A 56,733-nucleotide genomic window follows, 5' to 3' on the forward strand; every position below is an offset into this window, starting at 1 on the left:
GTGCCTCGATGAAGGGCTGGAAATATGCAGCTGAAAATCAGGAAGAGGCCGCTGAAATCGTGCTGGAATTCGATGAGACCGGCGCGCAGGAGCTGGACCATCAGGTTTACATGATGGGTGAGGTCGCAAAACTGATTGAAGGATCAGACGGTGCGCTGGATCCGGCTGACTACGAGCAGACAGTGAAAACACTGCTCTCGGCCGTTTCTGCAGAGAACCCGGCAATTACCAAGCAGCCCGAAGGTGCCTGGACGCACCAGATCACGGATGCAGCCTTGAACTGATCCAAGTTGTCAATCCGAACAATTTCAACGCGGTCCCGATTGGGGCCGCGTTTCATATTTCCTATGCCGGATTTGTGTCTGTACTCATTCGAAAAACAGAGTAGTATTTACCTGTAAATAAACGCATTTCGTACGAAATACAGGCATCACGGTAGAAAATGCAAGGATTTGCACCAGAATTCAACTCTGCAATTTCTCTGATCCTGCATGGGGACTCAGAGCTTTGGGCGATTGTGCTGTTGTCTCTGAAGGTTTCACTGTTTGCCGTGCTGATTTCCGCGCTGATTGGGATGCCTGTGGGGGCTGCTTTGGCCGTTGCCGGGTTTCCTGGAAGACGCATTTTGATCGTGCTGATGAATGCACTGATGGGGTTCCCGCCCGTGGTCGTGGGCCTGCTGGTCTATCTGATGCTGTCCCGTTCAGGCCCTTTGGGTGTACTGCAACTTTTGTACACGCCAACTGCGATGATTATCGCGCAAGTGGTGCTGGTCACGCCAATCGTCGCGGCATTGACGCGGCAGGTGATCGAGATGCTGGCCGAGGAGTATTCGGAACAGTTGCGATCCCTCGGCGTGTCCAGGCTGGCTTCGGTTCCGGTTTTGTTGTGGGACGCAAGGCTGGCCTTGGTTACGGCCTTGCTGGCAGGCTTCGGACGCGCCATCGCCGAGGTTGGCGCGGTGATCATTGTCGGGGGCAACATCAACCACGTGACGCGCGTGATGACCACAACCATCGCGTTGGAAACTTCAAAGGGAAACCTCGCATTGGCGTTGGCATTGGGGGCGATCCTGATCGGGATTGCTGTGGCGGTGAACGCAATGGTCAGCGCCGTAAGCTTGAAGGCCGAGCAAGAGGGGTTGCGCCATGCGTGATGGCATCTGCAACTTGGTGAGCCGCCTTGAGGTCAAAGATCTTCGGATTCGCAGCAAAGGCCGTTCGTTGCTGGATGTGCCGTCGCTGGTTCTGGATGGTCCCGGACCAACCCTCATCCTTGGTCCGAACGGCGCAGGCAAAAGCCTGCTGTTGCGTTGTTTGCATGGTCTGATCGCACCGGATCGTGGGCGCGTCGTCCAGGACGGACTTCCGCTGAGCACGGCACAAAAGGCGCGCCAGGCTATGGTGTTCCAGCAACCGGTTTTGTTGCGTCGTTCGGTCTCTGCAAATCTGGACTTTGTTCTAAAGCGTCAGAGTATGGGGCGCACAGACAGAAAAAAACGCATCGCCGAATTGCTGGTCGAAGGGGGGCTGGACGGCAAGGCGCGACAGCCGGCTCGCTCACTTTCCGGGGGTGAGGCGCAGCGGCTGGCAATCCTGCGCGCCCTGGCGACTGAGCCCGAAACTCTGTTTCTGGATGAACCGACCAGTGCCCTGGACCCGAGCGCCACACAAATGATCGAGCGGATGATCCGGCGCGCCTCGGCACGTGGGGTGCGGATCGTTATGGTGACACATGACATCGGACAGGCGCGACGTTTGGCTGCGGATATTGTCATGATGCAGGGCGGTCAAGTGGTAGAACATGGGCCCGCGAAACAGGTATTGGATGCCCCCGAAAGCGAAGCATCGCGTCGCTATCTGGCGGGTGGGTTGGTTACTTAATAAGAAAAGACGGAGAACATGATGTTCCGGGCATTTATTCGGGCAGCAGCAGTTGCACTTGGCCTATCGGCAGGGGGGGTTTCAGCAGAAACGCCGTTCATTGTTGTTCAATCCACGACATCGACGCAGAATTCTGGACTGTTGGAACACATATTGCCGTGGTTCGAGGCTGAGTCTGGCATAGATGTGCGCGTTGTCGCGGTTGGAACAGGTCAGGCCATTCGCAATGCAGTCAACGGGGACGGGGACGTTCTGCTGGTCCACGCCAAACCAGCCGAAGAGAAATTTGTCGCGGACGGCTGGGGCGTTGAGCGAAAAGACCTGATGTATAACGATTTTGTTCTGGTCGGCCCAAAATCTGACCCGGCCGGTATTCGTGGAGGCACCGATATACTGGTTGCTCTGACGGCCATTGCAGAGGCCGAAGCCCCTTTTGCATCGCGTGGCGATGACAGTGGGACGCATAAGGCCGAGCTGGGCCATTGGTCGTCTGCCGGGCTTGATCCAAAGGGTGCTTCCGGCACGTGGTATCGTGAAACCGGATCGGGTATGGGCGCGACCCTGAACGTGGCCGGGGGCATGGACGCCTATACACTTACAGACCGGGCCACGTGGCTGTCTTTTGGCAACAGAGGCAATCTAGAGGTGTTGGTCGAAGGCGATCCGCGCCTGTTTAATCAATACGGTGTGATCCTTGTGAACCCGGAAAAGCACCAACTTGTGCGGGCGGCATCCGGTCAACGCTTTATCGACTGGTTGACGGGGCCGGACGGGCAGGAGGCGATCGCGTCCTTCAGGCTGGAGGGACAGCAGGTGTTTTTCCCCAATGCCCAATAAGTTGGCCTGCAGCCAACATCTGCGGGGCGAGTATTTCTGAAAAGATGAAGCGGTCGGCGGAGGATCAGCCGCTGGCACCATTGTGATGGATCGTACCGAGGCCCGAAAGGTCATAACCGCCGAATTCGCGGGCCCGTTGTGTGAAATGATCCGAGCGTAGCAGCGACATCAGTTTTTGCATCGGCGGATCGAAAAACGATCTGCGCCAGATCGCCAGGTCAAGCCTTTCGGAATGGGTGGGGACAAAGCCGAGGTTGTACAGCCCGGCCAAGGCACCCAGTCCAAAGCCTGCTTCGGCCTTTTGATCGTGCAGGGCAATGGCTAGCTCTTCCTCGGTGCGTGCGCGGCCGGGAAAAATGTTAAAATCGTCGTAAGTTAGGTCATGTGCTTCAAGTTGCGCATTGAACAAGTGCTGGCTGGCTGCACTGTCTTGCCGCAGGATGATGCGTCGCGATTTGAGGTCCTGGAACGATCTGATGTCCAATGCGCCCGGTGCCAGTAACAAACCGCGTTCTCGACGGGCGACTTCATAGAGGATCACCGGGGCTTCGCCCAATGAGTCGCGCAGGGATTTGGTATTGAACCCTCCGTCCTCGTGGATGTGCAGCACAGCGGCCTGCGCGCTGCGCTCGCTCAATCGTGTCAATCCGTCGAAAGAGCCATCATAATACGTTGCCAGCCCCGATCCGCTTTCGCGCAATGCCCAGTCCAGAAGGGGATCATGGCTGCCAGCAACGATCGGGGGCAGGGGCGGTTCCGCCACTTGAGGCCCAGACCGTGACGCGTTGAGCCAGGCGATGATCTCGGCCCGTGGGAACAAAAGCTTGCCCATGGCGCGCACACAAGGCACCTCGCCGGATGAGGCAAGGTCATAGGCTTTACGCTCGCCAATGCGCAAAAGATCGGCCAGTTCGCGGGTGGTCAGGTATTGAGACATTCAGTCCAGGCGCACCGCAGAACCAGATGTGCTGTCCGCGGCGCTGAACCCGATCTGGTCCAACGTCGTCGGGGCTGCAACTGTAATCACGACCATCGCGACAACCGCGGCTAAAAAGGCTTTCATAGTCTCCTCCGGTTCAGTTCTGGTCGTCCGTCGCACGGCGCAGAAAAGCGATCAGGTCGTCCCGGTCCTGCTGTTCTGTAATCCGTTGCATCGGCATCTTCGATCCCGGAATGTAATGATCCGGCCCCTTATCGAAAAGGGCATTTATTGTTTGTTCATTCCAAACAATATCAGAGTCTTGCAGCGTATCCGAGTACAAATATCCCGGCAGCGATCCGGCGGGTCGCCCAAAGATACCGTGCAGTGTTGGACCCGCCCGACGTTCGCTTTCGGGTGTCAGGCTGTGGCAGATCGAGCATTTGCGGGCGAATTGACGTTCGCCATTCTCCATTTCGTCGGGATCTTTCAGAAAACTGGGCTCGGTCGAAGCCATTTGCTGTTGATCCGACAGCGCACCCACGGGCCAGCTGTACATCGCCGCGTCTATGCCCCCTGCATGGATGTTCTGGCCATCATCAGAGAATGACAGCGCCCAGACCGGTCCGCGCAGCGTTGCGCGGAAATCCTGCGTGATGCGCCATTCGGTCGTGTCGATCATCATGATATAGCCTTCGCCGTCACCGACCGCCAAAAGGCTTCGGTCCGGGCTGAGCGCAAGGGCCAGGATCGGGCGGCGGTCCAGAGTGAAGTCGCGTTCTTCACCGGTTGTCAGATCGAGGATGCGCGTCACCCCGTCCACCGCGCCATAGGCGATCCAGTTTTCCTGCGCGTTGAAAATCAATTCGTTGATGCCAAATCCGTGCTCAACCAGCCGGTCCGTTTCTTCGCCGGTTGCGACATCCCACACGCGTAAGGACCCATCGACGCCAGCGGAAAAAAGCTTTGATCCATCCGGTGAAAAAGTGACCGCATTCACGCCACTGCCCGTGGGGCCGAACAGGGCGGGGGCAGTGCCATCGACGGGCCATAATCCGATTGTTCCGTCCCAACTGGCCGTTGCGACATGCGTTTTTGAGGCAGCTACAGAAACGATCTTGCCTTTGTGTTGGCCGACGATCTCTCCGCCCGGCCAGCGGCGGAGGGTAAAATCGTCTCCGGCGGAATAAATTGCTGTACCGTTGAAGACGACCGCGTTGACGGCTGCTTCGTGACCTTCCAGCCATTCGGGTGTCTGGTCCGACCATAGCCCGACAGAATTGTCGAAACTGGCTGTTGCGATCCGTCCATCAGGGGCCGTTGCGATACCCATGATCGGCCCGCCATGACCTTTGAGCGTGAAGAACTCCGCCCATGCGGGCAGGGGGATCAACGCACAGGCAAGGATCAGCCAGCGCATCTATTCGGCGGGTGAGGCCGCTGCCTTGCCAGCCTCTTTTTCCTGCACCTCTTCCAGCCACAACGAGTGGTGTTCCCGCGCCCATTGCTCTTCGACTTCACCAGTACCCATTGCATCAAACGCGCCCTCCATCCCGACCGAGCCGAGGTAGATATGCGCGATGATGATGGCGATGAAGACATAAGCGACCATCACGTGCCAGACTTGGGCGTATTGCATCTCTTCCTGAGGCGACATTTGCACGGGCAGGTTCAGACCAAGCGCCTGTGGAATGCCGGTGGCATTGGCAACCGAGAAGGTCTTGGCGAACATCGGCAATTCAAACGGAAACAGCAGCGACAGGCCGGACAGGCTGATCGAGACTCCCAGCAGTATGCAGGCCCAGAAGATGATTTTTTGACCTGCGTTGAATTTCTTGGCGGGTGGGTGGCTGTTTTTGCTGAATAAACCCCCACCGGCAGCCAGCCATTTCAGGTCTGTGCGGTTGGGGATGTTATGGGCAATCCAATTCACCGTGATGATGATCAGCCCCAGCATGAAGGCCCATGCCAGATTGTTGTGAAGCCATTTGCAGCCTTGCGCGATGGTTGCGAAACCTTCCTTGCCGAAGATCGGAATCAGGAAGTCGCGGCCATAGAGTGTCAGCAGGCCGGTGATCGCAAGCACGATGAATGATCCTGCAAACAGCCAATGCCCGAAACGTTCAAAACTGGTGAAGCGCAGAACGGTACGGCCGGTCTTTTCTCCGTCGATGCGAATCTTGCCTCGGATCAGGAAAAACAGAACGATGATGGCCAGCATTCCAGCGATGATGTAACCGCCATATTCGCGTAACGGCCCTGTGCGGAATTCCCACCACCACATGCCGCCGTCTTGGATCAGCACACTGTCGGCAGGTCCGCGCGAGGACACGGTGACGTCCGCCGAGCCAAAGCGCAGCGCGCGGTATACATCACTGTCGGACGATACGCCGCTGGGTCCAAACTGGCCCAGAAGGCCTTCGACATTGCCTTGGCCAGTGTTTTCCGAGCGATAGGTGTTATCTACTTTTTCGCCGCGTTGACGCGCGAGAATATCCTCAAGCGTGGTCGCACCACCGGTCGAGGCGCGCTCATTCGTGGTGGCTGGTTCCCCAGCTTCGTTTGTTTGCGCAACGGTGGCCTGTGCCAGCCCAATGGTGAACAGCAATGCGATGAGTAAGCGGAACATCTGAACCTCGGTCAAAATCCCTGATCAGGCGACCCACGGATGCGGGTCGCCTGTTTGGTTCATCAAAGACGGTCCTAGCCGTCTTTCTGGTCGTAGGCGGTGCCCCAACCCCATGCGCCGGACCCGAAGCCACGGGCGACAACACGCTCGCGGTAGATGGCCGACACAACGTCGCCGTCACCAGCGAGCAGGGCCTTGGTGGAACACATTTCGGCGCAGATGGGCAGTTTGCCCTCGGCGATCCGGTTGCGACCATATTTGGCGAACTCTGCGGTCGAGTGCGTTTCCTCGGGACCACCAGCGCAGAAGGTACATTTGTCCATCTTTCCACGCGATCCGAAGTTGCCCGCCTGCGGGTATTGCGGCGCGCCGAACGGGCACGCGTAGAAGCAATAACCACAACCAATGCACAGGTCCTTGGAGTGTAGGACGACCCCTTCTTCATTCTGATAGAAGCAGTCGACCGGGCACACCGCCATGCAGGGCGCATCCGAGCAATGCATACAGGCCACCGAAATCGAGCGTTCGCCCGGGTCACCGTCATTGATCGTTACCACCCTGCGGCGGTTCACGCCCCACGGCACCTCGTGTTCGTTCTTACACGCGGTGACGCAGGCATTGCACTCGATGCAGCGTTCGGCGTCGCAGAGAAACTTTGCTCTTGCTGCCATGTTCTCTTCTCCTCCCTTACGCTGACCAGATTTTGCAAAGAGTCGCTTTGGTCTCTTGCATCTGGGTCACGGAATCATAGCCATAGGTCTGGGCGGTGTTGGTACTTTCACCCAGCACATAGGGATCGGCACCTTTCGGGTATTTCTCCCTCAGGTCCTCGCCCTGGAAATGGCCGCCAAAGTGGAACGGCATGAAGGCCACGCCGGCACCGACCCTGTTGGTCAGCATCGCCATCACCTTGACCTTGCCGCCTTCAGGACCTTCGACCCAGACCTGTGATCCGTCGCGAATACCAAGGTTGTTGGCATCGCGTGGATTGATCTCGACGAACATGTCCTGCTGAAGCTCGGCCAGCCACGGGTTCGACCGTGTTTCATCCCCGCCGCCTTCATATTCGACCAGACGACCTGACGTTAGGATTATCGGGTAATCCTTTGAAAAGTCGTTCTTCTGAATCGAAGCATAAAGGGTGGGCAGGCGATATGCGTGCCGGTCCTCGTAGGTCGGATAGTCCTCCACCAGGTCGCGCCGGTTCGTATAAAGCGGCTCGCGATGCAGTGGGATCGGATCCGGGAAGGTCCAGACAACCGCGCGGGCTTTGGCGTTCCCGAAGGGCGCACAGCCATGCTCGATCGCGACCCTCTGGATACCGCCGGACAGGTCGGTTTTCCAGTTGGTCTCTGGTCCCGCAACGGCGTCGATGGCTGCGCGTTCCTCGGCCGTCAGATCGCCATCCCAACCAAGGTCCATCAGCATCTGCATCGTGAACTCGGGATATCCATCCTGAATTTCCGATCCAACGCTATAGACCCCTTCGGCCAACAGGTTGTCGCCATCCCGCTCCACGCCAAAGCGCGCACGGAAGGTCAGGCCACCTTCGGCCACCGGTTTGGACATGTCATAGAGGTTTGGTGTCCCCGTATGACCCATCTCCGGTGTTCCCCAGCAGGGCCAGGGCAGACCGTAATATTCGCCGTCGTTGGGCCCACCAATGGCTTGCAGCGTGGTTCTGTCGAACGTGTGCTGGTTGGCCATATGGCTTTTCAAACGTTCTGGCGATTGACCGGTATATCCGATGGTCCAGAGGCCCGCGTTGAACTCACGCGTGATGCTTTCAACATTGGGGGTTTCCGGATCGTCCATCTCGATATTGCGGAACAACCGATCCGCCCAGCCAAACTTGTTGGCGAACTTGGCCATAATGACCTCGTCCGGCAGGCTTTCGAACAGCGGTTCAACCACCTTGTCGCGCCATTGTAGCGACCGGTTCGATGCCGTGACCGAGCCACGGGTTTCGAACTGCGTACAGGCGGGCAACAGGTAGACGCCATCGGTGCGGTCATGCAGCACGGCCGAGACGGTGGGATACGGGTCGATCACGACCAGCATGTCCAGCTTCTCCATCGCCGTCTTCATTTCCGTCATGCGGGTCTGCGAGTTGGGCGCGTGGCCCCACAGAACCATGGCGCGGACATTGTTGTCCTGATCCATGTTGGCCGGGTCTTCCAGAACACCGTCGATCCAGCGGGAGACCGGGATGCCGCGCTCGTTCTGAAGCGGTTTATCCTTGCCTTCCTTGTCCTTGATCGTGGCGAACTGGCCCGCCAGCCATTCGGGATCTTCACCCCAGACACGAGCCCAATGACCCCATGCACCCTTGGACAGGCCGTAATAGCCAGGCAGGGTGTGGGACAGAACACCAAGGTCCGTTGCGCCCTGCACGTTGTCATGACCACGGAAGATGTTGGTGCCACCCCCCGAAGTGCCCATGTTGCCCAAAGCAAGCTGGAGCACGCAGTAAGCGCGGGTGTTGTTGTTGCCGTTGGTGTGCTGCGTACCACCCATACACCAGATGACTGTGCCGGGGCGGTTGTTGACCATGGTCCGGGCAACGCGCTTGAGCTGCGAGCCGGGCACGCCGGTTACACGCTCGGTCTCTTCCGGGTTCCAGTTGGCGACCTCGGTGCGGATCTGGTCCATTCCCCAGACACGGGTGCGGATGAACTCTTTGTCCTCCCAGCCGTTGTCGAAGATGTGCCACAGAATGCCCCAGATCAGAGCAACGTCTGTGCCGGGACGGAACCGCACATATTCATCCGCATGCGCCGCGGTGCGCGTAAAGCGCGGGTCGCAGACGATCAGCGGTGCGTTATTCTGCTCTTTCGCGCGCAGAACATGAAGCAGCGAGACGGGATGCGCCTCGGCCGGGTTGCCGCCGATGATGAAGATGGCCCGTGAGTTGTGGATGTCATTGTACGAATTGGTCATGGCGCCGTAGCCCCATGTATTCGCAACACCCGCAACAGTGGTCGAGTGGCAGATACGGGCCTGATGGTCCACGTTGTTCGTGCCCCAGTAGGCGGCGAACTTGCGGAACAGATAGGCCTGTTCGTTATTGTGCTTGGCCGAGCCCAACCAGTACACGCTGTCCGGCCCGGATTCCTGGCGGATGTTCATCATGCCGTCGCCGATCTCGTTGATCGCCTCTTCCCAGCTGATGCGCTTCCACTCGCCGCCTTCCTTTTTCATCGGATACTTGAGGCGGCGTTCGCCATGGGCGTGCTCGCGGACCGAGGCCCCTTTGGCGCAATGCGCACCCAGGTTGAACGGGCTGTCCCAGCCGGGTTCTTGCCCGACCCAGACACCGTTCTGAACTTCGGCGACGACCGTACAGCCGACCGAGCAGTGGGTGCATACGGATTTGATGTTTTCAACGGCGGTGTTTGCCGCTGTTTGGGCGCTGGCAGGCGTCACGGTTCCACCCGTGGCGCTGATCGCGGCAAGGCCGCCGATCGTCAGGCCCGAGCCACGCAGGAATGCGCGGCGATCGACGGTTTTCTCGCCGACCTGGGACAGGATACTTGTCCGCTGGGGGCGTCTCGCAACCCCGTTGGTCTTTTTCCTAAGCATTTCTTTCCTCCCTTGCTGGCCATGAGGATCACGGCTGGCTTGGTAACTGCGAAACCGACGTCAGGGCCAATCGCAACCGTCAGTCGGGTAAGTGACATCGTCCGGCTGGTGCGCCGGGCGCAGTCGAGGCGGCTTAGAAGCGCGCGCTTTCCAGATAGGCGCGGGTATGCGCTGTATCTTGCATGCGGGTCTCGTCCGTCGGCAGCTCGGCTGCTTCGGCTTGACCGCTCAGGCTGACGGCGGCAACGGCAGCAGGCGCTGCGGTTCCGGCCAGTTTGAGGAAGTCGCGGCGCGTTGCGCCTTCTTCCTTGGTCTTGCTCATGGGCTTCTCCTCTCCCATTTGCGATTTAGCGCCAATTCAGACGCTGGCGAGTGGCGGGTTATGCCGCCGTCATTCGGAAGGCCTCGCGTTCGATTTCCATGAACACCCGACCGGCGGTGCCGACCGAGGCATAGAGAACCGACGCTTCGGCGGCTTCCAAATCCGAATAGAAATGCGCGGCCCAAGGGCCGATATGTTTGTTCCAGAACGCTTTTTGATCTTCCAGTGTGGCCGGTGATCCGAAGCGACCCACGATCATCCCGGCCATCATTTCCATAAGCGAGGCGATATTGTCTTCTGGTTCAAACACATTTTGCGCACGGGTGATCCCGCGTACAGCCATGTCATTGCGCAATTGCGCCAGAGGTTTTTCGTTCAGGAACCCGGTCAGATAAAAACTGGCGTAAGGCAGCAGCTCACCACGTCCCAAACCGATGAACAGAGCGTTGAACTCACGCTCGGCAGCGGCGGGCTTGGTGACCTTGGCAACACGCGCCATAGCCTGAATGGCTTGGCCCAGATCAGTGTCGTCTCCGCTCAGCCCCGACATCTGGTCCAGAAGCAACTGATCAGGCGGGCCGGCCAAAAGCAAACCCAGAAAATTGTAAAAATCCGCGCGCAGCCGGTCTTCGGCTGAAATGTCTAAAGTCTGCGCGTTATTTGCGGTCATGGGTTATCCTTCGAATTCAAATCTCATGCGGCGCGGGGACGGGGGCAGTTCGGCCTCTTCCTGCGTGTAAGCTTCGGCCAGATCCACTTCAGGTGTTGGTGCGGCGGCTTCTGGTTCTTCCATGGCGACCGCGGGTTCGGACATTGGTTCATCCTCCGAGGGAGTTTCCTCTTCGGTGTCGTCTTCACTTGCCGCCAAGGCCTCGACATGGGCCAGCATCCCTTTGCCCACCTGGTAGGCGGTCTGAAGGTTTTCGATCACACAAGCTGCGTCGGTATAGTCTTCGCCGTAGTCAACCAGACCGTCCACGTTGGCCAGAACCGGATTCAGTCGCCACAACCGGCGCAAGGCCCGGCGACGCAACCGATCAGGCACCGCCTTGGCCATGAACCCCGTGACATCGTCGCCCGCCTGTAATTGATCCGGGTCAGGCAGGTTTAACTCGGCCAGTATGTCGGCGTCAGTCTTTTCTTCCAGTTCGGCGTGTTGTGCGGCTATGACCTGTTCTTCTGCCGCTATGACCTCAGCCTCGGCTTCTGCCTGTACGGCGGCCTTGCGACGGGACCAGAAATCGCGCGCCTGGGTCATTGCACAAGCCTCCGAGGTGCGCGGTAGACATCCGAGGCCTGTCTGATCCGTGGGTCGCCCTTGCCGTCCTCGACCAAATCCGTGCGTTTCTTGTCGCGGCGGCGCTTGATGAAAACTTCGTCTTTATGGTGTTTGAGCGCGAAATCCCGCACCCAGGCAATCAGCCCTTCGGTCATGGGGATCTTCTCGACGATCTCTTCACCTGTGTCGGCATAGTCCTGCCCCTCAAAAGGCGAGGCCGTGATAAGCACCGCGTTCAAAGGGACGTCCCCCTTCAATTCATCCCGCAACACCAGATAAAGCGAGGGTTGTCCGTCTGACAGGTTGACCATGTAGGCTTCTGTCTCATCCGCCCAAAGGGTCAGGGGCAGGGTGGCTGCATGGTATTCAACCGCATCGCCTTCGCGACGCAATTCCTGCCAATCGGCAGGACCAGCACCCGGCAAAACGGCTATGGCACGCCAACTCCATCGGGCCCAACGTGTGATCCCGGGTGTCTTGCGCACGATGACGCCAACTGGCATTTCGATCTGGCTTGCGGCCTTGGCCACTGGCTCCTCCCCGAAAGGCTCTCCCCTGCCTTTGCATGAACACTATGGTACACATTGTGTCTTTGTGCCAAGCCTGTGTCCTTAGACTTTGGTCGTATGTTTTGGTCGCAACTGCGTGAACGGAGCCGAAAACGCGTTTGTTTCCTTCGATTTTCTGCGCGAATGAGGGGTAAATAACTGCGCACGGCAGGGGGTTGAAGTTGCCGGGATGTGCGTACAGCCTAAGGTTCATGGGATGGGGAGAGCATCCCGCGGGAGGGAAAATGGGCACCAAACTACTGCTATGCGACTGCGCAGGAACTCAGGAATTGGATCCCGACAGGATCGAAAGCGCCTGTGGTGTCAGTTGCTCTAAGGTGCATACAGCGCTTTGCACGACCCAACTGCAATCTGCTGCCGAACTGATGCAAGACGGAGATACCGTGATCGCCTGCCTGCAAGAGCAGGACGTGTTCCAGTCCCTTGCCGAAGATTTGGATATCGACGTGCCTGGCTTCTTCGACCTACGCGACCGTGCGGGTTGGTCTGAACAGGGTACGGATGCAACGCCTAAGATGGCTGCACTGGCGGCTGAGGCGCTGTTGCCGCAGCCCGTCACACCCAGCGTCGATGTTATCAGCGAAGGAACCTGTTTCATCGTTGGCCCCGGCGCGGTGGGTTTTGATCTGGCTGAGAAGTTGGCGGGAACTTTGGCCGTGACTGTTCTGGCTACGGATCAGGCAGAGCCGACCTCGCGCGCTTTCGATGTGATACGCGGACGGGTGAAGTCCGTGTCCGGGGCGCTGGGTGGGTTTTCACTGCGTCTGGACGCCGTGCAGCAGGTCGTGCCGGGCGGGCGTGGTGCCTTTGCCTGGACCGAGCCCAGGAACGGAGCACAATCTGCCTGCGACATTATTCTGGACCTGACAGGCGGCGCGCCGTTCGTCCAGGCCCCCAACAAGCGCGAAGGGTATCTGAGGGCTGATCCAAAAGACGTGGTGGCCGTTGAACGCCTGGCTTTTGACGCCATGCAGCTTATTGGTACCTTTGAAAAGCCTTTGTACGTGAGATTGGAAGAATCCTTGTGTGCGCATTCACGGGCGGAACAGGTGGGTTGTACAAACTGTCTGGATATCTGCCCGACCGGGGCGATAACACCAGCGGGTGAGCATGTGAGCATCGACCCGATGGTATGTGCCGGATGCGGTGCGTGTGCCGCACTGTGTCCGTCGACGGCGATCACTTACGAGGATCCGACCGTTTCGGCGCTGTTGTCCCGGATGCACGTCCTGGCGCGCACCTATCGACGAGCAGGAGGGGCCGCGCCCCGGCTTTTGATTCATAATACGCATGGGGCAGAGATGATCCGGTTGGCTGCGCGCTTTGGTCGTGGTTTGCCTTCGGATGTTATCCCGCTGGAACTAAATGTTATATCCGGTTTTGGCCACGCCGAGATGCTTGCCGCTTTGGCGCATGGTTTTGCCCGTGTGGATGTATTGCTGGCACCCACAACCGAACGGGATTCGCTGGACCACGAGATTGCTCTGGCGCGCGCGATCGCGGGCGCTGATGGGATTGGACTGATTGATGAAGCTGATCCGGACGCCATGTCTGATCTGCTCTATGGTCAAGACGTGCCGCAACCTTTGGCCGAACCGGTTCTTCCATTGGGGAACCGTCGACAGATCACACGCTTGGCCGCGCAGGCGCTAAATCCGCAGGCAGACGCTCCATTGCCACTGCCCGATAACGCGCCTTATGGTGCGGTTGCGGTGAACACGGACAGTTGCACCCTGTGCCTCAGCTGTGTGTCGCTGTGTCCGTCAGGGGCTTTGATCGACAATCCGGACAAGCCGCAGCTGAACTTTCAGCAGGATGCCTGCCTGCAATGCGGAATGTGCAAGACGATCTGCCCCGAAGAGGCGATCACTTTGGTTCCACAGCTTGATCTGAGCGATGCGGCCCTTTCCCAGCAGGTACTCAACGAAGAAGAACCTTTCGCTTGTGTTGAATGCGGTGCGTTGTTTGGGGTGAAATCCACTGTGGAGCGGATCATGGAAAAGCTATCGGGCACACACCCCATGTTTGCCAGTTCGGATCAGGCGCGGATGATCCAGATGTGCGACAATTGCCGGGTTAAGGTGCAGTTTCAGCAGCAGGACAATCCCTTCCAGTCAAAGCCTAAACCACGGGTCGTTACGACTGACGATTATTATTCAGATAGAAAAGATCATTGAAGCTGCAGCGGAGCCCCCAAATCTGCGGCTTTCATCCGCGAGACAAACGCGAGGATTGCATCGAGATCGTCCAGAGTCATCTCAACAGGATGAATCGGAGAAGGGCGTTCGGGGTCAAATGGCGGCGTCAGCCCGTCGATCTGTGTAAACGCAGGATGGGGGTTGAGAGCAAAGAAAGCCTCGAACCGTTCGGACCAGTCCGGCATCGCGCGCAGGACGGCAAACGATGGGGTCGAGCCCAGCCCGTTCATTCGGTTTTTGGGTCCGATCACATGGCATCGTCCGCAATGGGTCATCGACAGTTCTTCGCCAAGCACGGTATTACCGTCAACGGTTTCCTCCGACTCAGTGACCGTCAGATCGAAGCTGGCGGTAAAGGGCGCGCCTTGTGCTGGCGCAAAACTTTCAACGGTGCGCTTTCCAATATCCGAACGCAGCCAATCGCGAAAGCGGGCCTGCCGCTTATTGTCTTCGATGGTCAGATGGTAGATCACATCATCGCGGGCAAAGACCGGATCGCCGGGCGGAGCGGGATTCAGGACCATAACACCTGTGTCATCCGCAATAACGCGAATCCCGGTCTTGAGAGAGAAGCGAGGAAGAATATGTTGCAACAGACCCGAGTCTTTCACCTCGGCCGGGGCCGCAAGGCCAATCGCCTCCTGAGACAAGGAGGGGGTGGCAGAGAACGTCAGGCTCAGGCACAAGAGGACAAAGCGCATGGCTCAGCCTAACGGGGCAGGGCGCGGTGCGTCAAATAAACTGAAAGAGACGGAGACACATGCAATGAGCGGCGACCAGAATTTGGTGACACGCACGCCCCTGTCACACGGGCATATCGAAGGGGGCAAGGCATGAGTGTTCGTGACGCGGTTCTGGCGAACCTGAAAAAGATCACTGACCCGGTGTCTGGTCAAGATATTGTCAGCGCAGGTATCGTGCGTGCGCTGAATGTCGAAGGTGATACCGTACGATTTGTGCTTGAGATTGATCCAAAGCACGCGGAAAAGATGGAGCCCGTGCGAGCGACGGCCGAGAAAGCCGCGCAGATGGTCGCCGGTGTGGCCAATGTATCGGCGATGATGACCGCGCATTCCGACAAGGCTCCGCCGGATCTGAAACCGAAACCCAAACCGTCGCAAACCGGGCCGCAGGCCGTTCCGGGTGTTGATCGGATCATTGCTGTTGCTTCGGGTAAGGGCGGTGTCGGTAAGTCCACTGTCTCTGCAAACCTTGCCTGTGCGCTGGCCGCTGAAGGACGGCGCGTCGGTCTGCTGGATGCGGATGTTTACGGTCCGTCGCAGCCCCGGATGCTGGGTGTGTCCGGTCGCCCGGCCAGCCCCGATGGCAAAACCATTCTGCCTTTGCGCAATCACGGCGTGACCATGATGTCCATGGGGTTGATGACCAACGAAGGTCAGGCTGTTGTCTGGCGTGGACCCATGTTGATGGGCGCATTGCAACAGATGATGGGGCAGGTGCAGTGGGGCGCGTTGGACGTTCTGATCGTCGACCTTCCACCGGGAACGGGCGATGTGCAGCTGACGCTGAGCCAGAAGTTCCAGGTGGACGGTGCCATCGTGGTCTCAACCCCGCAGGACGTGGCTTTGATCGACGCCCGCAAGGGGATCGATATGTTCAATCAGCTCAAAACCCCGATCGTGGGCATGATCGAAAACATGTCGACCCATATCTGCTCCAACTGCGGGCACGAAGAACATGTGTTTGGTCATGGCGGTGTTGCGTCCGAGGCGGAATCTCTGGGTGTACCGCTGCTGGGTGAAATCCCACTGCATCTGGACATCCGCGTGGCCGCTGACGGAGGCGCGCCCATCGTGGTCAGCAAGCCCGATAGTCCACAGGCCGAGTCGTTCCGCAAGATCGCACGCGACCTGATCTCAAACGGTTTCGCATGAGCCAGCCGGTCTTTCCCCCTTTGTTGACGGGTCACCCGGTTCAGGGTGGGGAAGACCCGTTTGACAGGGCGCAGGCAATGGCCGCGCTGGGATGCGACGCGGGAACGGTCGTTTACAACATTCAGGCCGACCGTCTGCGCGTTGCCATCGTCTTTGCGCCTGAGGTGCCGTTGCAGGATGCGATGGCAATGCTGCCACTGTGTGCCGTAGGGTTTCAGAACGCGCTGGGCGCTCTGGCCCCGCCAGAGGTTGCTGTGCATTTGGGCTGGGACGGATTGATCTGCGTGAATGGCGCAAAATGCGGGAAGTTTCGGGTGACCTCTTCGGATGTGTCCGCTGATCAGGAGCCGGACTGGTTGATCGTAGGTTGGGAACTGGCGCTGCTGCAAACCAGCGAGGCCCCGGGTGAAACACCAGATGTCACCGCGCTTTACGACGAGGGATGTGCAGACGTATCCGCCACACAATTGGTAGAAAGCTGGTCGCGTCATACTTTGACCTGGCTGAACCGCTGGCAGGAAGATGGTAACGCGCCGCTGCACGCTGAATGGATGGGTTTGCTGCGCGGTGTAGGAGATCCGCTGGATCATGGCGGTGTTTTTTTGGGTACGGATGAACGGTTTGGAATGTTGATCCGGGACGGATCCGAAACGCACCTGCGTCCCCTGACCGAAGTGTTGGAGAACGGAAGATGAAACTGGCCCGAGCAATTCACTTCGACGAAAGCGACATGAACGTGTTTCATTCTCCGGCGCGCACCGGGGAATGGTGTGTGTCTGGCGGGTTCGAGTTCTCGAATTGGAGCGATGCAGATCTTGAAGGCAAGGCGCGTCAGGCCTTTGCGAATGGCTGGCTGGGTCTTGAAACCTTTGGCCGCGTGACATTTGTGGCCGTGACGCAGATCGAACCGGCAGAGAAAGATCAGATCGCCCGCAATCTGGCCGACCATTTTGTGCAGTTCTATGGTGCGCCTTCAGTTGAGGCTGCGCTTGGCGTGGCGCAGGCGGAAGTCGATCATATGTCAGAGCTGTGCGAAGATCATGCGCCCAACACGCTGTTGACCGTGGCCAGAGAACTGTCTGAAACTGGCGTGCACGAAGCCTATCGTGTGATCACGCCGCAGGATGCGCAGCTTGAGGCTTTGGCAGTTCATGGATCCTTGGAAGACTAGATCAGATCGACAAATCCGCCGAACTGGCCGCGTTTGAAAATCAGGCCCTTTCCTGTGCGGTACATTACCTGCTCCACTTGTCCCACAATGATCAGATGATCACCGGCATCATAACGGGCGTGCAGACGGCAATCGAACCGCGCCAAACATTGGGTCAATTGCGGGCGACCGGTTTCATCCTCAGTCCAATCTGCATGTGAGAAGTCTGTGCCGTCACGCGCAAAGAGCAGCGCCTGCTCTTGCTGATCCTGTGCCATCACATGAATCGAATAATGTCCACAGCTGCTGAAAGCACCGAAACGGTACGATTCCTTGGCCAGACACCACAACACCAGCGGTGGGTCCAATGAGACCGAGGCAAAGGAATTCACGGTGATCGCGCGCGGTCCACCTTCGGTTTGCGTGGTAATCACAGTGACACCGGTGCCAAAACACCCCAGGGCCTCGCGAAAGGCCGGGCTTTGTTCCGGGGTGGGTATGAAAGTCTTTTCGGTCATTGCGCGCGTATTCCTTGGCCGCGCATCAGGTGCCACGCGAGGCTCGGATTGTCCATGCAAAGCTGACTGCTGCTTGCAATTTAAGCTGTCAGTTCAGGTCTTCCAGCAAGCGCCCGTGTTTTCGTGTTTCGATTATGACTTCACCGAAGGTCGTCATGCCGCGTGCCTGCAGAATCGGCAGCATCTTGACCAGCGCTTCGGCCGTGGCGACCGCATCGCCCAGCGCAGTGTGGCGCAGGGCCTCGGGGATCGTGATTTCCAGCCGTTCACACAGCGCGTCCAGCGTGTGTGTGTCGCTGGCTCCGAACAGCACGGCAGACAGCAGAACGGTGTCGAGGATCGGGTGATCCCATTCGACCTCCATCCGGTTGGCGTGACGGCGCAGGAACGCCATATCGAAAGGTGCGTTATGCGCGACGATCACGGCATCGCGCGCAAACTGGTGAAACACACGCCCTGCCTCGGCAATGTCGGGCGCGCCCTGAACCATGCGATCACTGACCTTGTGCACTTTGGTCGAAGCAGGTGGTATCGGAATGCCGGGATCCACCAGCATGTCCAAATGTTCACCCTGAACGATCTTGCCGTTGAGCACGCGCACCGCGCCGATCTGAACGATTTCATCTTTATGAGGAAGCAGTCCGGTGGTCTCGGTGTCGAAGACGACGAAACACAGATCCGACAAGGTGCGATTTTCAAACGCGTCATCCCCTGGCGTGTCGAGCAGCTCAAAATCGTAAACCAGAGGCCGCGCCTCATCAGGGGACATTTGGGCGGCACTGTCTTCGAAGACCAGCATGTAGCCGGGCGCGTCGCCCAAGGGCTTCATCCGCGCAGAATAGGTTTGCCGGCCATCTACGCTGTTCAGCGTGCAATACACGTCTTTGCCGGTTTTTCCCATTTTGGCATAGGCATCCGTCAGGCCTGTGGCCTCGATGTACTCGAAAAGCGACGCGTTCAGTCGAGGATGTGCAATCTGGGCCAGAACCTCGGCGGCCTGACCATCATACAGCACAATCTGATGCTTTGGGCTGGCCAGCAACATAGCGACCGGTATCTCGGTCAGCAGGGCGGTGAGACGTTGTTTCTCTGCTGCTAAGTACGCAGTTTCCGATGCTACGGCTTCGGCGGTTCGCATGGCGTTTGACGCGAGTTGTTCCGCCAGACCTGCCGCTGCGGGGGCCAGATCCCCCAGATAGCGCGCAGCCTGCATGTCCAGATCCGTACTGACCCCGGCATGCGCTCGGGCCCGTAATTGGGCCGACAGGCGTTCAATTGGCTTGGCAATATTGTCGTCAAACAGCAGCCAGACACCTGCGATCAAAGCCAGCAGCCCAAACGCGATTAGGATTTCTGCAAAAATGAAGTCACCCAAAAGGTCGGGATTTCCTGCGCGGGCATAGGAAATCCACAGCGCAACTGCGCTGATCGCAATCCCGCCGAATGCCAGCAAGCAGAAGAACAAAAAAATCCTGAGCCTAAGGCTCAAATTGGTGAGCATGATCAGACCCCGCAGGTGGTCTCGATGATTGGATCGTTGGCCTCGGCTGAAATCCAGTCCGCGTTAATCAACCGACCGTCATCAGCGAATTCAGCACCGTCTGCTAGATTGGCGCGGCTATTTTCAACACAGTTGACAGCTACCGGCACTTTTGAAACTGGAGCCCAGCGGCCAAAAAAGTATAGGTCGACAAGTCTTTGATCTGGAACATTTTCATTGCTGCGAACCGATATCGTGTCAATGGCGGCAAAACGATCGACGAAGGGCACCGCGTATGTCCAGGGGCGATAGAAAGCACGGCTTTCGACCTCTTGCACGATGGCCATTTCATCCGGCAGTTGATCGCGTGTGCGGTCATACCAGGAATACTCGCTGGCAATGGTCATGCCGATCATGCCCAGACCCGCCGCAACCGGAGTGGTCCATTTCGGCAAGCGCCCACCGGTCAGCTTGTTCAGCACAAGCACGACGCCCGCAAACGCGAAGCCCGCAAAGATAGTGCCGATCAATTCCAGAAACATGTGGTCTCTCCGTTCTAGGGGGTCTTAGCCCAGCATACCCTTGCCGTGGCCAACCGCCGATTGCATTGTTTTTACCACAACAAATGCATCGCGTAGATGACTTCGCTCAAAGTCCGAAAGATCGGACGGCGGCAGATAATTGTCGGGTTTTTCACCTGATTTAACCAGCCGAACCTGATGCTCCAGGCGGGTTTCAGCGATCAGGTCGTAAGCGTCCAGAAGATCCCGAGCCCCAGACGGGCTGAGGACACCGCTGGCCTCGGCCGCTTTCAGGCGGGCACGGGTGTTGGCTTCGGTCAGCTCGCCCTGCAACGTGTATATCCGGGCCAGATCTACGACGGGCACAACACCATTGTGCTTGAGGTCCAGCGTATTGCGGTGTTCGCCCGAGCGAATGGTGGCGAACCCGCGCAGCAGGCCAAGCGGGGGCGTGTGTTTCAGCGAGTTCGAAATCATATGCGCCACAAAGATCGAGTTCGCTCTGGCCGCTGCCAGTGTGTCGGCCTGAAGGTCGGCAAACAGCTCAAACGCGCCGCCGATAGGGCGCAGATCGAACATAACCGAGGCCAGCATCTGCGCCTCTGGGTTTGGCTTGGCGATCCATCCTTTGAAATAATCGCGCCAGACGCGCACCGGCTGACACCAGCGCGGATTGGTCGCCATCATGTCGCCGGGGCAGTAGAAGTACCCGCAAATGTCCAACCCGTCCGAGACGAATTTCGCCAGCTTGGTAAAATAGGCCATGTCTGCATCGGTCACATTGTCATCCAGCATCAGGCAATTGTCCTGATCCGATACACCGGTTTGTTCCTGCCGACCTTGCGATCCGCAAGCCAGCCACAGATACGGAACCGGGGGCGGGCCCAGTTCAATTTCGGCGAGCGCTAATAGGCGCCGCGTGGCTGTATCCGCGATATCGGTGATCAGTCGGGTGACAATTTCGTGCCGGTTCCCGCCGGCAACAAGCTGCACAAGAAGCTGCGGGATCTCTTCGGTCACGCGTGCCATTTCTTCGGCCGTGTCAGCCTGCGCAATGCGGCGCACCAGCTCGGCCGAGTTCACGGCCTGATAATGGGTCAGATCGGTCTGCGTCACGATCCCGACCAGCCGACCGCCTTCGGAAATCGGGATATGGCCAATGCCGCGCTCCATCATGATGTGCAGCACATCCGACCCGATATCGCTGGGCGACAGGGTCACAGGATTTGGTGTCATGATTTCAGAAATGTGCGTGGAGGCGGGCAGGCCGTCTGCAACGTATTTGCCCGAGATGTCCCGCAGGGTCGCAATGCCCTGCAAGCTTTCAGCGTCCGTGATGCAGAGCGACGAAATATGTTTGTCGCGCATGATCCGCGCGGCGTCCTGAACCGACGTGTCAGCGGGGCAGGTGGCCGGATTATGTGCCATCAGCACGTCGATCGAACTGGTGGCCAGGCTCTGCGGACCACTGCGGTCGCCTCGTGTGCGGTCAAAGAACTTCGCCACAACATCGTGGTTATCGATCAAACTCCGGACCAGATCAGGTGGCAGAACCATTAGAACTGACGGCGTATGCGTGCGGGCTTTGGTGGCGGCTTTGCCGTCTTTCAGCAGGCCCCTTTCGCCAAAGGAATTGCGCAGACCCAGATGAGAGACGATGGCACCGTTCTCATCGGTAATTTCGACCTGTCCTTCATAGATCACGAACACCCCGGGCAACTTGTGGCCCAGCTCATAGACCGAGGCGTCTTCCTCAACTTCCCAGACCTCGATCTGTTTGACGATCTGATCCAGGGCGTCGGAAGGCAACGCGTCATAGGGATGAACGGATTTCAGAAACCGGGCAATTTCGTCATGGGACAGGGGCATGTGTTGTCTCCGGTGTTCTGGTTAAAAAATCCCGCCCAGTGATGTGCTGGGCGGGAACAGTGGATCGAAAGACGCGGTCGAAGGCAAGAACCAACGACCGCATCAAGCTCATTTGTTCTGAGCTGCGCCCGCACCACGGGGAATGCGTACGCTTTCGACCAGATCCTTGATCTCCTGCGGAGTCTCTTTGGTCGCGCCTGCAACAACGTAGGCAACCGCAAAGTTGATCATCGCACCGATTGCGCCGAACGAGGTCGACTTGATCGGACCCAGCAGCGGGTCAGCATCGGTGAACGAGTTGGTACCCGGAATGAACAACCAGCCCTTGTGCAGGAAGATGTAGACCAGGGTCACAACCAGACCAGCCAGCATACCCGCAACCGCGCCGGTGTTGTTGATGCGGGTCGAGAAGATCCCCATCATCAGCGCCGGGAAGATCGAGGCTGCCGCCAGACCAAAGGCCAGGGCCACTGTTTGCGCCGCAAATCCGGGTGGGTTCAGACCCAGGTAGGTTGCGACAACGATGGCAACGGCCATTGCGATACGAGCAGCCAGCAATTCACCCTTTTCAGAGATTTGCGGGTTGATCGCACCTTTGACAAGGTCGTGGGACACCGCTGACGAGATCGCCAGCAACAGGCCCGCAGCGGTTGACAGAGCAGCCGCAAGACCACCGGCAGCGACCAGACCGATCACCCAACCCGGCAGGTTGGCGATTTCGGGGTTGGCCAGAACCAGGATGTCACGGTTGAACTTGGTCAGCTCGTTACCGACCCAGCCGTTTTCTTCCGCAATGGAAGCCATGGCTTCGGACTTGTCATTGTAGTACTGGATTTTGCCGTCACCGTTCTTGTCTTCCCAATCCAGAAGACCGGTTTTCTGCCAGGTTTTCATCCAGTCATAGCGCGGATCGGTGTCGATTTCCTCGACCGAGACAGCGCCACCTTCGATGCCACCATTGGGCCACATCATGTCGGTGATGTTCAGACGTGCCATTGCGCCAACCGCAGGGGCGGTCAGGTACAGCAGCGCGATGAAGACAAGAGTCCAGCCAGCCGACCAACGTGCGTCAGATACTTTCGGCACGGTGAAGAAGCGCATGATCACGTGCGGCAGACCGGCGGTACCGATCATCAGCGACAGCGTGAACAGAACCATGTTCAGCGTGTTCGAATGGTGGGCGGTGTACTCGTTGAAGCCCAGCTCGGTCACGATTGCATCCAGCTTGGTCAGCAGGGGCTCACCGCTTGCGGTGTCACCAAACAGACCCAGAGCAGGGATCGGCGTGCCGGTCAGCTGCAGCGAGATGAAGATCGCCGGGATGGTGTAGGCTGTGATCAGCACGCAGTACTGAGCAACCTGGGTGTATGTCACACCTTTCATCCCGCCAAACACCGCGTAGGCAAAGACCACACAAGCACCGATCAGCAGACCGGACGTGTTCGACACCTCAAGGAAGCGGCCAAAGGCCACGCCCACACCGGTCATCTGACCGATCACGTAGGTCACCGAGGCAACGATCAGACAGATCACCGCAACAACGCGTGCGGTCTGGCTGTAGAAACGGTCGCCGATGAATTCCGAGACGGTGTATTTGCCGAACTTACGCAGGTAAGGCGCAAGCAGCAGAGCCAGCAGCACGTAGCCACCGGTCCAACCCATCAGGAAGGTCGAGTTGTCATAGCCGGTAAAGGCAATCAGGCCTGCCATCGAGATGAACGAGGCCGCAGACATCCAGTCTGCCGCTGTCGCCATACCGTTGGTGACCGGGTGAACGCCGCGACCGGCGGCGTAGAACTCCGATGTGGAACCCGCGCGGGCCCAGATCGCGATGCCGATGTATAGCGCGAATGATGCGCCAACAAACAGCAGGTTGATGGTAAACTGATCCATAATCCCCGCTCTCCCTTATTCTTCGTCTACGCCGAATTCGGCGTCCAGCTTGTTCATGCGCCAGGCGTAGTTGAAGATCAGCACCAGAAAGACCAGGATCGATCCCTGCTGTGCGAACCAAAAGCCCAGATCGGTTCCGCCAACGGCGATCCCCGACAGCAATGGACGCAGCAGAATGCCGAATCCAAACGACACCAGCGCCCAGATTGCGAGGCTGATGTAAATGAGGCGCAGGTTGGCTTGCCAATAGCCCTTATCGGCTTCGGACGCCTGCGCGGAGTTTGTTGAATGATCCGCCATCGCGGGTTCCTCCTTCGCTTCCTCGTTGGGCGGCCCGTGCCCAATTCCTCCAGTGACGCGGACCGCTTCTCGATTGTACCAAACGCCCCGTGACGTCCGGCAAAACTTCTCTGTTCCGCCAAGGCGGTTCATTGAAGTATTCTTTTAAGGATCAAGGCCTTGCGGCCGATCTCCTCCCCTTACTTCATCGCGCCGCTGACGATTTCCTCCAGGTCGCGGGCGATGTCTTCAATCTTGCCCATGGCGTTGGTGCGTTGCAGCACGCCATGGCCTTTGTAATAGGTGATCAATGGCGCGGTCTGTGCGTGATAAGCTGCCAACCGCGACGCCACGGTTTCGGCATTATCATCCGCACGGCGCTTGAATTCAGTGTGACCACACTTGTCGCATGTGCCGTCTTCGACAGGCTTTTTGAACGTGTCGTGATAGCCTTCGCCACAGCCGGCGCAGGTGTAGCGACCCGAGATGCGGATCACCATTTCGGCGTCTTCGACCTCAAGGCTGATCGCAGCGTTGATCTTCTGATTGTTCGACGCAAGCAGTCCGTCCAGCGCTTCGGCCTGAACCGTAGTGCGGGGGAAGCCGTCCAGAATGACGCCCTTGGCGCAATCTGGCTGGGCCATACGGTCGCGTAGGATGGCGATGACGATGTCGTCACTGACCAGGTCGCCCGCTTCCATGACGGCTTTGGCGGCAAGACCTGCTTCTGTACCAGCCGCGACAGCCTCGCGCAGCAAGTCGCCTGTGCTGAGTTGAACCAGCCCGAATTTCTCTTCCAACATACGGGCCTGTGTGCCCTTCCCGGCGCCCGGAGGGCCGAGAAGGATCAGAACGGCGGGAGTGGTGATCGTGGCAGCGTCCATCACGTCCTCACTTATTCGCACGGTTTTCGATCAGATCTTCGACAACCGACGGGTCGGCCAGTGTCGACGTGTCACCCAGGCTGCCAAAGTCGTTCTCGGCAATCTTGCGCAGGATACGGCGCATGATTTTGCCCGAACGTGTTTTGGGCAGGCCAGGGGCCCACTGGATCACATCCGGCGAGGCAATCGGGCCGATTTCCGTGCGGACCCAGGTGCGCAGCTCTTTCAACAGCTCATCCGAAGGCTCGCGGTCATTCATCAAGGTGACGTAGCAATAGATGCCTTGCCCTTTGATTTCATGGGGATAGCCGACCACGGCAGCCTCAGCGACTGCGGCATGAGCGACCAGCGCGCTTTCGACCTCGGCCGTGCCCATGCGGTGACCGGACACGTTGATCACGTCATCGACGCGGCCGGTGATCCAATAGTCACCATCTTCGTCACGGCGGCAGCCGTCACCGGTGAAGTAGTAGCCTTTATAGTCCGAGAAATAGGTCTTCTCGAACCGCTCATGATCGCCCCAGACGGTGCGCATCTGACCGGGCCAGCTGTCTTTGATACACAGAACACCCTCGACGCCGTTGCCCTCGATCTCGACACCCGACTGAGGGTCCAGAACGACAGGCTGGATGCCAAAGAACGGCTTCATCGCGGAACCGGGCTTCATCGCATGTGCACCGGGCAGGGGGGTCATCAGGTGACCGCCGGTTTCCGTCTGCCACCAAGTGTCCACGATGGGGCATTTGCCCTTGCCAACGACGTCGTTGTACCAGTTCCAGGCTTCGGGGTTGATCGGCTCACCCACTGTGCCCAGCGTGCGCAGATCGCTCAGGTCGCATTTCTCGACAAACTCGTTGCCCTGTCCCATCAGCGCACGGATCGCGGTTGGCGCGGTGTAGAACTGATTGACTTTGTGCTTTTCACAGACCTGCCAAAAGCGCGAAGCATCTGGGAAGGTCGGAACGCCTTCGAACATCAACGTGGTCGCGCCATTGGCCAGCGGGCCGTAGACGATATAGCTGTGGCCGGTGACCCAACCCACGTCCGCCGTGCACCAGTACACGTCGCCTTCGTGGTAATCGAAGGTGATCTCATGCGTCATCGAGGCATAAACCAGATAGCCGCCAGTGGTGTGCACAACGCCCTTGGGCTGTCCGGTTGAACCGGATGTATAAAGAATGAACAGCGGATCTTCGGCGTTCATCTCGGCGGGCGCGCAGTAGTCGTCCGCCTCAAGCGCCATTTCGTTGTAGTCAAAGTCGCGCCCGTCGATCCAGGTGGTCTGACCACCGGTGCGCTTGACCACCAGACATTTCACACTGTCTTTGCAGTGCAGCAAGGCCGCATCCGCGTTGGACTTCAGCGGTGTCTTGCGACCGCCACGTGGCGCTTCATCCGCTGTGATCACAACCTTGGCGTCGCAGCCATTGATCCGAGCTGCCAGCGCGTCGGGCGAAAAGCCAGCGAAAACAATCGAGTGAATGGCGCCGATCCGTGCGCAGGCTAGCATTGCATAAGCGGCCTCGGGGATCATCGGCAGGTAGATGACAACACGGTCGCCTTTGCGCACGCCCAGCGATTCCAGGATGTTGGCCATCCGGCAGGTACGGCGGTGCAGTTCGGCGTAGGAGATATGCTGCGCCGGATCATTTGGATCGTCCGGCTCCCAGATGATGGCTGTTTGGTCGCCACGTGTCTTTAGATGGCGGTCCAGGCAGTTGGCCGAAACGTTTAGCGTGCCATCAGCGTACCAGTTGATCTTGACCGAGCCGAAGTCGTAGTTGACGTCCTTTACCTGTGAGAAGGGCTTGATCCAATCGACGCGCTTGCCTTGCTCACCCCAAAACGTGTCGGGGTCAGAGATTGAGGCGGCGTACATGTCAGCGTATTTCGCAGCATCGACATGTGCACGAGCAACAGTGTCTGCGGATGGCGGATAGGTCTTGGCATCTGCCTGGGCAGCGGTGGTCATCTTTGAGGCTCCTCCCTCTGGACTGGATTACGTTGGGTCGTTTTTGCCCGATTGTTCAGCAAAGTCGATCCCGTTCCTCCCCGGTCAAAGTATTACCGGGTTCAGAAAATAAATAAATAAATTGCCGTAATCTTTGGATTTGTTTGTAAAGAAATTTCGGCGCGTTGCTTATTTTTGTAAAAATTTACGGTCTAAATTGAATAAATTACTATTTAACAGAGACATAAATGTAACGATTACTCCTGGTGGTTTCGCGCGTTTCTACGGTCGGCAAACTTGGCCAGGTGTTCCTTGTGGTCTCGGATCTAGGAACACATGCGACCCTGAGGGTTGGCACATCCGAATGTTGGCGCTAGCTTCGTTGCAAGCGCTTCGGGAAGAGGCGCACCAAAGGGAGACAAAATCATGAAAAATATGTTGAGCGGTGCTGCCGTCGCCGCCTTGAGCTTTGCGTTTGTCAGCGAGGCTGCCGCGACCGAGTGGAATGCATCCGTCTGGGGCAAGCGCCGCGCATTTACGGAACATGTCGAAAAGCTTTCCGAGCTTGTCAGCGAAAAGACAAATGGAGAGTTCACGATCAATGTCAGCTATGGTGGCCTGTCCAAGCCACGCGAAAACCTGGATGGTATCGAAATCGGGGCCTTTGAAATGGCTCAGTTTTGCGCTGGCTATCACCGCGACAAGAACCGGGCGATCACCGTTCTGGAACTGCCGTTCCTCGGTGTAAACAATCTTGAAGAAGAGGTTGCTGTAAGCCACGCTGTATATGATCACCCGGCGGTCAAAGATGAGATGGCGCAGTGGAATGCCCGTATCATCATGACCTCGCCCATGCCGCAGTATAATATCGTGGGTACGGGCGAACCCCGCGACCAATTGGCTAAGTTCGACGGAATGCGTGTCCGTGCAACGGGCGGTTTGGGCCAAGCGTTCGAGGCTGTGGGTGGTGTGCCAACTTCAGTCCCGGCAACCGAAGCTTATAATGCAATGGAATCGGGTGTTGTGGATACAGTGGCCTTCGCCCAGCATGCACACTTGTCTTTCGGCACGATCAACGAGGCTGATTGGTGGACGGCCAACCTGAACCCTGGCACGGTGAACTGTCCCGTGGTTGTGAATATCGACGCCTATGAAGCACTGCCTGCCGAGCATCGCGAAGCGCTGGACAGCTCAATTGACGAGGCGATTGATCACTACCTGGCGAACTATGGCGGTCTGCTCGAACAGTGGGACAGTGTCCTCGAAGAAAAGGGTGTGCAGAAGGTGATGATCGACGACGCCGTGATCGAGGAATTCCGCACCAAAGCCGCAGATCCGATCCGAGAGAAATGGATTGCAGACATGACGGAACAGGGGCTGCCGGCGCAAGACCTGTATGATCTGGTTCAAACCACTTTGAAGCAGCAGCGCGGCGGTAACTGATCTTTTAGACCGGGTGCCCCGTCGGGTGCCCGGTTCACTTTCAAGAACAAGGAACCACCGGAATGGCAGGACAGGCCACGGTGCTGGAAGACGGTAGCCGTCTAAGCCAGCTGGACCGGCATTTGTTAAAGCTTGAACGCTTTCTTGCATTGATCAGCGGCATAGCGGTTTTCGGATTGATGGTTCTTGCCGTCGTTTCGGTCAGCGGGCGCAACGCGTTCAACGCGCCGTTGCCCGGTTATGTCGACTGGATCGAACAGGCGATGCCACTGATTGCTTTCCTGGGCATCTCTTTTGTGCAGCGCGACGGCGGGCATATCCGCATGGATATCGTCATCTCGCGGCTTCACGGCCGGGCCTTGTGGCTGTTCGAGCTGATCTCGGTCCTTCTGATCTTGGTGTTGATGCTGGCACTTGTGTGGGGCAGTTGGTCCCATTTCGACCGGTCCTTCGACTTTGGTGCGCCGCTCTGGAGCAGAGACAGTTCCATCGACATCGGTATTCCCTTGTGGCCGGCCAAGCTGTTAGCGCCCGTGGCGTTTTCAGTGTTGTGCGCGCGGCTGGTGCTTCAGGTGTGGGGCTATGGGCGTGCATTTGTGCTGGGGCTCGAGACCCCTGTGGCGGTTCCGCTTCTTCAGGATGCTGCGGCCCAAGCGGCGGCTGAGGCCGAACAGTTCGAAGGGCAGGACTAGAACATGGACACGATTGATATTGGCCTATGGGTCACAGGCGGTCTGCTGGTTCTGGTCGTTGCCGGCATGCGAGTGGCTTTCGCAGCAGGGCTGGCGGGATTGGTTGGGCTGGTCTGGATATTCTGGGCCAAGTTTGGCTATGACCCGGACCGGTTGGGCAAAGCCTTGACGGTTGCGGTCAAGACCGCGGGGCAGGTTCCGCATTCTAAGGTTGCAGCTCATACGCTCAGCCTGATCCCGACCTTTATCCTGATTGGCTATCTGGCCTACTATGCTGGCCTGACGCGCGCATTATTCGAAGCCGCCAAACGCTGGGTGGCCTGGGTTCCGGGTGGGCTCGCCGTGTCCACAATTTTCGCCACCGCCGGTTTTGCTGCCGTATCCGGGGCATCGGTTGCCACATCTGCCGTCTTTGCTCGCATTGCTATCCCTGAGATGTTGAAGGTGGGGTATAACAAACGCTTTGCAGCGGGTGTTGTCGCTGCGGGTGGAACACTGGCCTCGCTTATCCCACCCTCGGCCATTCTGGTGATCTACGCCATCATCGTCGAGCAGGATGTCGGCAAGCTGCTGCTGGCCGGATTCATACCGGGTGCGTTCTCTGCAATCATCTATGGCCTGCTGATTGTCGGGATTGCAGTGATCTTCAAAACCGTCGGTCCACCTGTTACTGGCTTCACCTGGAAAGAGCGTTTTTCCGCTTTACCAGGCGCCATTCCGATTGTGGCCGTGATCCTGATCATCATTTGCTTTGTCTACAACCCGTTCGGAGACAAAGCCTGGGGCACCCCTACGGAAGGCGGCGCAATCGGGGCCTTCATTGTGTTCTGTTTCGCCCTGTTTCATGGAATGCGCTGGAAGGAATTCAAATCCGCGCTTTTGGAAACGGCCAAGCTGACGGCCATGATCTTCTCGATCATCTGGGGCGTTCTGATCTATGTGCGGTTTCTTGGCTTCGCAGACCTTCCTGGTGCGTTTTCCGACTGGATTACCGGGCTTGAGATGTCCCCGATGATGATCCTGATCTGCATCCTTCTGGCCTATGCGGTGCTGGGCATGTTCATGGATGCAATCGGGATGCTGTTGCTGACATTGCCCGTCGTCTATCCAGCGGTCATGGCGCTGAACGGAGGTGAAACTGTGAGCGCAGCCGACAGCGCCTTTGGCATGTCCGGCCCGATGTGCGCCATCTGGTTTGGTATTTTGGTGGTCAAGATGGCCGAGTTCTGCCTGATCACGCCGCCCATTGGGCTGAACTGCTTTGTCGTGGCCGGGGTGCGCCCGGACCTGAGCGTTCAGGATGTGTTTAAAGGCGTGACGCCGTTTTTCATCGCCGATGCGATGACCATCGCATTGCTTGTGGCATTCCCGGGGATTGTTCTCTACCTGCCGTCGCTTGCGGGTTAGCAGGGGAGCGAGGCTCTGCCTCGCGCTCCGAGGTATTTTTGGGCCAGATGAAGCAAGGGATCCGATCTTCATCTGGCCGAAAATACCTCGGGGGAGGCGCGCGCAGCGCGGCGGGGGCAGAGCCCCCATGACTGCGTTTTACCCGGCTCGCATCAGCATTCCGAACAGATCGCGCGGATCATCCGGATCGGCCAGCATGTCCAAAGGCTCAAAGAAACCTGTGCCTTCAATCGCTTGTTTCACATAGCGCAGGGCCGAGAAATCTTCGATCGCGAAACCTACGCTGTCGAACAACGTAATCTGGCGATCATCTACGCGCCCTTTGGCGGTACCGTTGATGACCTGCCACATCTCGGTCACCGGATGATCCTCGTCCAGCGCCTGAATTTCTCCTTCGATACGGGTCTGTTCCGGGTATTCAACGAAAATGTCCGAGCGGAGCAGGATATCGCGGTGCAGTTCTGTTTTGCCCGGACAGTCGCCACCGATGGCATTGATGTGAACACCGGGGCCAACCATGTTGTCGGTCAGGATGGTTGCGTATTTTTTGTCTGCCGTGCAGGTGGTGACGATCTGGGCACCTTCGATGGCCTCCTCTGGCGTCGTGCAGGGAACAACAGTCAAACCCTTGCCCCACAGGTTTTTCGAACATTTTGCGGTTGCGTTAGGGTCAGTGTCGTAGAGCCGGACTGTACTGATGCCGCACATTGCCTTAAATGCCAGACACTGGAATTCAGACTGCGCGCCGTTGCCGATCATTGCCATGGTGGTTGCGTTTGTCGGGGCAAGATAGCGCCCGACCAGTGCCGAGGTTGCCGCTGTGCGCAGTGCGGTCAGCAGCGTCATTTCGGTCAGCAGTGTTGGATAGCCGGTATAAACATCCGCCAACAGACCAAAGGCCGTGACCGTTTGCAAACCTTCTGAAGTATTTTTGGGATGGCCGTTCACGTATTTGAAGCCGTAGGCCTCACCATCCGAGGTTGGCATCAGCTCGATCACACCATGCGGTGAATGCGCCGGAATGCGTGGGGTTTTGTCGAAGCTCTCCCAACGTTTGAAATCGGCTTCGATCTGTGCGGCGATCTGCGTGATCATCTGCTCGACGCCGATGTGATGAACCAATCGCATCATGTTGTCGACGGATACAAACGGCACGAGGGCCTTGTCAGAAGGTTGGGTCATCAGAAACTCCGGGTGGGGCGGTCAAAGATGCGGCGGCCCATAAGTGAGGCGGCCAGATCGACCATCAGTTTGGCGGTGCGACCGCGTTCATCCAGAAACGGGTTCAATTCGACTAGGTCCAGCGAACTGACCAGCCCGCTCTCATGTAGTAGCTCCATCACCAGATGGGCTTCGCGTTCGGTCGCTCCGCCTGGAACCGTTGTACCTACGGCTGGAGCTATAGCGGGATCGAGGAAGTCGACATCCAGCGACACGTGCAGCAGAGCGTTTTCTGCGCGCACACGGTCCAGAAAGGCCATCAAAGGGGCCTTGATCCCGTGTTCGTCGATGCTGCGCATGTCGGCCAACATCGCGTGATTCTGCTCCAACGCCAGCCGCTCAGCCGGATCGACGGAGCGTAGGCCGATCATGCCGACGCGATCTGTTGGGACCACCGCAGGCAAATGCGGGAAAGCGTCAAAACCCGGTCTTCCAGTAAAATATGCCACGGGCGTTCCGTGCAGGTTGCCGCTGCCTGTGCTGTTCGGTGTGTGAAAGTCGCTATGCGCGTCCAACCACAACACAAACAAAGGCCGATCCACCTGATCTGCGTAGGCTGCCATACCCGCGACAGTGCCCATGGACAGTGCGTGATCACCGCCCATAAAGATGGGCACGCCCCGACCAGCGGCCGCTTGTGCAGCTTGGCTGAGAGCCCGAGTCCAGCCGACACATTCCGGCAGGGCAAAAAGATGCGGGTGTTCGGGCATGCCAGTTTCTTCGGGGGTCACGTCGCCCTGGTCCTGAACAGAATGGCCAAGATCGGTCAAAGCTTCTTGCAGCCCGGCCACACGATAGGCGTCCGGACCCATCCGGCATCCCTGACGACGTTTTCCAGCGTCCATTGGCGCGCCGATGAGAATTATTTTTTTCATGTCCATGTGTCCATTTAGGCTGGCAGAGTGTCTTGCGTGAAGGCAGCAAATTGCTCAAAATGGGTCGAGAAAATCCTTAATGGGAAAAAGATATGGACGATTTGGATAATAGACTGCTCAATGCGTTGCAACGTGATGCGCGTGCCAGTCTGTCCGAGCTTTCGGAAACGCTGGGTGTAACGCGCACCACGGTGCGCAGTCGGTTGCAGCGCCTGAAACAATCCGGAGAAATCGTCGGTTTCACTGTCCTGACTCGCAGGGATCTGGCGCAAAGCCCGGTACGCGGTTTGATGATGCTTGAGATTGAAGGGCGCGGGACAGAACGCGTCATGGCGCGGATAGCAGCCTTGCGGCAGGTGACAGCAATACATTCGACCAATGGCAGCTGGGATCTGATCGCAGAAATCAGTACCGAAACCTTGGCCGAGCTGGATGAGGTCCTGTTTCAAATCCGCCGCTTTGACGGTATCACGCGATCCGAGACGAATTTGCTGCTGTCCACGCGCAAGGGGCGGCTCTAGCACTTTGAGATGAAAACAATTTGTGTCAGAGTTTTAGGGCAGATGATGTCTGAATATTCAGCAGACTGTCTGGCGCGGCAAACAGGCAGGGACGTGCAGGATGACCACTTCGCAGAAATCTGACGAACCTCTGGCTGTGCATTGGGCGGAACGTATGACGGCGATGCTGGAAAAGCCTTGGCTGCGCATCGCAATACCCGTTGTGATCACCGCAATCGCCCTGACTGTTTTGCACGATCTGTCGGCGCATGTGAAATGGTCGGATGTGCAGACCGATATCGCTGGAACGTCATGGAAGCTGATGCTATTCGCGCTTTGCTGGACGGCGTTCAGCTTTCTTTCTCTGTCGCTCTATGATGTTTTTGCGGTGCAAAGCGTGGCAGAGGGCAAAGTGCCCTTGCCTGTGGCTGGAATGGCAGGGGCAAGTGGTTACGCCGTATCAAATTGCCTTGGCTTTTCCTACATCACCGGTACTGCGATCCGGTACCGGATTTATGCGTCGCTGGGGCTGGATCTGGGACGTGTGGCCGGAGTAATCGCGACCTCTTGGGTGGCGTTCTGGATGGGGCTGGTGTTGATACTGGGCCTGCTGTTGACCCTGCATCCTGACGGCATATCCAAGGTGGTGCCGGTCAGCCCGACGGTGGAAACAGCCATCGGGCTGTCGCTGCTGGGGGCATTGGTCGTCCTGTTTATTTGGCTGTCGCGCGGGGGCAGGCGGTTGTCCTTCGCAGGCGTTGGTTTCGATTTGCCGGGTGGAAAGCTTGCCAGCCTTCTGACGCTGGCCGCGATCGGCGATCTGTTTGGCGCGTCCATGGTGCTCTATGTTCTGATGCCGGACGATCTGGGGGTTGGCTATCCGTACTTCTTCACAATCTATATCGCGGCCATTGCTGTGGGCATCCTCAGCCACGCTCCGGGCGGGATTGGCGTGTTCGAGGCTACGCTGATCGCGGGGCTGGGTGCATCGGGGCGGTCGGATGTTATTGCCGCGCTGCTGCTCTATCGTGTGGTTTACACGTTTGTCCCGTTTGTTGTTGCGAGCCTGTCAATTGCGGTAGCGTCGGCGCTGACGCAACGCCAAAGGATAAGTGGGGCCGCGACCTGGGTATACCGGGCCATCCGCCCCATGGTGCCCATTGTTGCCGCCGGAGTCGCAGCGGTGGCCGGGGTGATCCTGCTGGTGTCAGGGGCGCTGCCTGCCGGTTCACAGAACCTTGGTGTTTTGAAAGACGTTTTGCCGCTGTCCTTTGTCGAAGCCTCGCATCTGGTAGGAAGCGCCATCGGAGTTCTGCTTTTGCTGGTGTCACGCGGATTGTTCCGCAAGCTCTACCGCGCTTGGATAGTTGCGATGTTGCTGATGGTGGCAGGATTCTTTGCCTCGCTTGCCAAGGGCTTAGACATGCACGAAGCGGTGTCGATGTTGGGAACGATAGGCGTTTTGGCCTTGTTCCGTGGCGCGTTTTACCGGGTCAGTGGGGCATCAATTTTCCGCCTGAACATCCCATGGCTGATCAGTGTCGTGGTGCTGCTTGCCGTGATCTTCTGGATCGGGCTGTTCGCGTATTCCCATGTGGAATACCAAAACGCTTTGTGGTGGGAGTTTGCATGGAATGGCGACGCCTCTCGCTTTTTACGCTCGAGCCTCGTTGTTGCCGTGATCGTTGGCGTGGTCGCTGTGAACTCATTGTTTGGGCGTGAGATCCCGACACCGCAACGCACCGAAATTCCCGAGGTCGTCGAGCGTCTGGTGATGGAGAGTGATGATACTGAATCCCAGATCTCGTTGACCGGTGACAAGCAATTCCTGATCTCACCGGATGAAACGGCCTTCATCGCTTACGCCGATACCGGCAACGCGGTCATCTCAAAAGGCGAACCGGTGGGGGATGAGGCCGCTGGCCGCCAATTGATCTGGCAGCTTCGGGAAATGGCGGACCGTGAAGGAAAGCTGTGCGCGTTCTATAGTGTCTCGACCAAATACCTGCCGACCTTTTTGGATTTGGGCCTGTCGATCCTGAAAATTGGTGAGGTCGCGCGGGTGCCGCTGCAAGATTTCTCGCTGGACGGAAAGTCGCGCAAACGGTTCCGGCAGGCCAAGAACAGGGCCGAGCGGGAAGGCTATGTGTTCGAGATTATCCCAAAGGAAAACCTGGTACCTGTCTTGCCAGAATTGCGCGAGATTTCAGACCATTGGCTCAAGCAAAAGGCCGGCGCCGAAAAAGGATTTGCGCTTGGGGGCTTTGACGATCAGTACCTGTCTTATTTCGACCACGCGGTATTGCGCGATGGAAACACAGGCAAGATCAAGGCGTTCGCCAACCTATTCCAAGGCGGCAACAAATCCGAACTGTCGCTGGACCTGATGCGGTATGAGCCGGACAGCCCCAGCTTTGTGATGGATGCGCTGTTTGCCGAGATGATGGTTTGGGGTGCAGAGCAGGGTTTTCACTGGTTCTCGCTGGGGGCTGCGCCGTTTTCAGGCATAGAAAACCGGCAACATGCCTCGCTCTGGAACCGGATCGGAGGGTTCGTTTATGAGCACGGCGAACAGTTTTATCATTTCGAAGGCTTGCGCAGCTTCAAGCAGAAGTTCGACCCGGAATGGAGCCCGAATTATCTGGCCAGCCCCGGCGGGTTGGCCGCGCCGCGTATCCTTTATGAGGTCAATATCCTGATCTCAGGCGGGCTGCGCGGTCTGACAAAGTAGGTTCAGTTCAGGCTGGCACCGGTTGGGGTTTTCTGCAGCAGATCCCCCCAGTCGGTACGATAGGCCATTTCGGCCAAGACGGTCTCGGGCAGAAACTCCTGATTTTGACGGATCTGCCAACCGCCGCCTAAACCTTTGTAAACCGCGACCAGATTGCTGGACACTTGCTGACGCGCTTCGATTAGATTGGCTTGTGAGCGTAGCAGCGCGGTTTGCGTGTTCAGAATGCGCGAATAGCTGGCAATGCCGTCCGTGTACTGGCTGACTGCAATCTCAGCCGCCTTGCGCGAAGCGTCGACGCTTTGCTGATAGAACCCAACCTGTTTGCGTGCCTGCGCATAAGCGACCATTGCGCTTTCAACCTCGGAATACGCAGTCAGCACGGTGTTCTGGTAATTGGCGATCAGCGCCTGATAGGCGGCATCCTGCGCGCGGACATTGTTCTTGATGCGGCCATAGTTCAGCACGTTCCAGACCACACCGGCGCTGGCCAGACCGGTGGTGCTGTTGCCACTGAACAGGTCGCGCCCGCCCGAAGCCTGTAGGCCAATCGAGCCGGACAGCACGAATTGCGGATACAGATCCGCCATCGCGATGCCCACCTGCGCCGATTGCGTTGCTGCGGCCAGCTCCGCGGCCCGCACATCCGGGCGGCGGCGCAGCAGTTCGGCGGGTACACCCACAGCCACATTTGTCCGCGCGGACGGGATGCGGCCCGAGTTCCCCAACAAACTGGTCATCCGGGACGGCGTGACACCCAGCAGCACGGCCAGGGCATTCTTGGTTTGTTGCAGGTCACTTTCCAGCTCGGGCACCAAAGCTTTGGTGTTGTTGAGAAGGGCGGTAGACTCCTGCACGTCCAACTCGGTGGTGACACCGTTGTTGAAACGCAATTGGGTCAGGTCCGCAGAATCTTGCTGCAACTTGATGTTTTCGCGGGCGATTGCCAAAGATTCCTGTAACGCGCGGATATCGACGTACAAAGCAGCCACATCCCCGGTCAGTGTCACCAAAGCGTCGTCGTAATTGGCCACCTGAAGTGCCAGATTAGACCGCGCGGCCTGCACCCCGCGCCGCTGTGCGCCCCAGACGTCCAGCTCCCACTGGGCATCGAAGCCGACTTGCGAGGTCGAGAATTCGGTATCCAGCGGAATGATGCGGTTGATATCGGCAATGGGTCCAAGATTGTCGCTGATCTGCCGTCGCTGCAACGACCCGCCAATGGCCTGGGATTGCGGGTAAAGCTCACCAAATGCGATGCCCAACTGTGCACGGGCCTGCAACACACGTGCACCCGCAACCTGAAGGGTCAGGTTTTGCGCATAAGCTTCTGCAATCAGCTTGTTGAGGGTGGGGTCATTGAACGTCTCCCACCATTTCACCACGGGTGCGCTGCGCGATGTCAGGCCGCTTTGGCCGGTGCTGGGGGCGTTCACCTCGATCCATTGCTTCACGACCGGAGAGTTCGGGCGCACGAAATCCGGCCCCACTGGTGCACAAGCCACCAGAGTAGCAGCGCAAAGGGCAGTTCCCAGAAACCGGCGGAGTGTCATAGCGCGCTTCCTCAGATATCCAGCGGTCGGATGAAGTTGGCGAAGGAATAGAGGCGGATGTTGATGCGCCTCAGGAACTCAAAGCTTTTGCCCATACCGGTATAGATCGCTACGGCCGCATGGCCACCAGCGGGGAAAGTGTGGCCTTCAGGCAAGTCGACCGTGATCTGTACGGCAATCCGACCGGGCAGTTTGGGCAGTTCAAAACCCGGCAGGCGGCCCGACGGGATGAGTTGCCCTTGCCGGGTGGCCCACCAGATCGCCTCGACCTTGCCCGTCAGGATTTCACCGGGATAGAGGTCCAGCGCTACTTCAACCTCTTGTCCTGGTTCGACAAATTTCAGGTTCTGTTGACGGAAGGTGGCAAGGATATAGGGGTTGTCTTCGGTCACGAAGCTCGCGATTGCGCCCAATCGGACGTCGCCGACAACCAGACCGGGACGTGCCTGCTGTGACACGATCATCCCGTTTTCAGGCGCATAGATGGTGGTGTTTTCCAGAAAGTACTCGGCCTCGGCCAATTGGGCCTGAGCCTGAAGAATACCCGTGTTCACGCCGTCAATCTGCGATTCCACAGCCAGTTGTGCCTTTTCCAGATTGGCCTGCGCTTGTTTGACGGCAGCCAGATCTTCGGTCACCTGCTCGTTCCAACGGTCCAGATCGTCTTGCCGCGCTCCGCCAGCGGGCACCAGGTTCTCATAGCGGGCTTGTTGGGTCTGCGCATAGGCTAGTTGCGCGTTTGCGCGTTCTACAGCTTCGGTCGACGCGACCACATCCTGTTCCAGGATTTTGGCATTCTGCTCGGCCGCGACCAGTTGGGCCTTTGCATTGTCCACCGCCAGAGAAAACACCGTGTCATCAAAGCGATAAAGCGGATCGCCTTTTGTGACTTGAGTGTTCGGCTCGACCAGTACCTCGGTCAATATTGTTGGCTGCGTCAGTTTGGGCACGATCTGTATGGTCGAACGCACCACGTGGCTGTCTGCCGAGAAGGGCTGAAAAAACCGAAGCGCCACCAGAAAGATCAGCAGCAGATGCGCGCCCACCCAGAACGAGACGATGCCCCAGGCAATATTGAATTTCAAAAGTTCCAGCTTGAAGAAGATGAGCCAGACAAAAATGATGTAAAAAAGCGTGATGCCGAGGGCAACGAACATAGGTATTTCTTTCCTTCGGCCTTAGCTTTTCTGCGTGTTGTCTGTGTCCAGACGATCCTGATACTCAGGTCTGACCTTGCCGCCCAGACGTTTGATTTCGTCGCGAATGGCGTCTTTCTCTTCATCCGGGCCCCGGCGAATGTCCACCGTAACGCCATCATGGAACGCCCACATAAAGGCGTGAACCCAAGGAACCACGGCCAAAAACCCCATCCATCCCATGATCTTGACGGCTTCGGCATGCGGATGATTGCGCTTGATCGCGATCCGTCCCGGAAGCCCCATGAGAAACAGAAACACACCCATCACCGCTGCAAGAAGCAGGATCAGCGCAACAAATGTCAGATAGTCGTAATAGCCTAACGGCTGCCCCAATAGTCCCATGCTCGTGCCTCCTCTTCGGGCGAAGGTTGTCTTATCCTCCGTTGTCCGCGTCCAGTTCGTCAATCAATTTGTAGCTTGTAGGCGGGTCAGCGCAGATGCCGGGGCCGCATTCCAGAAGGGTTGACCCGGCATTCAGCACAGCCAGCGCCAGCATGACGAAAAAGGCAGTTTTGGCCAGTTTGTTGCCTCCAAATTTCGGCTCTGCAGACGCGTCGTGGTCGTACTGACGCTCAAACAACAGCATGACTGCCGTGCCCAGCAAGACGAGGAAGAAGGCGATTGCTGCCCATGTGTAATAGTGAAGCCCCAGAACCGGTGATCCGTAATGGCCTGTTCCGGGTACGATATGCAGCAGGATCTGACGGATCGAAACCGAGACCCCATACAGCGCAGCGATCAGAACAATCGCATAATGGTGGGGTCTTGCGCCGTATAGCAGGTTCAGGCCAAGCCCAACCCCCACGGCCACAAAACCGACCCGCTGCAACAGGCAAAGCGGGCAGGGCAGTTCATAGAGCGCAAATTGGTAAACATATGCCAGAACCAGAACGAGGCTGACAGCAAGCATTCCGATCGCATTGAGGGTTCGGGACAGTTCAGGTGTCATAACGGTCCCTTTACAGTTGAATGGTCAATTGGCTGGTGGCGTGGAATTTCAACCAATAGATGCTGAGCGCCAACGTGGCGAAAAACAGCAAACCCCCGGTCTTCGTCAGGTTGAAATAGTTGAGCCCCATTGTGACGGTAAACAGCAGAAACAATAACGCAATCATGGCCCGGTCCTTCCTTCCCGTGCACATTGTAATTACAGTGAATAGTGTCAGGCCGATCGGCATCTGACAAGCTGCGCAATTCACCCAAACGTTGAAGCGTGAAAGCTACTGCGCGCAGAGAACGACCTCTGTTTGCCATTCCCGACAGTGTTGCGGCAGATCACCCGGCAGATGAACATCTGTGTAAATCCTGTCGATTTCGGACATCGATGTGATCCGCGCAGGGGCTGAACGTTGAAACTTTGAATGATCTGCCACCAGAAAGGTACGCCGGGCTTGTGCGATGATCGTTTGGCTGACCTGAACCTCTTGGAAGTCGAAATCCAACAGATCTCCGTCTCGATCCAGTGCCGAGCATCCGATGACGGCCAGGTCAAACTTGAACTGCTGTATCGTCGAAACAGTCAGATTGCCGATCAGCCCGCCATCCGAACGTCGCAAGACGCCGCCCGCCACGACGATCTCGCAGTCGGGGTTTTCAATCAGGATGTTGGCGACGTTCATGTTGTTGGTCACGACCATCAGATTCTTATGGCTCAGCAATTGCCGTGCTACGGCCTCGGTTGAGGTGCCGATATTCATGAAGATTGAGGCGCCATCCGGAATATCAGAGGCGCAGGTCTGCGCGATGCGGGTTTTGGCATCCGCATTCAGCGCGCGCCGGTCGTCATAACCGATATTGGACACGCCCGAGCGTAGAACCGCGCCGCCATGAACCCGGTCAAGTTTCCCGGCATCCGCAAGTTCCGTCAGGTCGCGCCGGATCGTCTGTACGGTGACGCCAAACCGCTCGGCCAACCCTTCGACCGTGACGCGCCCTTCAATGCTGGCGATGTCCAGAATGTCGGATTGGCGGAACGAAAGAGACATGGGGCAGATCCAAAGCAATGCGCTCTTTCGTTTTTGTTCTTTTCTAGGGAATTGGCAAGAAGGGCTGTGAAAATTTCATATCAGCGTTGCAAAAAGAAAATAAACGAACATAAACATTGACCATACGAATGGTATTCTGGCTAATACGCCTGATCAGGCCTTGCGAGGAATCAAGGGATATGCAGCCGACGGATAATCAGATCACAGACCTTTTCATCATTGGTGGCGGCATTAATGGCTGTGGCATCGCACGGGACGCTGCTGGGCGGGGCCTGTCCGTTATGCTTGCGGAAATGAACGATTTGGCGTCTGCTACGTCTTCTGCTTCGACTAAGCTGTTTCATGGCGGGCTGCGATATCTGGAGTTTTTTGAAATCCGGCTTGTTCGCGAGGCACTGATCGAACGTGAAACCCTGCTGCGGGCCATGCCTCATATCAGCTGGCCGATGCGCTTTGTATTGCCTTACCACGCGGATATGCGGTTCGATTCCGAGACACCGACATCGCGATTGCTTAGCACAGTTATGCCGTGGATGCGCGGGCGGCGTCCGGCTTGGCTGATCCGGTTGGGGTTGTTCCTCTACGATAATCTGGGCGGGCGCAAAATTCTGCCCGGAACCACGTCGCTGAACTTGCGCACGGCCGCAGAAGGAACCCCTCTACAGGATAGATTCGAAACGGCTTATGAGTATTCCGATTGTTGGATCGAGGATTCCCGCCTGGTGGTTCTGAATGCACGCGACGCTGAGGCGCGTGGTGCGCAGATCATGGTGCGGACCGAGGTGATTTCGGCCGAGCGGGTGGACGATCTGTGGAGGGTAACTGTTCGGGATCGTGACAGCGATCAGACCCGTGTAATTCAGGCCAAAATGCTGATCAACGCCGGTGGCCCGTGGGTCGGCGACATCATACAGACGAAGATCCGCGTGAACTCGCGCGAGGGCGTCAGGCTGGTACGTGGCAGCCATATCGTGACGCCCAGGCTGTACGATCACGACAAGTGCTATTTCTTTCAGGGTGAAGATGGCCGTATTATTTTTGCCATTCCTTATGAACAGGACTTCACCCTGATTGGCACAACCGATCAGGATCATCCGGATCCGTCCACCGCGCCGGTATGTACCGAGGCCGAGCAGGAGTATCTATGCGCCTTCGCTTCGAAATACTTCCAACGCGCCGTGACCCGCGACGATATTGTCTGGACCTATTCCGGCGTGCGCCCGCTGTATGACGATGGGGCCAGCAGCGCGACAGCAGCGACGCGCGACTACACGCTGAAAGTTGACGCTCAGGGTGGGGCACCGGTCCTGAACGTATTTGGCGGTAAGATCACCACCTATCGCAGGCTCGCAGAAAGCGCGTTGGAAAAGGTGGCTGAGTTCTTTCCGGACCTGCCCAAACCCTGGACTGCCGGAGTTGCCTTGCCCGGCGGCGACTTTCCGGTGGATGCCGTAGATGCCCTGAAAAGCAAACTTCTGGCGGAGTATCCTTTTCTGAACGCAGCATGGGCAGCTCGGTTGATCCGCGCCTATGGGACCGAGGCGCCCGCAGTTATTGCTGGCGCTAAACTAGCGTCTGACCTGGGTGAAGATTTTGGCGCAACCCTGACCGCGCAAGAGGTTACTTGGTTGATGGACAAGGAATATGCGCGCACCGCCGAAGACGTCGTCTGGCGACGCAACAAGCTGGGGCTTCGGCTTAACGACGAACAGATCGCGCGGATCGATGGTTGGATGGCCGAGCGCCGCGCCGCGTAACAGGGGCGCATGCCCCTTGGCGATCGACCGCTGTTATGCTAGCCATCGGGCACGGTCGGCAGACACCGAGGCGCCGCTGCTCTGTTTCAGAGCGCTAAACCTGCCTTTAGGATAGGATTGACATCGCAACACTCAGGGCGTTGCTTCGTCAGGTCAGCGGCCAACGAATGCGCAGAACGCCCGATATGGATGTGTGATGAGCAAGACACCAGTCCCTTTGCATGTGGATGATCTAACCCCGTTTGTTCGTACCCTGGCCATCCAGTTGGGAGGGGCCAGCCCTTCGCACTTAAAACTGATGAACATGGTGGCACGCGCAGCCGGTTATCAGAATGTGCAACATATGCGAGCCGACAGCGCCGCCAGTCGCCGATTACAGGCGCGCTCGGACCCACCACCACCCAATGCGCGAGCAGTGGAACGCGCACTGCGTTTGTTCGATTCAAACGGCAGGTTGCAGCTTTGGCCTTCGAAACGTTCGGTGCAAAACCTTGCACTCTGGGCTGTTTGGGCCGCTTTACCCTCAGGTGCGTCCTTGCATGAGGCCGAGGTTAACGCGTGCCTCAACGCTGAACATTCCTTTTACGATCCGGCCACCTTGCGGCGCACGATGATTTCTTGCGGGCTGCTTACACGGCGCAGGGATGGATCAGAATATCGCAGAATCGAGCAGGAACCTCCAGCCGATGCGAAACAGGTGATCCACGAGGTTACCAGCCGTCGTCGCGCAAGATCACCCTAAGAAAAAACCCCGCCGTTGAGGCGGGGTTTTTGAGGATCAGGTGGCAGTCTCGGTCGGGCCGGGATCGTTTTTGCTGCCCTTCAGCCATTCCCTCATGCTTTGCATGAGGGCATACAGCACCGGAACCACGATCACACCAATCAGCGTCGCCGCCAACATGCCGCCGAACACCGCCACGCCAATCGCTTTCTGGCTTGCAGCACCGGCTCCGTTCGCCGCCAAGAGGGGCACAACACCCAAGAGGAAGGACAGGGCGGTCATCATCACGGCGCGGAACCGCTGATGCGCAGCCTCGGTTGCGGCCTCTTTGATTGACAGGCCATTGGCGCGTTGCTCCATTGCAAACTCAACGATCAGAATACCGTTTTTTGAGGCCAGCCCAACAAGCATAATCATGCCGATTTGCGTATAAAGGTTGATGTCACTGCCGACGATAGCGACAGCCGCGACCGCCCCAAATAGGGCCACGACCACAGATAGCAGGATCGAAACCGGCAATGTCCAACTTTCGTACTGCCCCACCAGGAACAGGTATCCGAACAGGATTGCGAGGCCCAGGATAATGATCACCAGACTGCCTGAGGCCAGCTGTTGCTGCGCCGTACCGGTCCATTCGAACGTGTAACCAGGGGGCAGGGCGGTGGCCGATTCCTCAGTCATCACTGTGATAGCGTCACCACTGGAAAGGCCTGGTGCGGGCACTGCCGTCACTGTGGCCGAGCGAAACAGGTTATGTCGCTTCAACAGAACCGGCCCCAACACGTTTTCAACGTCAATCAGTGTGCCCAACGGAACCATATCGCCCTTTTGCGAGCGGACATAAAGGTTCGCAATATCATCGACATTGTCCCTATAGGTCCCATCAGCCTGTATCATGACGCGATAGACGCGTCCGAACAGGTTGAAGTCGTTGACATAATACGATCCAAGCTGTGCCTGCATCGTCTGGAATACCTCGGCGACGGACACATCCAGCGTTTTGGCTTTTTCACGATCCAGATCCACGAATAGCTGTGGAACGTTGGCCCTGAAGGTGGTGTAAGCCTGCCCAATCTCGGGCCGCTGGTTCGCAGCATAGACAAAGGACCCCACGGCTGAGGCCAGATCCTGAGGCGAGCCGCCGCCAGTTTGCTGTACCTCCATCTCGACACCAGCCGACATGCCCAAGCCCTGAATAGGCGGTGGGTTGAAGGCCACGATCGAGGCCGCGGATTCGGCATTGGAGATGGCAAGGACCTTGGCCAGGATCGCATCGGCGCTTAGGTCTTCCTCTTGCCGTTCGCTCCAGTTGTCGAGGTTCACGAAGATCGCAGCGCCATTGGTGATCGTGCCGTTCAGCAGCGAAAAGCCATTGACCAGAACCGTGCTGGCCACACCTGGGATTTCGCGCAATTGATCGTCAAGGCGTGCAGTCACGGCCTCGGTCCGTTCTAGCGTGGCGGCGTCGGGCAGTTGGACATCAACAAAGAGATAGCCGTTATCCTCAAGCGGAATGAACCCGGCTGAGGTGTTCGACATGATCGTCCCTGTACCCATGCCAAGTCCAACCACGATGGCCAGCGCAATGGCAGGAAAAACCAGCAGTTTGCGCACAATGGCGACATAGCCGTTGCGCATTGTGCCGATAAAACCTTCGAAGACAGCCAGCAGCCCCTTGGGCGGGCCCGAGCGCGCACGCAAAACCAGCCCACAGAGTGCAGGGGACAAAGTCAGGGCGTTGATGGACGAAATCACAACCGCGGTCGAAATAGTGACAGCAAACTGTGAATACAATCGTCCCGAAATGCCAGGCATGAAAGTTACCGGTACAAACACGGCCAGCAACACCAGTGTGGTTGCAATGACTGGGCCGGTGATTTGGCCCATCGCTTTACGCGTTGCCTCGGCAGGGGGCAGACCTTCGTCTGCGATGATGCGCTCTACGTTCTCGACCACGACAATGGCGTCATCCACCACGATTCCAATGGCCAGAACCAGCGCAAACAGAGAGATCGTGTTCAACGACATGCCGAAGGCCAAAAGGAATGCAAAGGTCCCGATCAAAGACACCGGGATTGCGACGGCCGGGATAATCGTGGCGCGCCAACTGCCCAGGAACACAAACACAACCGAAATCACCAGAATAAAGGTCAGGATCAAGGTCGAGACCACGTCACTCAGCGATGCCTCGACAAAATCGGTGGTGTTGAAGGGCACGTCATATTCCACGTCCGTCGGGAAGGAGCGGGACAGGCGTTCCAGTTCTGCTTCCACGCGCTCGGACACGGCCAGCGCATTCGCGCCGGGTGCCTGATAGATACCGATCACAGTAGCTGGAACGGCCTGGAAATAGCCCGAGGCCGAATAGAACTGCGCGCCAAGTTCAGTTCGGGCGATGTCTTTCACGCGCACGATCGCGCCATCTTCACCTGTGCGGATTACGATATCGCTGAACTCTTCGGCGGATGTGAGGCGACCCTTGGACTTGATCGTGTATTGAAACGTCTGCCCTTCGGGCACCGGAGGGGCGCCGATCGAACCCGCCGATACTTCTATGTTCTGTTCGCGGATCGCATTGATCACGTCGCCCGGCGTGATGGACAGAGCGGCCATCTTGTCCGGGTCCATCCAGATCCGCATGGCGTATTCCAGGTTGGTCAGAACGTCCGCCTTACCAACGCCCTGCACACGCGCCAGCGCGTCTCGCAGATTGATCGAGGCGTAGTTGGACAGGAACACGCTGTCATAGGTGCCATCGGGCGACGTCAACGTGACCAGCATTAGCATGTTGGTCGATGATTTCTGTGTGACCACACCCGACGATGTCACTTCGGCTGGCAGCGAAGACATTGCCTGCGCCACCCGGTTTTGCACGTTGACCGATGCGATGTCGGGGTCGGTGCCGACCTCGAAGGTGACATCCAGCGAATAGGATCCGTTATCAGACGATCTGGACGTCATATAGATCATGTCGTCCACACCGTTGACCTGTGCCTCAATGGGCGCGGCGACAGTGTTTTCCACGGTTTCCGCATTTGCACCGGTGTAAGTGGTAGAGACGTTGACCACGGGCGGAGTGATATCCGGGAACTGCGCCACCGGAAGAACCAAATAGCCAATGCCGCCCATGATGGTCAGCACAAGCGAGATGACAAGCGCCAGCTTGGGCCGGCTAATGAACAGGGCTGAGAACATCAGTTATTCTCCTGGCTGTTCAGAGGCAACGACCGCGTCAACAGCCACGCCGGGGCGAACGCGTTGAAGGCCCTCAACAATCACACTTTCACCTTCGCGCAGGCCTTCTTTTACAATGATGGCCGTGCCAACAGCGTCGCCGGTGGTGATGTAGCGTTGCTCAACCATCTGCTTGTCGTTGACCACCAGAACGAACTCGCCGCGCTGATCACGCTGCAAGGCGGCCTGAGGCACCAGAACTTGCAAGGTTGGCTCCAGCGCTTCGATTTGTACGGTCACGAAGGCGCCGTCCAGGATCAGACGGGCGGCATTGTCGAATTGCGCCCGGACCCTGATTGCGCCTGTCAAAGGGTCGATGCGGTTATCGACAAAGACAATTTTTCCGGTTTCATCCAACTCGCTTCCATTTGGCAGGATCACGTGAACATTGGGGCTTTGCGGGCTTTCCGCCAAAGAGGCCGAGTTTTCGCCATAAGATTCCAGAACCGTCGTGAATACTTTTTCATTGAGGGAAAAATTCACGTAAATTGGTGTTTCGCTAACGATATTGACCAATGGAGGGTTGGTTGGACCGACCACGTCACCAACGCTGGTCGTGATGCTGCCGATACGTCCATCAAACGGCGCATGGATCTGCGTATAACTCAGGTCAAGCTCGGCTTGTTGGATCGCGGCATTCGCTGCCTTGACCTCTGCTTCTGCAACCAACTCGTTGGCGCGCGCGATGTCGCGTTCCGACTCTGGTGTGGCATCGCGTTTGTAAAGTTCTTCCTTGCGCGCAAGATCGACTTTGGCGAGTTCCAGATTGGCCTCGGCCCGGTTCAAATCGGCCTTGCGAGCTTCAAGCGTCGCTTCATACAGGTCGGGTTCGATGGTGAAGAGCAGGTCTCCCTCTTTGACTGTAGCGCCATCTTCGACTTCCCTGCTGTTGAGAAACCCGTTCACTCGGGCCACGATGTCGACCTTGTTGATTGCCTGAGCACGCCCGATGAACGAGGCTTCATCCGTGATTTCTTGGGTATAGGCTGCCGCAATTGAGACTTTGGGGGGTGCGCCTTCCTCTTGTGCGACAACCGGATACGCCAATCCGAGAGACAACAGCAGGGACGCTGTGGCCAGAGGCCTGCTGATCCGGTTGGATGAGAAACGTGTTGGGAACATGGCGAAAGCCTCGTGCGTGACAGAAACAAATGATGCCGGGCCCGCCGTATTGGAGGCCCGAGTCGGAAGAACTTCGCATCAGGATGACTTTTTTGACATGGTTTCTCAAGCGTGATGACGCCTGAACCTGTTGGCACTGGTGCGAAAAATTACTTCGCTTTGACCATGTTAGGTGTTCACTTTGATCATGCCCAAAAGCAAAACAGGGGCCACGCGGGCCCCCGAATACTGTCAGCATGCAACAAGATTAGTTGCGTGTGCCAGCGAATTTTTCCTGCCAGTCTTCACGCTGCTCATCCAAGATTTTGGCGAACAGTACATCGGGCACAGTAAACGCGCGACCCGCAGGCAGCGCGTCCAATGCGGCGGCCAAGTCATCGGGCCATCCCGTGTCCAGCGTGTTCATCGCGCTGAGCATTCGGGCCGAGGTATCGGGAATGAACGGCGCGCTGAGAACAGCATAAAGGCGGATCAGGTTCAGCCCCAGACGCACCTGAGCCGCAGCTTGTTCCGGATCTTCCTTGAAGGTTGACCATGGGGCAGCGGCCTGAAGATACTCATTGCCCGCAACCCAGATCGCCCGCAATTCCTGCGCGGATTTGCGAACCTCCATTGTTTCCATGTGGTCCTCATAGGCGCGGACGCGGCGGGTCAACTCGTCGATCAGAGCGTTTTCGCGTTCGCCAAATCTGCCGCCTTCCGGCACTGCTTCGCCAAACTTCGAGCGGCAGAACTTGGTGATGCGGCTGACAAAGTTACCCAAAACATCAGCAAGGTCCTTGTTCACCGATTGCTGGAAGTTTTCCCACGTAAACTCACTGTCGCTGCTTTCAGGCGCATGGCTCAGCAGCCACCAGCGCCAATAGTCGGCGGGCAGGATCTCAAGCGCCTGATCCATGAACACGCCGCGCCCCTGGCTGGTCGAGAACTGGCCACCATCATAGTTCAGGTAGTTGAAAGACTTGATGTAATCGACCAGCTTCCAGCGCTCGGATGATCCGGTGACTTCGTTATGCGCGTTTGTGCCCAATATAGTGGCCGGGAAAGACAAGGTGTGGAAGGGGACATTGTCCTTGCCCATGAACTGCACATAACGCACGTCTTCTGCGCCTTTGTCGGTGCGCCACCAGCGCTCCCAATCGGCATCGGTTCTACCGCTGGCATCCGCCCATTCCTTGGCACAGGCGATGTATTCGATGGGGGCGTCGAACCAGACATAGAAGACCTTGCCTTCCATGCCGGGCCAGTCCTGGTCACCCTTTTTGACCGGAACGCCCCAGTCCAGATCGCGGGTGATGCCACGATCTTGAAGACCGTCGCCATCATGCAGCCATTTCTTGGCAATTGATGTGGTCAGGACCGGCCAATCGGTCTTGCTGTCGATCCACGCATCCAGTTGATCCTTCATCGCCGACTGGCGCAGATACAGATGCTTGGTCTCGCGCACCTCAAGATCGGTCGAGCCACTTATCGCGCTGCGTGGCTCAATCAGGTCGGTCGGGTCCAACTGCTTGGTGCAGTTCTCGCACTGATCGCCGCGTGCGCGGTCGTACCCGCAATTGGGGCAGGTACCTTCGATGTAGCGGTCGGGCAGAAACCGACCATCCGCGTTGGAATAGACCTGTTTCTCGCTGACCTCACGGATCAGGCCGGCGTCGTCCAGCTTGCCTGCAAAATGCTGGGTCAGGCGCTTGTTCTGTTCACTGGACGAGCGGCCAAAGTGATCGAAGCTGAGGCCGAACCGGTTGGCGATATCGGCCTGAACCGCGTACATGTCAGCGCAGTATTCGGCCACGGGCTTACCGGCTTTGGCAGCCGCCAGTTCCGCGGGCGTGCCGTGTTCATCCGTGGCACACAGGAACATGACCTCATTCCCCCGGCCACGCTGGTAGCGTGCGTACAGGTCGGCTGGCAGTTGCGAGCCGATCAGGTTGCCGAGGTGCTTGATCCCGTTGATGTAAGGGATCGCCGAGGTGATGAGAATCCGAGCCATTTTGCGTGTCCACGTAACTGTCTGCGCGCTCGTCTACCTTATGTAACCCGCCAGCAAAAGGCCGGGTTTTGCGTGGATGTCCTGAAATGCCACGATCCAGTCAAAAAACGCTTTATCAATTGAGTAGCGATTGCAGTTAAACAGGTGTCTACACTACCCATAGGTTGAAAATAGAATCACGATCTCTTGTATTTTTATTATGACTACCCATATTGAGTGTATACAAAAGTATACAAAAACGAGGGCATATTCCTAATGTTCGACTTCCTGCTTGAGGGTGCATTCGTGCCCTTTACCATGGCGCTTGCGCTGCTGTTTGGCCTGCTGGCCCTGGAGCTGATTGCTCTGGTGCTGGGTGGAAGCCTGCTGGCAGGTGAGGGCGAGGTCGATCTGGATGCTGTGGATGTTCCGGATCTGGCTGTTGCAGACTTCGATCTCGACATAGATGCTGACATTGATCTGGGCGAATTCGAACTGGCCGAGATTGAGACGGACGTGCCTGATGCCGCCGCTGCCGGGCCGATGGCATGGTTGGGGATTGGCAAAGTGCCATTCATGATTTGGCTTGTGGTCCTGCTGGCGGGTTTTGGTCTGTCGGGCATCGGCCTGCAATTGGCGCTGCGTGATTTGTTGGGCTTTGATCTGCCAAGCTGGATGGCTGCGATCCCGGCAGCTGCATTCGGTCTGTGGTTTGCGCGCGGCTTTGGTACCGTGTTCGCCCGCCTGTTGCCGAAGACCGAGACTGAGGCGATGTCCGAAAGGATGCTGGCCCGCCGTCGCGGCGTGATCTCGCAAGGGACGGCGTCTCGCGGACGCGCGGCAGAGGTGAGGGTGATGGACCGGTTCGGAAACACCCATCACCTGCGCGCCGAGCCGCTGCAAGACAAAGACATCCTTGAGCAAGGCACTGACGTTCTGGTGCTGCGCGACAGACGGCGGGACCGGTTCGTTCTGGTCGGCTTGTCGGACTAACCAAATTATCAACTCTTAAATCGGAGGATTTTGCATGGAAGTTTCATTCCTGGCGATTACGGTCGTCACCATTCTGGCCGTCCTGCTATTCATCGGCCTTGTACTTGGCCGCCTTTATGAACGCGCGACCCGCGAAGTGAGCCTGGTGAAAACCGGGGCGGGCGGTAAAAAAGTTATCATGGACGGCGGTGTGGTCATCGTGCCGCTGTTGCACGAGGTCAGCCCCGTCAACATGAAGACCGTCCGCCTTGAAGTGCAACGCAGCGGCGAGGCTGCACTGATCACTCAGGACAGGATGCGCGTGGACGTGGGTGTCGAATTCTACGTCTCGGTCATGGCGACGGAAGAGGGAATCGCGCGCGCCGCGCAGACGCTGGGCTCACGCACGTTTGACGTCGAACAACTGCGCGAGATGATCGAAGGTAAACTGATCGACGGTTTGCGCGCCGTGGCCGCGCAGATGACCATGGACGGGCTGCACGAAAACCGCGCTGACTTTGTGCAAGAGGTGCAGAACGCAGTGTCCGAAGACCTGTTGAAGAACGGCCTGTCGCTGGAATCCGTGTCGCTGACTGCGCTTGACCAGACGCCGTTCGAAGCACTGGACGAGAATAACGCCTTTAACGCTGTGGGTATGCGCAAACTGGCCGAGGTGATTGCAGCCTCGAAAAAAGAGCGCGCGCAGATTGATGCGGATGCCGAGGTTGAAGTACGCCGGGCCGCGATGGAGGCCGAGCGTCAGAAACTGCTGATCGAGCAGGACGAGGCACAGGCGCGGATCGAGCAGACTCAGAAGGTTGAAACCCTGCGCGTGGCGCAAGAGGCCGAGATTGCGGCGCGGACCGAAGATTCGGTGCGCGAAACCGAACGTGCCCGGATCGCCCGTGAAGAAGCCATCCGCGGGGCCGAGATCGAGCGCGAGCGCAAGATCCGCGATGCTGAGATTGCGAAAGAACGTGAGATCGAAGTGGCCGAGCAGGAGCGTCAGATCATCATCGCGCAGAAATCCGAAGAGGAAAGCCGTGCGCGTGCATCTGCTGACCTTGCCCGGGCCGAGGCGACAAAGGCGACCGAGGCCGTCGTGACCGCCCGCGAAGTGGCCGAGGCTGAGCGCCAGAAGCAGATCGTATTGATCGAAGCCACGCGCGAAGCCGAACGTCAGGCGACCGCGATCCGTCTGGCCGCGCAGGCCGAGAAAGAAGCCGCCGCAGACCGTGCCGAAGCGCGTCGTGAAGAAGCACAGGCCGAAGCGGATGCGCTGAACATTCGTGCCGAGGCGAAGAAAAACGACATGCTGGCCGAAGCAGAAGGTAAGCGTGCGATTGTTGAAGCCGACAACGCTCTTTCTGCTGCGCAGATCCGCATGAAGGTCGATATGGCCAGGATTGAAACCATGCCGTCGATCATCTCGGAAATGGTGAAACCGGCCGAGAAGATCGACTCGATCAAAATCCATCAGGTTGGTGGGATCGGTGCCGGTGCTTCAGGCGGTGGCGCGGCCAACAGCGACAAGCCGGTGGTCAATCAAGCGCTGGATTCGATCATGGGCATGGCTGTGCAGATGCCCGCACTCAAGAAGCTGGGCGAGGAGCTGGGTCTGTCGATGGAAAACGGTGTCGGCGGAGTAGTGAACGGCGCGCTAGAGGCGACGCCGGAACCCGCAGAAGTGGTCGATGTTGTCGAGGAAGAAACGCTGCCGACTCAATAATATGCGAACAAACAACAAAAGGGCCGGGGATTTCCCGGCCCTTTATTATTCTTCCCGAGAGCGTTTCAGAAGGCGCCCGACGGTAAAGGATGTGCGCGGAGCGTAAACATAGTTCGTCCGCTCTTCTGGCGTTGGGCGAGAGCGCATCCGCGCAAGACCAAAGATGATCAATCCCAGATGTCCGACGGCCACAAATGCAAACAAAGCGCCGGGGCCGAACTGTTCGATCAGTGTCGAGGAAATATAGGGCGATGCAATAGCGCCCAAAGCGTACCAGAACATCAATGCAGCGGACAGCTCGACCCGTTCTTCACTGGTGGCAAAGTCATTCGCGTGGGCCGAAGACAGCGAAAAGATCGGAAAGGTCGTCAGACCAAAGAACCCGGCGGCCAGCATCACCCCAACCGTCCCAGCGCCGCTGGCGGCCATCGTGATCCCGCAGCTCAGTACAGCAGCGGCCGACAGCCAGATCAGAACCCAGCGTCGGTCATACTTGTCAGCCAGCCAGCCTAACGGGTATTGCGCCAGGGCTCCGCCCAAAACAAACGAAGCAAGGAAGAAAGCAATCTGGTCAATGCCCAGACCAACCTCTTGCCCGTAGACCGGGCCAACCATTCGGAAGGACGCAGAGCTGAGCGCTGAAACGATCACACCCGCGACGGCCAGAGGGGAACAGGCCCAAGCCAGCTTGGGCCGCAAGCGCTGTGTGTTGGGTGTTGGCGGCTGGTTCGCTCGGGTCAGCGTCAGCGGCAGCAGCGAGGCACAGCACAGGATCGCCAACAGGTTATAAGACACGTAAGATGCTGGCGGCAGAACCGCGATGATCATCTGTGCGCCAAGCGAGGCGCCCAGGTCAACAAGCCGGTAGGTGCCCATCGCCCGTCCGCGTGTTTCATTCGTGACCTTTGCGTTCAGCCAAGCCTCGATCACAGTGTAGCAGCCTGCGATACATGTTCCTGATGCGATCCTGAGGATGGCCCAGATATAGGGATCGTTGGTTAGGGTGTGGCCGATCAGCCCCATCGCGCCCAATGCAGTACAGACGGCGAAGGCGCGGGAATGTCCGACACTGCCCATCAGTCGTGGGGCCCACCAACACCCTACGAAAAAGCCGATAAAATGAGCCGATCCCAGCAGACCGATCTGTTCGGTCGTGAATTCCAGGGTGATGCCGGATATGGCGTCAAGCGGGCCAACCCCGCCTGTCGACAGTTGCAATAGAATGGCTGAAAGGAAAAGGGCGGCAAAGGAAATAATGGTACGCATAGTGATCTCAGATTGGCGTCATTGCCGCACAATGCGCGCACCTATTCGACTTTATCGAGTCGTTTTTGCGCTTTGTGGATCAACTTGCACGACTGATCTCGGCGTGGATGTTCAGACCGACATTGTCCCGAACAAGATCGGGATAACCCGACGCGCCAAAATCATGCCTGTTCAAGGCCCCCGTCAGACCGATAGACAGGTTTGTCAGGTCGTCAACCGTAGTGCCTGCCTTGCGATAGAGATTGGCGTTCAGCGTGATGGGGCGCGTTACACCGCGGACGGTCAAATCGCCGGTTATGCGGGCCCCGTCCGAGATACGCCCTTGCGCGCCAAGCTCAATTTTTGTTGAGACAAAACGGATCGTCGGGTGCTGTTTGGCGTCCAGTACGCTGGGGCTAAGCATGGGCATTCGGGCAAAGGGCAACCGAGTTCTGGCCTTGCTGACATCCAGCACTACGGTGACCTGGCTGTTTTGTAGTTGGCGCGTATCGACTTGGACGTTGGCGAAGCGTATCGGCATGGATCCCGTCTGCATCACGCCTGAAAGGTTGAAACTGAAGCCAACCCTGGTGTCCGTTGTCGACAGAACATAGGGGCTAAGTGCGGCAAGCGACGGTCGGGCGAAGGGCAGGGATGCAAGCCCGGCAAGGACAGTACGGCGGTTTACAAACGTCATGCCATGACCCTTTCCCGTCTGGGGCGGGATCGCTTGAGAAGCATCAGAACGATCGCGATGTTCAGGCCGTTCCAGAGAATACCGTTCACGAATGCCAGTTGGTAGCTTCCGGTGAGGTCGTAAATCCAGCCCGACATCCAGCCGCCAAGGGCCATGCCAAGAATGGTCATCATCAAAACAAATCCGACCCGCGCGCCTGCCTCTTGCGGAGGCATGTACTCGCGGACAACCAAGGCATAGCTGGGCACGATGCCGCCCTGGGCCAGCCCGAACATCAGGCTGATAAAATAAAGCGAGACCATCCCGTCATAGGGCAGGAACAAGAACAGCGCGATGCATTGCAGGACTGAGCCAATCAAAAGGGTCATGACCCCACCAAGGTGATCGGCCAGAAGGCCCGAGACCAAGCGGCTTACGACACCACCCAACAACATTAGTGACAGCATCTCGGCGCCCACCGCGGGGCCATATCCCAACCCGACGCAGTAAGAGACGATATGGACCTGCGGCATGGACATAGCTACGCAACAGCCAATGCCAGCCAAGCCAAGAATATATTGCAGTGTGCGAGGTGATACACCTGCACTGCGTGCGTTGATCTGGGCAGAGGCTTCGGCCGTACTGTGTGCCTCGACCGGGACCCGGCGGCGTAGGAGTAGGGACAGTGGGATAACGACGAGCAGTGTTAGAACGGCTAATGTCACATAGACCTGTTGCCATCCATCGCGCGCCAGAATGCCCGACAGCATGGTGGGCCAGATAGCTCCGGACAGGTAATTTCCGCTGGCCACCAACGCAACGGCAATACCGCGTCGTTTCATGAACCAATGCGATATATCGGCGATCAGTGGGCCAAATCCAATTGACGTGCCTAACCCAAGCAGAAGATGCGCGGCAGACAGCAGCATGATATTTGGTGCCAGCGTTGCCAGCACATAGCTTAGGGCACTCAAGATGGCTGCGCCGATCAGGGCCATGGTTACACCCAGCCGGTCTACCAACTGACCCAACCACATATTGCCCAGGGCAAAACCGATCATCGTAAGCGTGTAGGGCATCGAAGCTTCTGCGCGACCAGCGCCGAATTCAACCTCGACTGCGGGCATGACCACGATCACCGCCCACATCCCCACATTCGCCACTGTTGCAATGGCGAGTGTGATCAGAAGGCGAAGCCAGGAATAGCGGCTGTCGTGGATCGGGTGGCTCATGCGGTGACGCTAGGGTGCGGTAGGTGTTTTGACCAGTCACATCTTGCGTGAGCTATTTGTGTTCACGTCACAGCGTCTTCTGTTTCGGTGCGCTTCAGGTGTAAACCGGCGCGGGCCGCAGTCATGGTGGCCTGCCATGTGACCGGGGGCAGGGCGCGGGCCCGGCGGCGGGTCAGGGTCCAGCACCGGGCTTCGCCCTGATGGGCGGCAGCCATGTGCCAGCGTGTCTCGACCCCTTGCGCGCCACCGTCACCGGGTGTCAGCAGCAGGCCAAGCGGAGCCCGCCCCATCGTGCCGCCCTGTTCGGCGGCCAGATGCATCCGGCGCACCGGTGTCAGAACCGGCGCGCCCGGCAGGTCGCCGATGATCAACGGGATCGCCCCGCTGCGCAGCGCCTCTTCCATGCACCACAACAGATCTTCGGCGCGGGTGGGGTGGACAAAGATGAACCGGGCCGGATCGGCAAAGGGCATCATCCCGTCCGGGTTCAGCTGGCCGGGCTCCCACGCGGGAGAGATCCACAGTACGGGCCCCTGCGCCTGGCCAGCCAGCCACATAGCAAAGCTGCGCCGGGCGGGGCCGCATGCCTCGTGCACGCGGCCCAGTTGCAGGGTGATCTGATTATGCAGGTTCAATCCCGGAGCAGCACGCGCGGGTTTGTGATCGAGAAGCTGGGCAGACATGCGTGCAGATTAGCATGTTCTTATTTTGTTCTCAATGATCGAATGCAGCCCTGAAGAGGTCAGCGTGACAGGATCATGCGCCCGTCTGCGAACTGGATGTTCGAAAACCGATGCAGGTAATCCATCCCCAGCAGGGATTTGTGCAGCTCACCCTCATTGACCCAGGCCGAAACGTTTTGATCGGTGATGGGGCCAACCGTCAGGGTTTCCAGCCGGATCGGAGCGGTGCGCACCTCGCCATTGGCAGTCAGGGCGCGCCCGAAATAATTCAGTTGATCAGGATCGATACCTGCACGTTCCGCATCCTGCGCGCTCAGAACAATCTGGCTGGCACCGGTGTCGACAAGAAAGTTGATCGGCTCACCATTCACCAAAACGGGTAGGTAATAATGGCCATCATAGGCGCGGGGCACCTCAATCGTCTCGCCCGAAACGGTCATCTGCGGGGCGGGGCCAACCGAGGACCGGATATCCTCCCACAGGCCGATGACGGCAATGACTCCGACAAAGATGAACACCCAGGCCATTACCTGCTGCAACGTCTTGTTCAGGGACTGGCGGTTTTGCGAGACGAACCAGAAAGCAACCGCCAGGCCAAGCACGACCAGATAGACCAGTTGTCCTATGTTGACGTCTTCCATTCGGGTATCCCCACTTCGGTCAGTACTACGGTATATGGGGGTTTATGCGGCAAAACCAAAGGCTTTGAGGCCATCCAGAATGAACTGTACCGAAAGCGCCGCCAGCAACATCCCCAACAGCCGGGTCAGAACGTTCAGCCCGGTCTTGCCCAGAACGCGCGCCACTGCGCCGGATGTCAGATACATCACGAATACCATCGCCAGAACGACCAGCATGACGCCAATAACAACGGCAAGACCCTGAATGCCGGGCTGCTGGCCCGCAAGCAGGATCATCGTTGCAATCGAGCCGGGGCCAGCGATCAGCGGAATGCCCAGTGGGAAGACTGATGGGTCCGGGTGCTCCTCTTCTTCGGCGCTGCTTTCACGGCGTTTGGTGCGGCGCTCAAACAGCATGTCGAGCGCGGTCAGGAACAGCAGAACGCCCCCCGCAACGCGAAACGCCTCCATCGAGATGCCGACAAATCCTAGAAGAGCTTCACCGA

At 57.8% G+C, this 56,733-nt stretch carries 54 protein-coding genes (2 of these 54 cut by a window edge); 18 read left to right on the top strand and 36 right to left on the bottom strand.

The window, feature by feature from the left end:
* The 4 genes from GOV89_RS03080 to GOV89_RS03095 form a co-directional block, all read left to right on the top strand.
* Nucleotides 1-284: the 3' end of an ABC transporter substrate-binding protein gene (locus GOV89_RS03080; protein ID WP_171237426.1), read on the top strand. It extends 712 nt beyond the left edge of the window; 284 of the gene's 996 nt are visible here — the last part of the coding sequence; its start codon lies off the left edge, out of view; its stop codon occupies nucleotides 282-284.
* Between the two features lie 158 nt (nucleotides 285-442).
* Nucleotides 443-1,156 (top strand): ABC transporter permease, encoded by a 714-nt coding sequence (locus tag GOV89_RS03085; protein WP_171237427.1) that lies wholly within the window; start codon nucleotides 443-445, stop codon nucleotides 1,154-1,156.
* Nucleotides 1,149-1,883: an ATP-binding cassette domain-containing protein gene (locus tag GOV89_RS03090; protein WP_171237428.1), complete on the top strand. Its 735-nt coding sequence runs from the start codon at nucleotides 1,149-1,151 to the stop codon at nucleotides 1,881-1,883. The genes GOV89_RS03085 and GOV89_RS03090 overlap by 8 nt, the downstream gene beginning before the upstream one ends.
* A 21-nt stretch (nucleotides 1,884-1,904) precedes the next feature.
* Nucleotides 1,905-2,720, top strand: a complete 816-nt coding sequence (locus GOV89_RS03095) for a substrate-binding domain-containing protein (RefSeq protein ID WP_171237429.1) — start codon at nucleotides 1,905-1,907, stop codon at nucleotides 2,718-2,720.
* 64 nt (nucleotides 2,721-2,784) lie between these two features.
* Here the strand turns inward: GOV89_RS03095 and GOV89_RS03100 are convergent, their stop codons facing one another.
* From GOV89_RS03100 to GOV89_RS03140, 10 genes are all read right to left on the bottom strand, one after another.
* A complete protein-coding gene (locus tag GOV89_RS03100) occupies nucleotides 2,785-3,657 on the bottom strand; it encodes a helix-turn-helix transcriptional regulator (protein WP_171237430.1) in 873 nt (290 codons plus the stop codon).
* Nucleotides 3,658-3,783 (bottom strand): hypothetical protein, encoded by a 126-nt coding sequence (locus GOV89_RS22970; RefSeq protein ID WP_256368496.1) that lies wholly within the window; start codon nucleotides 3,781-3,783, stop codon nucleotides 3,658-3,660.
* A 13-nt stretch (nucleotides 3,784-3,796) separates the two neighbouring features.
* Nucleotides 3,797-5,059, bottom strand: coding sequence for a c-type cytochrome (locus GOV89_RS03105; protein ID WP_171237431.1), 1,263 nt, complete (start codon nucleotides 5,057-5,059; stop codon nucleotides 3,797-3,799).
* Complete coding sequence (locus GOV89_RS03110) at nucleotides 5,060-6,268, bottom strand: formate dehydrogenase subunit gamma (protein ID WP_171234089.1); 1,209 nt, start codon at nucleotides 6,266-6,268, stop codon at nucleotides 5,060-5,062. It lies immediately after the preceding gene.
* Nucleotides 6,269-6,342: 74 nt separating this feature from the next.
* Nucleotides 6,343-6,939, bottom strand: a complete 597-nt coding sequence (fdh3B, locus tag GOV89_RS03115) for a formate dehydrogenase FDH3 subunit beta (RefSeq protein ID WP_039530246.1) — start codon at nucleotides 6,937-6,939, stop codon at nucleotides 6,343-6,345.
* A 16-nt stretch (nucleotides 6,940-6,955) separates the two neighbouring features.
* Nucleotides 6,956-9,850: a formate dehydrogenase subunit alpha gene (locus GOV89_RS03120; protein WP_171237432.1), complete on the bottom strand. Its 2,895-nt coding sequence runs from the start codon at nucleotides 9,848-9,850 to the stop codon at nucleotides 6,956-6,958.
* Nucleotides 9,851-9,983: 133 nt separating this feature from the next.
* Entirely contained in the window at nucleotides 9,984-10,172 is a 189-nt protein-coding gene (locus GOV89_RS03125) for a twin-arginine translocation signal domain-containing protein (RefSeq protein ID WP_171237433.1), read from the bottom strand.
* Nucleotides 10,173-10,230: 58 nt separating this feature from the next.
* Nucleotides 10,231-10,842 (bottom strand): molecular chaperone, encoded by a 612-nt coding sequence (locus GOV89_RS03130; RefSeq protein ID WP_171237434.1) that lies wholly within the window; start codon nucleotides 10,840-10,842, stop codon nucleotides 10,231-10,233.
* A gap of 3 nt (nucleotides 10,843-10,845) precedes the next feature.
* Nucleotides 10,846-11,430: a DUF3306 domain-containing protein gene (locus tag GOV89_RS03135; protein WP_171234091.1), complete on the bottom strand. Its 585-nt coding sequence runs from the start codon at nucleotides 11,428-11,430 to the stop codon at nucleotides 10,846-10,848.
* Nucleotides 11,427-11,981, bottom strand: a complete 555-nt coding sequence (locus GOV89_RS03140; RefSeq protein ID WP_171237435.1) for a DUF3305 domain-containing protein — start codon at nucleotides 11,979-11,981, stop codon at nucleotides 11,427-11,429. The genes GOV89_RS03135 and GOV89_RS03140 overlap by 4 nt, the downstream gene beginning before the upstream one ends.
* A 263-nt stretch (nucleotides 11,982-12,244) precedes the next feature.
* Between GOV89_RS03140 and GOV89_RS03145 the strand changes: the two genes are divergently transcribed.
* Complete coding sequence (locus GOV89_RS03145) at nucleotides 12,245-14,197, top strand: 4Fe-4S binding protein (RefSeq protein ID WP_171237436.1); 1,953 nt, start codon at nucleotides 12,245-12,247, stop codon at nucleotides 14,195-14,197.
* Here the strand turns inward: GOV89_RS03145 and GOV89_RS03150 are convergent.
* Nucleotides 14,191-14,919, bottom strand: coding sequence for a hypothetical protein (locus GOV89_RS03150; RefSeq protein ID WP_171237437.1), 729 nt, complete (start codon nucleotides 14,917-14,919; stop codon nucleotides 14,191-14,193). The genes GOV89_RS03145 and GOV89_RS03150 overlap by 7 nt on opposite strands.
* Between GOV89_RS03150 and GOV89_RS03155 the strand changes: the two genes are divergently transcribed.
* Genes GOV89_RS03155 through GOV89_RS03170 form a run of 4 tightly spaced genes read left to right on the top strand, consistent with a single transcriptional unit; the run spans nucleotide 14,918 to nucleotide 17,284 of the window.
* On the top strand, nucleotides 14,918-15,055 hold the full coding sequence (locus tag GOV89_RS03155) for a hypothetical protein (protein ID WP_171174551.1): 138 nt from the start codon (nucleotides 14,918-14,920) through the stop codon (nucleotides 15,053-15,055). The genes GOV89_RS03150 and GOV89_RS03155 overlap by 2 nt on opposite strands.
* Nucleotides 15,052-16,113 carry an Mrp/NBP35 family ATP-binding protein gene (locus GOV89_RS03160; RefSeq protein ID WP_171174549.1) on the top strand — a complete coding sequence of 354 codons (1,062 nt, stop codon included), beginning with the start codon at nucleotides 15,052-15,054 and terminating at the stop codon, nucleotides 16,111-16,113. Before GOV89_RS03155 ends, GOV89_RS03160 begins: the two co-directional genes overlap by 4 nt.
* Nucleotides 16,110-16,808 carry a biotin/lipoate--protein ligase family protein gene (locus GOV89_RS03165; protein WP_171174547.1) on the top strand — a complete coding sequence of 233 codons (699 nt, stop codon included), beginning with the start codon at nucleotides 16,110-16,112 and terminating at the stop codon, nucleotides 16,806-16,808. Before GOV89_RS03160 ends, GOV89_RS03165 begins: the two co-directional genes overlap by 4 nt.
* Nucleotides 16,805-17,284 (top strand): DUF6505 family protein, encoded by a 480-nt coding sequence (locus GOV89_RS03170; RefSeq protein ID WP_171237438.1) that lies wholly within the window; start codon nucleotides 16,805-16,807, stop codon nucleotides 17,282-17,284. The genes GOV89_RS03165 and GOV89_RS03170 overlap by 4 nt, the downstream gene beginning before the upstream one ends.
* Here GOV89_RS03170 and GOV89_RS03175 read toward each other — a convergent pair.
* From GOV89_RS03175 to acs, 8 genes are all read right to left on the bottom strand, one after another.
* Nucleotides 17,281-17,781 (bottom strand): flavin reductase family protein, encoded by a 501-nt coding sequence (locus GOV89_RS03175; protein ID WP_171237439.1) that lies wholly within the window; start codon nucleotides 17,779-17,781, stop codon nucleotides 17,281-17,283. The two genes, GOV89_RS03170 and GOV89_RS03175, sit on opposite strands and share 4 nt — an antisense overlap.
* 88 nt (nucleotides 17,782-17,869) lie before the next feature.
* Entirely contained in the window at nucleotides 17,870-19,282 is a 1,413-nt protein-coding gene (locus GOV89_RS03180) for an exonuclease domain-containing protein (protein ID WP_171237440.1), read from the bottom strand.
* Nucleotides 19,283-19,284: 2 nt separating this feature from the next.
* On the bottom strand, nucleotides 19,285-19,803 hold the full coding sequence (locus GOV89_RS03185; RefSeq protein ID WP_171234094.1) for a hypothetical protein: 519 nt from the start codon (nucleotides 19,801-19,803) through the stop codon (nucleotides 19,285-19,287).
* A 24-nt stretch (nucleotides 19,804-19,827) separates the two neighbouring features.
* The gene (locus GOV89_RS03190; RefSeq protein WP_171237441.1) at nucleotides 19,828-21,651 is read right to left on the bottom strand and encodes a putative nucleotidyltransferase substrate binding domain-containing protein; all 1,824 of its coding nucleotides are present in this window, start codon (nucleotides 21,649-21,651) and stop codon (nucleotides 19,828-19,830) included.
* Nucleotides 21,652-21,759: 108 nt separating this feature from the next.
* Complete coding sequence (locus GOV89_RS03195; RefSeq protein WP_171174535.1) at nucleotides 21,760-23,544, bottom strand: sodium:solute symporter family protein; 1,785 nt, start codon at nucleotides 23,542-23,544, stop codon at nucleotides 21,760-21,762.
* Nucleotides 23,545-23,559: 15 nt separating this feature from the next.
* Complete coding sequence (locus GOV89_RS03200; protein WP_171174533.1) at nucleotides 23,560-23,844, bottom strand: DUF4212 domain-containing protein; 285 nt, start codon at nucleotides 23,842-23,844, stop codon at nucleotides 23,560-23,562.
* 179 nt (nucleotides 23,845-24,023) lie between these two features.
* Nucleotides 24,024-24,707 carry an adenylate kinase gene (locus GOV89_RS03205; RefSeq protein WP_171174531.1) on the bottom strand — a complete coding sequence of 228 codons (684 nt, stop codon included), beginning with the start codon at nucleotides 24,705-24,707 and terminating at the stop codon, nucleotides 24,024-24,026.
* A gap of 7 nt (nucleotides 24,708-24,714) precedes the next feature.
* Nucleotides 24,715-26,679, bottom strand: coding sequence for an acetate--CoA ligase (acs, locus tag GOV89_RS03210; protein WP_171174529.1), 1,965 nt, complete (start codon nucleotides 26,677-26,679; stop codon nucleotides 24,715-24,717).
* 405 nt (nucleotides 26,680-27,084) lie between these two features.
* Between acs and dctP the strand changes: the two genes are divergently transcribed.
* From dctP to GOV89_RS03225, 3 genes are all read left to right on the top strand, one after another.
* Nucleotides 27,085-28,101 (top strand): TRAP transporter substrate-binding protein DctP, encoded by a 1,017-nt coding sequence (gene dctP / locus GOV89_RS03215; protein WP_171174527.1) that lies wholly within the window; start codon nucleotides 27,085-27,087, stop codon nucleotides 28,099-28,101.
* Between the two features lie 62 nt (nucleotides 28,102-28,163).
* Nucleotides 28,164-28,793: a TRAP transporter small permease gene (locus GOV89_RS03220; RefSeq protein ID WP_171174525.1), complete on the top strand. Its 630-nt coding sequence runs from the start codon at nucleotides 28,164-28,166 to the stop codon at nucleotides 28,791-28,793.
* 3 nt (nucleotides 28,794-28,796) lie between these two features.
* Nucleotides 28,797-30,200 carry a TRAP transporter large permease gene (locus GOV89_RS03225; RefSeq protein WP_171174523.1) on the top strand — a complete coding sequence of 468 codons (1,404 nt, stop codon included), beginning with the start codon at nucleotides 28,797-28,799 and terminating at the stop codon, nucleotides 30,198-30,200.
* Nucleotides 30,201-30,338: 138 nt separating this feature from the next.
* On the opposite strand, the gene GOV89_RS03230 is transcribed toward GOV89_RS03225, so the two are convergent.
* Both GOV89_RS03230 and rocF read right to left on the bottom strand, forming a co-directional pair.
* Nucleotides 30,339-31,382 carry an ornithine cyclodeaminase gene (locus GOV89_RS03230; protein WP_171237442.1) on the bottom strand — a complete coding sequence of 348 codons (1,044 nt, stop codon included), beginning with the start codon at nucleotides 31,380-31,382 and terminating at the stop codon, nucleotides 30,339-30,341.
* Entirely contained in the window at nucleotides 31,382-32,302 is a 921-nt protein-coding gene (gene rocF, locus GOV89_RS03235; protein WP_171237443.1) for an arginase, read from the bottom strand. The genes GOV89_RS03230 and rocF overlap by 1 nt, the downstream gene beginning before the upstream one ends.
* Before the next feature lie 86 nt (nucleotides 32,303-32,388).
* Here rocF and GOV89_RS03240 point away from each other — a divergent pair, with 86 nt between their 5' ends.
* Nucleotides 32,389-32,817, top strand: a complete 429-nt coding sequence (locus tag GOV89_RS03240; protein WP_171174517.1) for an Lrp/AsnC family transcriptional regulator — start codon at nucleotides 32,389-32,391, stop codon at nucleotides 32,815-32,817.
* A gap of 100 nt (nucleotides 32,818-32,917) precedes the next feature.
* Complete coding sequence (gene mprF, locus GOV89_RS03245; RefSeq protein WP_171237444.1) at nucleotides 32,918-35,527, top strand: bifunctional lysylphosphatidylglycerol flippase/synthetase MprF; 2,610 nt, start codon at nucleotides 32,918-32,920, stop codon at nucleotides 35,525-35,527.
* A gap of 2 nt (nucleotides 35,528-35,529) precedes the next feature.
* Here the strand turns inward: mprF and GOV89_RS03250 are convergent, their stop codons facing one another.
* The 6 genes from GOV89_RS03250 to GOV89_RS03275 form a co-directional block, all read right to left on the bottom strand.
* Nucleotides 35,530-37,080 (bottom strand): efflux transporter outer membrane subunit, encoded by a 1,551-nt coding sequence (locus GOV89_RS03250; RefSeq protein ID WP_171237445.1) that lies wholly within the window; start codon nucleotides 37,078-37,080, stop codon nucleotides 35,530-35,532.
* Nucleotides 37,081-37,091: 11 nt separating this feature from the next.
* Nucleotides 37,092-38,237, bottom strand: coding sequence for an HlyD family secretion protein (locus GOV89_RS03255; protein ID WP_171237446.1), 1,146 nt, complete (start codon nucleotides 38,235-38,237; stop codon nucleotides 37,092-37,094).
* Nucleotides 38,238-38,258: 21 nt separating this feature from the next.
* The gene (locus GOV89_RS03260; RefSeq protein WP_171237447.1) at nucleotides 38,259-38,621 is read right to left on the bottom strand and encodes a DUF3302 domain-containing protein; all 363 of its coding nucleotides are present in this window, start codon (nucleotides 38,619-38,621) and stop codon (nucleotides 38,259-38,261) included.
* Between the two features lie 31 nt (nucleotides 38,622-38,652).
* Entirely contained in the window at nucleotides 38,653-39,228 is a 576-nt protein-coding gene (locus tag GOV89_RS03265) for a disulfide bond formation protein B (protein WP_171237448.1), read from the bottom strand.
* A gap of 10 nt (nucleotides 39,229-39,238) precedes the next feature.
* Nucleotides 39,239-39,394, bottom strand: coding sequence for a DUF5993 family protein (locus GOV89_RS03270; protein ID WP_171174506.1), 156 nt, complete (start codon nucleotides 39,392-39,394; stop codon nucleotides 39,239-39,241).
* A 105-nt stretch (nucleotides 39,395-39,499) separates the two neighbouring features.
* Nucleotides 39,500-40,264: a DeoR/GlpR family DNA-binding transcription regulator gene (locus GOV89_RS03275; protein ID WP_171174504.1), complete on the bottom strand. Its 765-nt coding sequence runs from the start codon at nucleotides 40,262-40,264 to the stop codon at nucleotides 39,500-39,502.
* 179 nt (nucleotides 40,265-40,443) lie between these two features.
* On the opposite strand from GOV89_RS03275, the gene glpD reads away from it, so the two are divergent.
* Nucleotides 40,444-42,021 (top strand): glycerol-3-phosphate dehydrogenase, encoded by a 1,578-nt coding sequence (gene glpD, locus GOV89_RS03280; RefSeq protein WP_171237449.1) that lies wholly within the window; start codon nucleotides 40,444-40,446, stop codon nucleotides 42,019-42,021.
* A gap of 196 nt (nucleotides 42,022-42,217) precedes the next feature.
* Complete coding sequence (locus GOV89_RS03285; RefSeq protein WP_171237450.1) at nucleotides 42,218-42,763, top strand: DUF2087 domain-containing protein; 546 nt, start codon at nucleotides 42,218-42,220, stop codon at nucleotides 42,761-42,763.
* 36 nt (nucleotides 42,764-42,799) lie between these two features.
* On the opposite strand, the gene GOV89_RS03290 is transcribed toward GOV89_RS03285, so the two are convergent.
* The 3 genes from GOV89_RS03290 to metG all read right to left on the bottom strand — a co-directional run bounded on the left by GOV89_RS03290 (nucleotide 42,800) and on the right by metG (nucleotide 49,091).
* Entirely contained in the window at nucleotides 42,800-45,937 is a 3,138-nt protein-coding gene (locus GOV89_RS03290; RefSeq protein ID WP_171237451.1) for an efflux RND transporter permease subunit, read from the bottom strand.
* Nucleotides 45,938-45,940: 3 nt separating this feature from the next.
* On the bottom strand, nucleotides 45,941-47,098 hold the full coding sequence (locus GOV89_RS03295; protein ID WP_171174496.1) for an efflux RND transporter periplasmic adaptor subunit: 1,158 nt from the start codon (nucleotides 47,096-47,098) through the stop codon (nucleotides 45,941-45,943).
* A 247-nt stretch (nucleotides 47,099-47,345) separates the two neighbouring features.
* Nucleotides 47,346-49,091 (bottom strand): methionine--tRNA ligase, encoded by a 1,746-nt coding sequence (gene metG, locus GOV89_RS03300; protein WP_171237452.1) that lies wholly within the window; start codon nucleotides 49,089-49,091, stop codon nucleotides 47,346-47,348.
* A 255-nt stretch (nucleotides 49,092-49,346) separates the two neighbouring features.
* On the opposite strand from metG, the gene GOV89_RS03305 reads away from it, so the two are divergent.
* Entirely contained in the window at nucleotides 49,347-50,063 is a 717-nt protein-coding gene (locus tag GOV89_RS03305) for an OB-fold-containig protein (protein ID WP_171237453.1), read from the top strand.
* Between the two features lie 34 nt (nucleotides 50,064-50,097).
* Nucleotides 50,098-51,771 carry a flotillin family protein gene (locus GOV89_RS03310; RefSeq protein ID WP_171237454.1) on the top strand — a complete coding sequence of 558 codons (1,674 nt, stop codon included), beginning with the start codon at nucleotides 50,098-50,100 and terminating at the stop codon, nucleotides 51,769-51,771.
* 45 nt (nucleotides 51,772-51,816) lie between these two features.
* Here GOV89_RS03310 and GOV89_RS03315 read toward each other — a convergent pair whose 3' ends face one another.
* The 6 genes from GOV89_RS03315 to GOV89_RS03340 form a co-directional block, all read right to left on the bottom strand.
* Nucleotides 51,817-53,037: an MFS transporter gene (locus GOV89_RS03315; protein ID WP_171237455.1), complete on the bottom strand. Its 1,221-nt coding sequence runs from the start codon at nucleotides 53,035-53,037 to the stop codon at nucleotides 51,817-51,819.
* Nucleotides 53,038-53,116: 79 nt separating this feature from the next.
* Nucleotides 53,117-53,713, bottom strand: coding sequence for a YceI family protein (locus tag GOV89_RS03320; RefSeq protein WP_171237456.1), 597 nt, complete (start codon nucleotides 53,711-53,713; stop codon nucleotides 53,117-53,119).
* Nucleotides 53,710-54,924 carry a CynX/NimT family MFS transporter gene (locus GOV89_RS03325; RefSeq protein WP_171237457.1) on the bottom strand — a complete coding sequence of 405 codons (1,215 nt, stop codon included), beginning with the start codon at nucleotides 54,922-54,924 and terminating at the stop codon, nucleotides 53,710-53,712. Before GOV89_RS03325 ends, GOV89_RS03320 begins: the two co-directional genes overlap by 4 nt.
* 62 nt (nucleotides 54,925-54,986) lie before the next feature.
* Nucleotides 54,987-55,607, bottom strand: coding sequence for an ImuA family protein (locus tag GOV89_RS03330; RefSeq protein ID WP_171237458.1), 621 nt, complete (start codon nucleotides 55,605-55,607; stop codon nucleotides 54,987-54,989).
* Nucleotides 55,608-55,666: 59 nt separating this feature from the next.
* Nucleotides 55,667-56,248: a TIGR02281 family clan AA aspartic protease gene (locus GOV89_RS03335; protein ID WP_171234118.1), complete on the bottom strand. Its 582-nt coding sequence runs from the start codon at nucleotides 56,246-56,248 to the stop codon at nucleotides 55,667-55,669.
* A gap of 42 nt (nucleotides 56,249-56,290) precedes the next feature.
* Nucleotides 56,291-56,733: the 3' portion of a MarC family protein gene (locus GOV89_RS03340; protein ID WP_171174478.1), read on the bottom strand. Its footprint extends 175 nt past the window's final position; only the last 443 of its 618 coding nucleotides appear in the window; the start codon falls outside the window, past its right edge; it ends in the stop codon at nucleotides 56,291-56,293.

It is taken from the genome of Ruegeria sp. HKCCA5763 (assembly GCF_013034545.1).
GTDB lineage: Bacteria > Pseudomonadota > Alphaproteobacteria > Rhodobacterales > Rhodobacteraceae > Ruegeria.

Coding starts and splice junctions, on each gene's coding strand:
- GOV89_RS03085 (WP_171237427.1), top strand. CDS start 443: ATGCAAGGATTTGCACCAGAATTCAACTCTGCAATTTCTCTGATCCTG.
- GOV89_RS03090 (WP_171237428.1), top strand. CDS start 1,149: ATGCGTGATGGCATCTGCAACTTGGTGAGCCGCCTTGAGGTCAAAGAT.
- GOV89_RS03095 (WP_171237429.1), top strand. CDS start 1,905: ATGTTCCGGGCATTTATTCGGGCAGCAGCAGTTGCACTTGGCCTATCG.
- GOV89_RS03100 (WP_171237430.1), bottom strand. CDS start 3,657: ATGTCTCAATACCTGACCACCCGCGAACTGGCCGATCTTTTGCGCATT.
- GOV89_RS22970 (WP_256368496.1), bottom strand. CDS start 3,783: ATGAAAGCCTTTTTAGCCGCGGTTGTCGCGATGGTCGTGATTACAGTT.
- GOV89_RS03105 (WP_171237431.1), bottom strand. CDS start 5,059: ATGCGCTGGCTGATCCTTGCCTGTGCGTTGATCCCCCTGCCCGCATGG.
- GOV89_RS03110 (WP_171234089.1), bottom strand. CDS start 6,268: ATGTTCCGCTTACTCATCGCATTGCTGTTCACCATTGGGCTGGCACAG.
- fdh3B (WP_039530246.1), bottom strand. CDS start 6,939: ATGGCAGCAAGAGCAAAGTTTCTCTGCGACGCCGAACGCTGCATCGAG.
- GOV89_RS03120 (WP_171237432.1), bottom strand. CDS start 9,850: ATGCTTAGGAAAAAGACCAACGGGGTTGCGAGACGCCCCCAGCGGACA.
- GOV89_RS03125 (WP_171237433.1), bottom strand. CDS start 10,172: ATGAGCAAGACCAAGGAAGAAGGCGCAACGCGCCGCGACTTCCTCAAA.
- GOV89_RS03130 (WP_171237434.1), bottom strand. CDS start 10,842: ATGACCGCAAATAACGCGCAGACTTTAGACATTTCAGCCGAAGACCGG.
- GOV89_RS03135 (WP_171234091.1), bottom strand. CDS start 11,430: ATGACCCAGGCGCGCGATTTCTGGTCCCGTCGCAAGGCCGCCGTACAG.
- GOV89_RS03145 (WP_171237436.1), top strand. CDS start 12,245: ATGGGCACCAAACTACTGCTATGCGACTGCGCAGGAACTCAGGAATTG.
- GOV89_RS03155 (WP_171174551.1), top strand. CDS start 14,918: ATGGCTCAGCCTAACGGGGCAGGGCGCGGTGCGTCAAATAAACTGAAA.
- GOV89_RS03150 (WP_171237437.1), bottom strand. CDS start 14,919: ATGCGCTTTGTCCTCTTGTGCCTGAGCCTGACGTTCTCTGCCACCCCC.
- GOV89_RS03160 (WP_171174549.1), top strand. CDS start 15,052: ATGAGTGTTCGTGACGCGGTTCTGGCGAACCTGAAAAAGATCACTGAC.
- GOV89_RS03165 (WP_171174547.1), top strand. CDS start 16,110: ATGAGCCAGCCGGTCTTTCCCCCTTTGTTGACGGGTCACCCGGTTCAG.
- GOV89_RS03170 (WP_171237438.1), top strand. CDS start 16,805: ATGAAACTGGCCCGAGCAATTCACTTCGACGAAAGCGACATGAACGTG.
- GOV89_RS03175 (WP_171237439.1), bottom strand. CDS start 17,781: ATGACCGAAAAGACTTTCATACCCACCCCGGAACAAAGCCCGGCCTTT.
- GOV89_RS03180 (WP_171237440.1), bottom strand. CDS start 19,282: ATGCTCACCAATTTGAGCCTTAGGCTCAGGATTTTTTTGTTCTTCTGC.
- GOV89_RS03185 (WP_171234094.1), bottom strand. CDS start 19,803: ATGTTTCTGGAATTGATCGGCACTATCTTTGCGGGCTTCGCGTTTGCG.
- GOV89_RS03190 (WP_171237441.1), bottom strand. CDS start 21,651: ATGCCCCTGTCCCATGACGAAATTGCCCGGTTTCTGAAATCCGTTCAT.
- GOV89_RS03195 (WP_171174535.1), bottom strand. CDS start 23,544: ATGGATCAGTTTACCATCAACCTGCTGTTTGTTGGCGCATCATTCGCG.
- GOV89_RS03200 (WP_171174533.1), bottom strand. CDS start 23,844: ATGGCGGATCATTCAACAAACTCCGCGCAGGCGTCCGAAGCCGATAAG.
- GOV89_RS03205 (WP_171174531.1), bottom strand. CDS start 24,707: ATGGACGCTGCCACGATCACCACTCCCGCCGTTCTGATCCTTCTCGGC.
- acs (WP_171174529.1), bottom strand. CDS start 26,679: ATGACCACCGCTGCCCAGGCAGATGCCAAGACCTATCCGCCATCCGCA.
- dctP (WP_171174527.1), top strand. CDS start 27,085: ATGAAAAATATGTTGAGCGGTGCTGCCGTCGCCGCCTTGAGCTTTGCG.
- GOV89_RS03220 (WP_171174525.1), top strand. CDS start 28,164: ATGGCAGGACAGGCCACGGTGCTGGAAGACGGTAGCCGTCTAAGCCAG.
- GOV89_RS03225 (WP_171174523.1), top strand. CDS start 28,797: ATGGACACGATTGATATTGGCCTATGGGTCACAGGCGGTCTGCTGGTT.
- GOV89_RS03230 (WP_171237442.1), bottom strand. CDS start 31,382: ATGACCCAACCTTCTGACAAGGCCCTCGTGCCGTTTGTATCCGTCGAC.
- rocF (WP_171237443.1), bottom strand. CDS start 32,302: ATGGACATGAAAAAAATAATTCTCATCGGCGCGCCAATGGACGCTGGA.
- GOV89_RS03240 (WP_171174517.1), top strand. CDS start 32,389: ATGGACGATTTGGATAATAGACTGCTCAATGCGTTGCAACGTGATGCG.
- mprF (WP_171237444.1), top strand. CDS start 32,918: ATGACCACTTCGCAGAAATCTGACGAACCTCTGGCTGTGCATTGGGCG.
- GOV89_RS03250 (WP_171237445.1), bottom strand. CDS start 37,080: ATGACACTCCGCCGGTTTCTGGGAACTGCCCTTTGCGCTGCTACTCTG.
- GOV89_RS03255 (WP_171237446.1), bottom strand. CDS start 38,237: ATGTTCGTTGCCCTCGGCATCACGCTTTTTTACATCATTTTTGTCTGG.
- GOV89_RS03260 (WP_171237447.1), bottom strand. CDS start 38,621: ATGGGACTATTGGGGCAGCCGTTAGGCTATTACGACTATCTGACATTT.
- GOV89_RS03265 (WP_171237448.1), bottom strand. CDS start 39,228: ATGACACCTGAACTGTCCCGAACCCTCAATGCGATCGGAATGCTTGCT.
- GOV89_RS03270 (WP_171174506.1), bottom strand. CDS start 39,394: ATGATTGCGTTATTGTTTCTGCTGTTTACCGTCACAATGGGGCTCAAC.
- GOV89_RS03275 (WP_171174504.1), bottom strand. CDS start 40,264: ATGTCTCTTTCGTTCCGCCAATCCGACATTCTGGACATCGCCAGCATT.
- glpD (WP_171237449.1), top strand. CDS start 40,444: ATGCAGCCGACGGATAATCAGATCACAGACCTTTTCATCATTGGTGGC.
- GOV89_RS03285 (WP_171237450.1), top strand. CDS start 42,218: ATGAGCAAGACACCAGTCCCTTTGCATGTGGATGATCTAACCCCGTTT.
- GOV89_RS03290 (WP_171237451.1), bottom strand. CDS start 45,937: ATGTTCTCAGCCCTGTTCATTAGCCGGCCCAAGCTGGCGCTTGTCATC.
- GOV89_RS03295 (WP_171174496.1), bottom strand. CDS start 47,098: ATGTTCCCAACACGTTTCTCATCCAACCGGATCAGCAGGCCTCTGGCC.
- metG (WP_171237452.1), bottom strand. CDS start 49,091: ATGGCTCGGATTCTCATCACCTCGGCGATCCCTTACATCAACGGGATC.
- GOV89_RS03305 (WP_171237453.1), top strand. CDS start 49,347: ATGTTCGACTTCCTGCTTGAGGGTGCATTCGTGCCCTTTACCATGGCG.
- GOV89_RS03310 (WP_171237454.1), top strand. CDS start 50,098: ATGGAAGTTTCATTCCTGGCGATTACGGTCGTCACCATTCTGGCCGTC.
- GOV89_RS03315 (WP_171237455.1), bottom strand. CDS start 53,037: ATGCGTACCATTATTTCCTTTGCCGCCCTTTTCCTTTCAGCCATTCTA.
- GOV89_RS03320 (WP_171237456.1), bottom strand. CDS start 53,713: ATGACGTTTGTAAACCGCCGTACTGTCCTTGCCGGGCTTGCATCCCTG.
- GOV89_RS03325 (WP_171237457.1), bottom strand. CDS start 54,924: ATGAGCCACCCGATCCACGACAGCCGCTATTCCTGGCTTCGCCTTCTG.
- GOV89_RS03330 (WP_171237458.1), bottom strand. CDS start 55,607: ATGTCTGCCCAGCTTCTCGATCACAAACCCGCGCGTGCTGCTCCGGGA.
- GOV89_RS03335 (WP_171234118.1), bottom strand. CDS start 56,248: ATGGAAGACGTCAACATAGGACAACTGGTCTATCTGGTCGTGCTTGGC.